The 54855-nt window shown below is 72.1% G+C and carries 51 protein-coding genes and 1 tRNA gene (1 of these 52 running past the window's edge); 21 read left to right on the forward strand and 31 right to left on the reverse strand.

What is annotated here, in order from left to right:
* Positions 1 to 128: 128 nt before the first annotated feature.
* The 6 genes from ACGFYQ_RS08085 to ACGFYQ_RS08110 form a co-directional block, all read right to left on the reverse strand.
* The gene (locus ACGFYQ_RS08085) at positions 129 to 2027 is read right to left on the reverse strand and encodes a beta-galactosidase (protein WP_393741194.1); all 1899 of its coding nucleotides are present in this window, start codon (positions 2025 to 2027) and stop codon (positions 129 to 131) included.
* On the reverse strand, positions 2024 to 3061 hold the full coding sequence (locus tag ACGFYQ_RS08090; RefSeq protein ID WP_393741196.1) for a zinc-binding dehydrogenase: 1038 nt from the start codon (positions 3059 to 3061) through the stop codon (positions 2024 to 2026). Before ACGFYQ_RS08090 ends, ACGFYQ_RS08085 begins: the two co-directional genes overlap by 4 nt.
* Positions 3058 to 4020 carry an inositol monophosphatase family protein gene (locus ACGFYQ_RS08095; RefSeq protein WP_393741198.1) on the reverse strand — a complete coding sequence of 321 codons (963 nt, stop codon included), beginning with the start codon at positions 4018 to 4020 and terminating at the stop codon, positions 3058 to 3060. The genes ACGFYQ_RS08090 and ACGFYQ_RS08095 overlap by 4 nt, the downstream gene beginning before the upstream one ends.
* The gene (locus tag ACGFYQ_RS08100; protein ID WP_393741200.1) at positions 4017 to 5285 is read right to left on the reverse strand and encodes an aspartate aminotransferase family protein; all 1269 of its coding nucleotides are present in this window, start codon (positions 5283 to 5285) and stop codon (positions 4017 to 4019) included. The genes ACGFYQ_RS08095 and ACGFYQ_RS08100 overlap by 4 nt, the downstream gene beginning before the upstream one ends.
* Before the next feature lie 240 nt (positions 5286 to 5525).
* A complete protein-coding gene (locus tag ACGFYQ_RS08105; RefSeq protein WP_393741202.1) occupies positions 5526 to 6128 on the reverse strand; it encodes an HAD family hydrolase in 603 nt (200 codons plus the stop codon).
* On the reverse strand, positions 6125 to 7399 hold the full coding sequence (locus ACGFYQ_RS08110) for an MFS transporter (RefSeq protein WP_393741204.1): 1275 nt from the start codon (positions 7397 to 7399) through the stop codon (positions 6125 to 6127). Before ACGFYQ_RS08110 ends, ACGFYQ_RS08105 begins: the two co-directional genes overlap by 4 nt.
* Positions 7400 to 7562: 163 nt before the next feature.
* Between ACGFYQ_RS08110 and ACGFYQ_RS08115 the strand changes: the two genes are divergently transcribed.
* Positions 7563 to 8330 carry a DeoR/GlpR family DNA-binding transcription regulator gene (locus ACGFYQ_RS08115; RefSeq protein WP_393741206.1) on the forward strand — a complete coding sequence of 256 codons (768 nt, stop codon included), beginning with the start codon at positions 7563 to 7565 and terminating at the stop codon, positions 8328 to 8330.
* Positions 8331 to 8358: 28 nt separating this feature from the next.
* Here the strand turns inward: ACGFYQ_RS08115 and ACGFYQ_RS08120 are convergent, their stop codons facing one another.
* The 3 genes from ACGFYQ_RS08120 to ACGFYQ_RS08130 form a co-directional block, all read right to left on the reverse strand.
* The gene (locus ACGFYQ_RS08120) at positions 8359 to 10173 is read right to left on the reverse strand and encodes an ABC transporter ATP-binding protein (protein ID WP_393741208.1); all 1815 of its coding nucleotides are present in this window, start codon (positions 10171 to 10173) and stop codon (positions 8359 to 8361) included.
* A 104-nt stretch (positions 10174 to 10277) separates the two neighbouring features.
* Positions 10278 to 11597: a cytochrome P450 gene (locus ACGFYQ_RS08125; RefSeq protein WP_393741210.1), complete on the reverse strand. Its 1320-nt coding sequence runs from the start codon at positions 11595 to 11597 to the stop codon at positions 10278 to 10280.
* Between the two features lie 188 nt (positions 11598 to 11785).
* Positions 11786 to 11859, reverse strand: a tRNA-Pro gene (locus ACGFYQ_RS08130).
* A 118-nt stretch (positions 11860 to 11977) separates the two neighbouring features.
* Here ACGFYQ_RS08130 and ACGFYQ_RS08135 point away from each other — a divergent pair.
* Positions 11978 to 12457 carry a DUF309 domain-containing protein gene (locus tag ACGFYQ_RS08135; protein ID WP_393741213.1) on the forward strand — a complete coding sequence of 160 codons (480 nt, stop codon included), beginning with the start codon at positions 11978 to 11980 and terminating at the stop codon, positions 12455 to 12457.
* 146 nt (positions 12458 to 12603) lie between these two features.
* Here the strand turns inward: ACGFYQ_RS08135 and ACGFYQ_RS08140 are convergent, their stop codons facing one another.
* From ACGFYQ_RS08140 to ACGFYQ_RS08155, 4 genes are read right to left on the reverse strand one after another with little or no spacing between them, the layout of a single operon-like run.
* Positions 12604 to 12996 (reverse strand): VOC family protein, encoded by a 393-nt coding sequence (locus ACGFYQ_RS08140; protein WP_393741215.1) that lies wholly within the window; start codon positions 12994 to 12996, stop codon positions 12604 to 12606.
* 4 nt (positions 12997 to 13000) lie between these two features.
* Positions 13001 to 13633, reverse strand: a complete 633-nt coding sequence (locus ACGFYQ_RS08145; protein WP_393741217.1) for a lactate utilization protein C — start codon at positions 13631 to 13633, stop codon at positions 13001 to 13003.
* On the reverse strand, positions 13630 to 15114 hold the full coding sequence (locus ACGFYQ_RS08150; protein WP_393741218.1) for a lactate utilization protein B: 1485 nt from the start codon (positions 15112 to 15114) through the stop codon (positions 13630 to 13632). Before ACGFYQ_RS08150 ends, ACGFYQ_RS08145 begins: the two co-directional genes overlap by 4 nt.
* On the reverse strand, positions 15111 to 15866 hold the full coding sequence (locus ACGFYQ_RS08155) for a (Fe-S)-binding protein (protein WP_393741220.1): 756 nt from the start codon (positions 15864 to 15866) through the stop codon (positions 15111 to 15113). Before ACGFYQ_RS08155 ends, ACGFYQ_RS08150 begins: the two co-directional genes overlap by 4 nt.
* Positions 15867 to 15884: 18 nt before the next feature.
* Here ACGFYQ_RS08155 and cobF point away from each other — a divergent pair, with 18 nt between their 5' ends.
* Complete coding sequence (gene cobF / locus ACGFYQ_RS08160; RefSeq protein WP_393741223.1) at positions 15885 to 16637, forward strand: precorrin-6A synthase (deacetylating); 753 nt, start codon at positions 15885 to 15887, stop codon at positions 16635 to 16637.
* Positions 16638 to 16646: 9 nt separating this feature from the next.
* Here cobF and ACGFYQ_RS08165 read toward each other — a convergent pair whose 3' ends face one another.
* The 3 genes from ACGFYQ_RS08165 to ACGFYQ_RS08175 all read right to left on the reverse strand — a co-directional run bounded on the left by ACGFYQ_RS08165 (position 16647) and on the right by ACGFYQ_RS08175 (position 21187).
* Positions 16647 to 17789 (reverse strand): aminotransferase class V-fold PLP-dependent enzyme, encoded by a 1143-nt coding sequence (locus ACGFYQ_RS08165; protein WP_393741225.1) that lies wholly within the window; start codon positions 17787 to 17789, stop codon positions 16647 to 16649.
* Between the two features lie 113 nt (positions 17790 to 17902).
* On the reverse strand, positions 17903 to 19627 hold the full coding sequence (locus ACGFYQ_RS08170; RefSeq protein WP_393741227.1) for an endo-1,3-alpha-glucanase family glycosylhydrolase: 1725 nt from the start codon (positions 19625 to 19627) through the stop codon (positions 17903 to 17905).
* A gap of 141 nt (positions 19628 to 19768) precedes the next feature.
* A complete protein-coding gene (locus ACGFYQ_RS08175) occupies positions 19769 to 21187 on the reverse strand; it encodes a family 2B encapsulin nanocompartment shell protein (RefSeq protein WP_393741229.1) in 1419 nt (472 codons plus the stop codon).
* 274 nt (positions 21188 to 21461) lie between these two features.
* Between ACGFYQ_RS08175 and ACGFYQ_RS08180 the strand changes: the two genes are divergently transcribed.
* Complete coding sequence (locus tag ACGFYQ_RS08180) at positions 21462 to 22619, forward strand: family 2 encapsulin nanocompartment cargo protein terpene cyclase (protein ID WP_393741231.1); 1158 nt, start codon at positions 21462 to 21464, stop codon at positions 22617 to 22619.
* 34 nt (positions 22620 to 22653) lie between these two features.
* On the opposite strand, the gene ACGFYQ_RS08185 is transcribed toward ACGFYQ_RS08180, so the two are convergent.
* A complete protein-coding gene (locus ACGFYQ_RS08185; RefSeq protein ID WP_393741233.1) occupies positions 22654 to 23991 on the reverse strand; it encodes a hypothetical protein in 1338 nt (445 codons plus the stop codon).
* A 256-nt stretch (positions 23992 to 24247) separates the two neighbouring features.
* On the opposite strand from ACGFYQ_RS08185, the gene ACGFYQ_RS08190 reads away from it, so the two are divergent.
* From ACGFYQ_RS08190 to ACGFYQ_RS08205, 4 genes are all read left to right on the forward strand, one after another.
* Positions 24248 to 25273 (forward strand): polyprenyl synthetase family protein, encoded by a 1026-nt coding sequence (locus ACGFYQ_RS08190; protein WP_393741235.1) that lies wholly within the window; start codon positions 24248 to 24250, stop codon positions 25271 to 25273.
* A gap of 76 nt (positions 25274 to 25349) precedes the next feature.
* Positions 25350 to 26762 (forward strand): family 2B encapsulin nanocompartment shell protein, encoded by a 1413-nt coding sequence (locus ACGFYQ_RS08195; RefSeq protein WP_393741237.1) that lies wholly within the window; start codon positions 25350 to 25352, stop codon positions 26760 to 26762.
* Positions 26763 to 26776: 14 nt separating this feature from the next.
* Positions 26777 to 29080: a germacradienol/geosmin synthase gene (locus tag ACGFYQ_RS08200; protein WP_393741239.1), complete on the forward strand. Its 2304-nt coding sequence runs from the start codon at positions 26777 to 26779 to the stop codon at positions 29078 to 29080.
* Positions 29081 to 29496: 416 nt separating this feature from the next.
* A complete protein-coding gene (locus ACGFYQ_RS08205) occupies positions 29497 to 29703 on the forward strand; it encodes a hypothetical protein (RefSeq protein WP_393741241.1) in 207 nt (68 codons plus the stop codon).
* Positions 29704 to 29720: 17 nt separating this feature from the next.
* On the opposite strand, the gene ACGFYQ_RS08210 is transcribed toward ACGFYQ_RS08205, so the two are convergent.
* The 7 genes from ACGFYQ_RS08210 to ACGFYQ_RS08240 form a co-directional block, all read right to left on the reverse strand.
* A complete protein-coding gene (locus ACGFYQ_RS08210) occupies positions 29721 to 30497 on the reverse strand; it encodes a hypothetical protein (RefSeq protein WP_393741243.1) in 777 nt (258 codons plus the stop codon).
* A 188-nt stretch (positions 30498 to 30685) separates the two neighbouring features.
* Positions 30686 to 32905, reverse strand: a complete 2220-nt coding sequence (locus tag ACGFYQ_RS08215) for an NADP-dependent isocitrate dehydrogenase (RefSeq protein WP_393741245.1) — start codon at positions 32903 to 32905, stop codon at positions 30686 to 30688.
* A gap of 195 nt (positions 32906 to 33100) precedes the next feature.
* Positions 33101 to 33454, reverse strand: a complete 354-nt coding sequence (locus ACGFYQ_RS08220; protein ID WP_393742115.1) for a DUF805 domain-containing protein — start codon at positions 33452 to 33454, stop codon at positions 33101 to 33103.
* 160 nt (positions 33455 to 33614) lie between these two features.
* Positions 33615 to 34457 (reverse strand): chitosanase, encoded by an 843-nt coding sequence (locus tag ACGFYQ_RS08225; protein ID WP_393741247.1) that lies wholly within the window; start codon positions 34455 to 34457, stop codon positions 33615 to 33617.
* 102 nt (positions 34458 to 34559) lie between these two features.
* A complete protein-coding gene (gene corA / locus ACGFYQ_RS08230; protein ID WP_393741249.1) occupies positions 34560 to 35642 on the reverse strand; it encodes a magnesium/cobalt transporter CorA in 1083 nt (360 codons plus the stop codon).
* Between the two features lie 139 nt (positions 35643 to 35781).
* The gene (locus ACGFYQ_RS08235; RefSeq protein WP_393741251.1) at positions 35782 to 36174 is read right to left on the reverse strand and encodes a molybdopterin-binding protein; all 393 of its coding nucleotides are present in this window, start codon (positions 36172 to 36174) and stop codon (positions 35782 to 35784) included.
* A gap of 21 nt (positions 36175 to 36195) precedes the next feature.
* On the reverse strand, positions 36196 to 37113 hold the full coding sequence (locus ACGFYQ_RS08240; RefSeq protein WP_393741253.1) for a LysR family transcriptional regulator ArgP: 918 nt from the start codon (positions 37111 to 37113) through the stop codon (positions 36196 to 36198).
* 69 nt (positions 37114 to 37182) lie between these two features.
* Between ACGFYQ_RS08240 and ACGFYQ_RS08245 the strand changes: the two genes are divergently transcribed.
* Positions 37183 to 37806, forward strand: a complete 624-nt coding sequence (locus ACGFYQ_RS08245) for a LysE/ArgO family amino acid transporter (RefSeq protein ID WP_393741255.1) — start codon at positions 37183 to 37185, stop codon at positions 37804 to 37806.
* Between the two features lie 76 nt (positions 37807 to 37882).
* Entirely contained in the window at positions 37883 to 38929 is a 1047-nt protein-coding gene (locus tag ACGFYQ_RS08250; RefSeq protein WP_393741257.1) for an NUDIX domain-containing protein, read from the forward strand.
* A 13-nt stretch (positions 38930 to 38942) separates the two neighbouring features.
* Here ACGFYQ_RS08250 and ACGFYQ_RS08255 read toward each other — a convergent pair whose 3' ends face one another.
* Positions 38943 to 39245 (reverse strand): hypothetical protein, encoded by a 303-nt coding sequence (locus tag ACGFYQ_RS08255; protein WP_393741259.1) that lies wholly within the window; start codon positions 39243 to 39245, stop codon positions 38943 to 38945.
* Positions 39246 to 39252: 7 nt separating this feature from the next.
* Complete coding sequence (locus ACGFYQ_RS08260) at positions 39253 to 39582, reverse strand: hypothetical protein (protein ID WP_393741261.1); 330 nt, start codon at positions 39580 to 39582, stop codon at positions 39253 to 39255.
* A gap of 675 nt (positions 39583 to 40257) precedes the next feature.
* Between ACGFYQ_RS08260 and ACGFYQ_RS08265 the strand changes: the two genes are divergently transcribed.
* From ACGFYQ_RS08265 to ACGFYQ_RS08275, 3 genes are all read left to right on the forward strand, one after another.
* Positions 40258 to 40476, forward strand: coding sequence for a hypothetical protein (locus ACGFYQ_RS08265; protein WP_393741263.1), 219 nt, complete (start codon positions 40258 to 40260; stop codon positions 40474 to 40476).
* 456 nt (positions 40477 to 40932) lie between these two features.
* Positions 40933 to 43029, forward strand: a complete 2097-nt coding sequence (locus ACGFYQ_RS08270; protein WP_393741265.1) for a SpoIIE family protein phosphatase — start codon at positions 40933 to 40935, stop codon at positions 43027 to 43029.
* Between the two features lie 126 nt (positions 43030 to 43155).
* Entirely contained in the window at positions 43156 to 43590 is a 435-nt protein-coding gene (locus tag ACGFYQ_RS08275; RefSeq protein WP_393741267.1) for a hypothetical protein, read from the forward strand.
* Between the two features lie 170 nt (positions 43591 to 43760).
* On the opposite strand, the gene ACGFYQ_RS08280 is transcribed toward ACGFYQ_RS08275, so the two are convergent.
* On the reverse strand, positions 43761 to 44270 hold the full coding sequence (locus ACGFYQ_RS08280) for a DoxX family protein (protein WP_393741269.1): 510 nt from the start codon (positions 44268 to 44270) through the stop codon (positions 43761 to 43763).
* A 347-nt stretch (positions 44271 to 44617) separates the two neighbouring features.
* Between ACGFYQ_RS08280 and ACGFYQ_RS08285 the strand changes: the two genes are divergently transcribed.
* The 4 genes from ACGFYQ_RS08285 (at position 44618) to ACGFYQ_RS08300 (ending at position 49031) form a co-directional block, all read left to right on the forward strand.
* Positions 44618 to 45811 carry an NAD(P)/FAD-dependent oxidoreductase gene (locus ACGFYQ_RS08285; RefSeq protein ID WP_393741271.1) on the forward strand — a complete coding sequence of 398 codons (1194 nt, stop codon included), beginning with the start codon at positions 44618 to 44620 and terminating at the stop codon, positions 45809 to 45811.
* A 21-nt stretch (positions 45812 to 45832) separates the two neighbouring features.
* The gene (locus tag ACGFYQ_RS08290; protein WP_393741273.1) at positions 45833 to 46786 is read left to right on the forward strand and encodes a sigma-70 family RNA polymerase sigma factor; all 954 of its coding nucleotides are present in this window, start codon (positions 45833 to 45835) and stop codon (positions 46784 to 46786) included.
* 485 nt (positions 46787 to 47271) lie between these two features.
* Positions 47272 to 48537: a molybdopterin-dependent oxidoreductase gene (locus tag ACGFYQ_RS08295; RefSeq protein ID WP_393741275.1), complete on the forward strand. Its 1266-nt coding sequence runs from the start codon at positions 47272 to 47274 to the stop codon at positions 48535 to 48537.
* A complete protein-coding gene (locus ACGFYQ_RS08300) occupies positions 48534 to 49031 on the forward strand; it encodes a hypothetical protein (RefSeq protein ID WP_393741277.1) in 498 nt (165 codons plus the stop codon). The genes ACGFYQ_RS08295 and ACGFYQ_RS08300 overlap by 4 nt, the downstream gene beginning before the upstream one ends.
* Here ACGFYQ_RS08300 and ACGFYQ_RS08305 read toward each other — a convergent pair.
* Entirely contained in the window at positions 49001 to 49657 is a 657-nt protein-coding gene (locus ACGFYQ_RS08305) for a class I SAM-dependent methyltransferase (RefSeq protein ID WP_393741279.1), read from the reverse strand. The two genes, ACGFYQ_RS08300 and ACGFYQ_RS08305, sit on opposite strands and share 31 nt — an antisense overlap.
* Positions 49658 to 49837: 180 nt before the next feature.
* Between ACGFYQ_RS08305 and ACGFYQ_RS08310 the strand changes: the two genes are divergently transcribed.
* A complete protein-coding gene (locus tag ACGFYQ_RS08310; protein WP_393741281.1) occupies positions 49838 to 49978 on the forward strand; it encodes a hypothetical protein in 141 nt (46 codons plus the stop codon).
* 55 nt (positions 49979 to 50033) lie between these two features.
* Positions 50034 to 50363, forward strand: coding sequence for a TfoX/Sxy family protein (locus tag ACGFYQ_RS08315; RefSeq protein WP_362044515.1), 330 nt, complete (start codon positions 50034 to 50036; stop codon positions 50361 to 50363).
* A gap of 10 nt (positions 50364 to 50373) precedes the next feature.
* Here ACGFYQ_RS08315 and ACGFYQ_RS08320 read toward each other — a convergent pair whose 3' ends face one another.
* Entirely contained in the window at positions 50374 to 50820 is a 447-nt protein-coding gene (locus ACGFYQ_RS08320) for an SRPBCC family protein (protein WP_362044513.1), read from the reverse strand.
* A gap of 637 nt (positions 50821 to 51457) precedes the next feature.
* On the opposite strand from ACGFYQ_RS08320, the gene ACGFYQ_RS08325 reads away from it, so the two are divergent.
* Positions 51458 to 51661 (forward strand): hypothetical protein, encoded by a 204-nt coding sequence (locus ACGFYQ_RS08325; protein ID WP_393741284.1) that lies wholly within the window; start codon positions 51458 to 51460, stop codon positions 51659 to 51661.
* 97 nt (positions 51662 to 51758) lie between these two features.
* On the forward strand, positions 51759 to 52823 hold the full coding sequence (locus tag ACGFYQ_RS08330; protein WP_393741286.1) for an NAD-dependent epimerase/dehydratase family protein: 1065 nt from the start codon (positions 51759 to 51761) through the stop codon (positions 52821 to 52823).
* A gap of 119 nt (positions 52824 to 52942) precedes the next feature.
* Here the strand turns inward: ACGFYQ_RS08330 and ACGFYQ_RS08335 are convergent, their stop codons facing one another.
* Complete coding sequence (locus tag ACGFYQ_RS08335) at positions 52943 to 54052, reverse strand: sensor histidine kinase (protein WP_393741288.1); 1110 nt, start codon at positions 54050 to 54052, stop codon at positions 52943 to 52945.
* Positions 54045 to 54855: the 3' portion of a response regulator transcription factor gene (locus tag ACGFYQ_RS08340; protein WP_393741290.1), read on the reverse strand. The gene runs 17 nt beyond the window's last position; 811 of the gene's 828 nt are visible here — the last part of the coding sequence; the start codon falls outside the window, past its right edge — the gene reads right to left on this strand; the stop codon is at positions 54045 to 54047. The genes ACGFYQ_RS08335 and ACGFYQ_RS08340 overlap by 8 nt, the downstream gene beginning before the upstream one ends.

A 54855-nucleotide genomic window follows, 5' to 3' on the forward strand; every position in this document is an offset into this window, starting at 1 on the left:
GGAGAGGGTCTCCAAAACTTCTCCATACGTCCGCCAAATTCCCTTCACACGGCCGGAACGGCCGTGTGAAGGGAGGGGCGGGCGGCGGGAGGCGCGCTGTCAGGTGCGCTGTCCCGCCGCCCGCGTTCTCAGGAGGCCGCGACGCGCAGCGCGTCGGCCTGCTCGCCGGCCCAGGTGAGGGCGACGGATGCGGTGGACGGCGGGGCCGGGGTGGCCAGCCAGCCCAGCAGGGCGTCACCGCGGGTGACGACGACGGCGGCGGAGCCCGCCGGGAGGTCCAGCTCCCAGCCGCCGCCGGGGCCGGTGATCCGGTCGCCGCCGTCCGTGGGGTTGAAGGCTCCGGTGATCCGTACGGCGCCGGGGCCGGTCCGGCTGAGTACGACCGCCCGCCGGTGCTCGGAGGTACGGCGCGGTGCGCCGGCCGAGGGCAGGGCAGCGACGAGGGCGGCGACCGATCCGTCGGCCGGGGCGCCCGCCGCGAGCCTCAGCTCACCGGGTGCTGCGGGCCCGTCCGGCGCCCCGGGGCCGTCCGGATCACGGGCACGCAGGATCCCGACGGGGATCCCGTGGCCGGCCCCGGCCTGCAGGGGGTGCTCGTCGAGCCATCCCAGGCCGATCAGCCGCCCGTGGTCGCGCAGCTGCTCCTGTACGGCGTCGGCGAGTTCCCCGAGCGGGGTACGGCCGTCGCGCTGCCAGGCGCCGGCCTCGGGCAGGGCCCGGTCGAGGAGGACCAGCGCGTCGCGTTCCAGTTCGCTGTCGAGGAGCTGGGCGCCGAAGCGGTCGAGGAAGGCGGCCAGCAGCCGTAGCCCTTCGGCGTTCGGGGTGTGCGCGCCGGCCTCGGTGAGCGGGGCTCCCGGGCAGTACGGCGGCGCGTGCAGGGCCGGGTCGACGCCTTCGGCGCGCAGTCCCGCGGGGTCCATGTCCACGAGGCCGCCCCAGCTGCCCGCGGCGCAGGCGGTGTAGACGCTGACCGTGGTGGAGCCGAGGAGCAGCGCCAGCAGCGCGTTGAACACCGGGGTGCGCGGCTGGGCGTAGCTCTCGTCGGTCCAGGTGAAGCCCCAGTTGGCCTCGACCACGTCGGTGCCGCCGAGCAGGATCCCGGTCAGGTGGGAGGAGAAGGCCTCGGTGTCGCGGGCCGGGTTTCCGACCCACTCGGTGTGGCCGGCCAGGTGCCGGGAGCCCTGCACGGCACGCTGCCGGGCGGCCCACGCGTCGAGGGCCCCCGGAGCCGTGGTGCTCGCCAGCGGTACGTTGGCCAGTCGGGCGGGACCGGCCGGGAAGAGGGCGGAGATCCTGTCCCACAGGCCGACGATGGCGTGGCCGCACCACTGGGACCACAGGCCGCGCAGGGCGCCGCTCCACCGGTCGAGGTCCCGGGCGGCCAGTGCGGCCTCGGCGGTCAGGCCGCGCCCGGTGAGCCAGTGCGCGAAGGCCTCGCGGGCGGCCGGTGAGGCGTCCTGGGCGTCGACGCGGAGGTTGGCCTCGCCGGCCATGCCCTCGTTGCCGAGCTGGAGCGCGACCACCGGTCCGTGGGGCGCCGCGGCCTTGGCCACGACCTCGTCGGCGACGGCGCGCAGCCAGGTCTCGGCCTCGGCTTGGACCGCCGGGTCCAGCAGGCTGGGCAGCGGTTTGTCCTGGGAGGTGAGGACCGTGCCGTCCAGGCCGCGGTACGGGGTGTACGCGGGTCCGCAGAGCCGGTCGGGCAGTCCGCCGAGCTGGACCTCGGCGTGGATGAAGGGGCCGGGTTTGAGGAGTACGGCCAGGTCCGCCCCGGCGGCCAGCTCCAGGAGCCCGGTCACGTCGCGCTGGGGGTCGGTCCGGCCGGTGAAGTCGAAGGTCCGCTCCGCGCCCTCGCCGGTCTCGTGGAACCGCCACGGCAGGTAGCAGGAGACGACGTCGACGCCGAGTCGGCGCAACTCGCGCAGGTTGGCGGCCCAGTTGGCGGGGTCGGCCCGGTAGTACGGGTACTCGCCGATGATGACGGGACGGCCCGCGGCCGGGACCAGGGCATCGTGGATCCGGGTCATGCCGCCGCCCCGGGGTGCGGGGGTACGAGGACGACCTTCAGCGCGGTGTACTCGGCGCCGGGGACGGCGGCGAGCGCCCTGAACGCCTCTTCGTGGTCCGCGAGGGGGAAACGGTGGGTGACCACGCGCTCCAGCGGCAGGGTCCGGGCGAGTTCGACGGCCTTGGGGAAGATCTGGCTGTTGTAGTCGCCCGCGCCGATGATCTGCAGGCCGCGCTGGAGCAGGCTCAGCGGGCGCACCGTGGCGGAGGCGTTGCTGTTGAAGCCCATGATGACGACCCGGCCGCGCAGTGCGGCATAGCCGATGCTCTGCTCCAGGAGACTGCCGACGGAGTCGACGACCAGGTCGCCCCGCTCGGCGAGTTCGCCGTCGTCGGGGGTGTGGACGGTGACGCGGCCGCCGAACTCGGGGGCGTCGAAGACCTCGCGGTCGAGCTGCCGGCGCACCGGGTCGGGTTCCACGAGGAGCACCCGGGCCCCGTACAGCTGGGCGGCCATGGCGGTGACCACGCCCATGGGTCCGCCGCCGACGACGATCGCCGTCTCGCCCGCGGCGAGCCGCCCGGCTTCGAGGTTGTTGAGGGCGCAGGCGAGCGGCTCGACGACGACGGCGCGGTCGAAGCTCATGCCGTCGGGTATGGCGTGGCAGAAGAGTTCGGGGAGCCGGATGAACTCCGCGAAGGAGCCGTCGTAGTCCAGGCCGACCTCGGTGCCCGTCTTGTGGCCGCAGAAGTTCAGGTGGCCTTCGAGGCAGGTGGGGCAGGTGCCGCAGTAGAGGGTGGGGTTGACGATGACCCGGTCGCCCACGGCGAAGCGGGTGACGCCGGGGCCGGTGGAGTCGACGATTCCGACGGCCTCGTGGCCCATCACCACACCGGTCTCGGCGGGGAACTTGCCGACGAGCACGCTGCGGTCGGTGCCGCAGATCCCGCTCTGTGTGACGCGGATGACGACGTCGTCGGCGCGGCCGGCCTCCGGCTTCGGGTGGTCGACCAGGGCGAGGGTGCGGTCGGGGTTGAGGGTCAGCGCCTTCATGATGTCTCCCTGGTGGCCGGGGTGGTGGTGCCGCCGAGGTCCCAGTGGACGGCGTCGAGCAGCTGCTTGTGGAGTTCGGGGGTGGAGGCGGCGATGCACGACTTCTGGTTCATGGGGCCGAGGTCCACCAGGGAGGTGGAGCCCAGGTCGTCGCCGTAGGCGTCGGTGATCACCACACCGGCGAGGCGGGCGAGGTAGACGGCGGCCGCGATGTCGTAGGGGAAGAGGTGCAGGATCGAGCCGCGGCCCACGCGCAGGAACTCGTCCTCCGTCCGCGGGTGGTCGCGCAGGACCCGGTTGCCGATGTCGACGAAGGCGTCGAGCTGACCGGTGATGATGCGAGAGATGGAGAAGGTGCTGCTGTTGAAGACGAAGATGCCGCCGGTGTTCGCCGACCGGTCGACCAGGTGGGCGTAGGCGTCGGTCATCAGCCGCATCGGGTGGCCGTTGAACTCGATCGACCAGAACATCGTGGCCAGGTCGGTGTTCCGGCTCAGGCGCGGCACCGGGGTGCGGAACCCGCCGCTGGAGAGGCCCTCCTCGTCGTCCCCGTAGATCCAGGCGCCGCTCTTGATCTCCACCAGGCAGGCGGCGGTGACGTCGGCGAGGGTGGGCGCCCCGTCGCGGTAGGGGGCGGCGGCGATGGACACCATGCCCATCTCCAGCCCGGCCGAGGTGGGGCGGGTGCCGTCGATCGGGTCGACGACGAGGAGGACCTGCGGGTCGGGCGCGAGCTCCACGTACGATCCGTCCTCGGTGTAGAGGGCGAGCGGGATCCCGGCGTGTGCGCGCAGGTGGTCGATCACGGCCCGTTCGGCCACCTCGTCCACGTCGAACTGGGCGTCGCCGCCGGGCGAGTCGCCGTGGACCTGGCGGGCGAGGCCGCGGTCCGCGTAGGCGAGGAGCTCGGAGCGGACGTGTGCGCCGAGTTCCGTCAGCAGCTTCCGCAGCTCCTTCATCGGGTCAGCTCCGCGAGGAAGAGGTTCTCCAGCTTGTCGCAGATCTCGTCGGCCTGGGCCATCGTGAGGATCAGCGGCGGGCGGATCTTGAGGACGTTTCCGTAGCCGTAGCGTGAGGTGCGCAGGATCAGCCCGTGCTCCATGGCCTTGTCGGCGAGGTGGTTGGTCAGTTTGACGGCGGGCTTGCCGTCGAGTTCGGCGATCTCGAAGCCGATCATGAGGCCGACGCCGCGGACGTCCACGATGGCCGGGTAGCGGCGCTGCATGTCGCGGAGGCGTTCCATGATGTGGTCGCCGGTCCTGGTCACGTTCGCGAGGAATTCCGGCCGGCGCACGATGTCCAGCGTGACGTTCGCGGCGGCGGCCGCGAGCAGGTTGGAACCGTAGGTGAAGGAGTGGTGGTTCGCGGGAAGTCCGGCGAGCCGCTCGTTGGTGATGATGGCGGCCACCTGCGCGCCCGATCCGCCGAGGCCCTTGGCGGTGGTGATCGCGTCCGGCTCGACACCGAAGTGCTGGGCGGCGAACATGTGGCCGGTACGGCCGATACCGGTCTGGATCTCGTCGAATATCAGGGCGATTCCCTGCTCGTCGCAGAATGCCCGGAGTTTTTGCATGTAGCCGTCCGGCGGGACGATGTTGCCGCCGTTTCCGGATATCGGCTCGATCAGCACGGCGGCGACCCGGCCGCTGCTGGCGTAGTCGACGAAATCCTCCAGGCGGTCGACGCACATCATTCCGCACGTGTCCTTCTGCTGCCCGTAGAAGCAGCGGAAGCAGTACGGGTCGGGCACTTGCAGGCTGCCCGGGAAGAGGTTGGGGAACGGCTCGCGGCGGAAGGAGTTGCCGGACATCGAGGTCATCATCATCGTCTGGCCGACATGGCTGCGGAACAGGGTGATGACATCGGACTTGCCCGTGGCGAGCTGGGCCATCTTGATGGCGCCCTCGTTGGCGGCCGACCCGCCGGACACCTTGGGGTGCACCTTCGTCAACCCGGCCGGCGAGGTCTCCACCAGGCGCCGGACGAGCCCGTTGATCGGGTCGCTCTGGTAGGAGGAGGTCAGGTGGACCACCTTGTCGAGCTGGTCCTTCATGGCCGCGATGACGGCCGGGTGGGAGTAGCCGAGGCTCAGGTTGAACGTGGCCGACGCGCAGTCGAGGTAGCGCCTGCCGTCCTCGTCGTACAGGTAGACACCCTCACCCCGCTCCATCTTGCGCTCGCTGACGGGGTAATAGAGGTGATCGGTGACAACGGTGCTGGCCATTTTTCCTTCTCACGCAGGTAAGGGAAAGACGTCAAGGCTTTGAAAGCTAGGCATGATTCATCCAAAGAGGCAGGGAACTGGCGGCCGCCGTACCGGCGGTTGATTCACCGGTGGCGGCGGCCCGGAATGTTTACCCGTATTGATCGGGTATCGGCGCCTGCTCATTCATACGATCACATCTCAAGTGACACTGGCAAGTGCCAATTCGGGACATGCGCGTCACTTCGCGTACCGGGAATTTCAGCCAGGGAATAGCGCGGCGAGCGCCCCGGTGGAGGTGAAGACGTGCCCCTGCAAGCCCAGTTCACGGGCCGCCGCGACGTTGTCGGCACGGTCGTCCACGAAGAGGATCTCCCCGGCGGGCAGCCCCAGTTCGCGTACGCACCACAGGTAGGAGGCGGGCTCCGGTTTGGCGCTGCCGATGCGGCAGGAGAACCCGACGACCGCGAACAGGTTCAGCCACGGCTCATATGTCTCGTACCGGACGGCCAGTTCCTCGGGGATGTTGGACAGCAGGCCGAGCGTGAGGCCGCGGTCGGCGAGGGAGCCGAGCAGGTCCACGCAGTCCTGGTCGACCTCGCTCCAGCTCGCCACGTCGGCCGCGATCAGTTCGGCGGTCAGGCGCTCGTCGAGCGGGACGTCCAGGACGTCGCAGACGCCCTTCCAATAGGCGGGGCCGGACACGTCCCCGCGGTCGTACGGGGCGCGCCGCGCCCAGTACGCGGCCCAGAACGCCTCGCGGTCCGCGCCGGCCGTGCGCTCCAGCACGGCCTGGGACGCGGGCGACTGGAGGCGCGCGATGACGCCGAACATGTCGAAGAGGACGGCTCTCACGGCGCTCATGCTTGGGCTCCTCGGGTCGGGACCGCGTCCGGGCGGGCCTCGGTGTCGGGGGCGGCGTCCGGGGCCGCGTCGGGGTCGGGGGCGGCGTCCGGGACCGCGTCGGGGTCGGGGGCGTTCCTGCGTAGCCAGACGCTGAGGACGGCGCAGACCGCGGCGAGTACGAACAGCACCAGCGGCGCCGCCCGCACGTCCATCGTGTCGATCACCCCGCCCAGCAGCGGCGGGAAGGCCACCCCGCCGATCATCGAGGCGGCGATTACGTACGCCCCGGCCGCGGCGACGCTCGGTACGGCCCGGTTCAGCCAGGGCAGGCAGGTGGGGAAGATGGGCGCGATCATCAGGCCGACGCCGAAGTACGCGTACGGGGCGAGGGCCGGGACGGTCGCGAGCAGCAGGAAGCCGGCCATGCCCGCGCAGCAGACGGTCAGGATGGACGGCGCGGACCAGCGCAGGCTCAGGGGGACGATGACGAACCGGCCGATGGTCATCGCCGCCCAGTAGGCGGAGGTCGCGGTAGCCGCGGTGGCGGCGCCGTAGCCGACCGCCTCCAGGTGGGTGGGCTCCCAGCCGCCGACGCCCGTCTCGATGGCCACGTGCAGGACGTAGACGCCGATGAACGCGGCGATGACGGGCAGGACGCGTGCTCCGCCCGCGCCACCGGCCTCCGCGCCGGCCGGCTCCGGCTCCCGGGCGGCCACTCCGCCCAGGGTGAGCAGGATGAGCAGGCAGACGACGCCGATGCCCACGAAGATCTCCGGATAGCTCTCCGCTCCGAGCCAGCCGACGAGGGCCGGGCCGGCGATCGCGCCCACTCCGAAGTGGCCGTTGAGCAGGTTCAGCATCGCGGTGCTGCGGCGTCCGAACCCGACGGCGAAGAGCTGGTTGAGGCCGTAGTCGATGCCGCCGAAGCCCAGTCCGATGACGAGGGTGCCGGTCAGGGCCAGGATCCAGCTCGGCGAGAACGCGAAGACCACCGCGCCCGCCGCCATGAGCAGGTACGAGCCGCCGAGCAGCGTGCGGTTGCTCAGCCGTCCCCGCAACACGTGGTAGATCAGCACTCCCAGCAGCGCGCCGACGAAGTGGGCGCTGAGACTGAGCCCGGCCACGGCGGGGCTGATGCCGAACTCGTCGCGCAGTGCCGGGATCGCGGGGCCGTACAGCGCCTGCAGTGCGCCGATCACCACGAATGCGGCGCACGAGGCGATGATCGCGACGGTGCTGAGCAGCGGTTTCGCCGTCTCGGACGGGTCGGCCTCATGGGTGGCGGACATCGCTCTCCTCATCGTTGCTTGATCGAAAGAACATCTATCATGTTCATTAGAGCCTTCAGATCACACACAACGGCGCACTTTACCCATACTTGATGTTCGTTGCCACAGGTGCCGTGTGCACTCCGGTCTCCGGCGGCTCCCTGCCTGTGCTAAAAGCAGACACATGAACGTGATGGAGAGACACAGGTTCGTGGTCGCGCTGCTCATGAAGGAGAACCGCGCGACCGTCGCGGAGCTGGCCGCCGCCACCGGTGCGTCGGAGATGACCATCCGCCGGGACCTGGAGGTACTGGAGTCCCGCGGGGCTCTGCGCCGGGTGCGGGGCGGCGCGGTGAGCAACCTGCCGGGCGGGGTCGAGCCGCCCTACGCGATCCGCGCCATGTCCGGCGCCCAGGCCAAGGAGCGCCTCGCGGCCACGGTGGTGAAGCTGCTCACCGACGGCGAGACCGTCGCCCTGGACACCGGCACCACCGCCGTGGCCGTCGCCAAGGCGATGGCCGACCGGAAGCTCACCGTCACCCCGCTGTCCCTGCACGCCGCCTTCACGCTCTCCGGACATCCGGGCATCCAGCTCGTGCTGCCCGGCGGCCAGGTACGCCCCGAAGAGCTCTCCTTCTACGGCCGCACACCCGTCCAGACGTTCCAGGACCTGTGCTTCGACACCTTCATCCTGGGCTGCTGCGGCGTGGACCCGGTCCAGGGCGCCACCGCGTACAACCTGGACGACGTACAGGTGAAGCGGGCCGCCGTTGCGGCCGCGCAGCGGGTGATCCTGGTCGCGACCGCCGACAAGCTCGGCCGCGCGGCGCTCGGACGCATCTGCACGATGGAACAGATCGCCCTCATCGTCACGGACGCGCCGGAGGACTCGCCGGTGGTCGAGGAACTGCGGGCACGGGGCGTGGAGGTGGTCCACCCGGCGGCCGCCTGAGCCCGGCGGGAGGACCGCCGGCCTCAGGTCAGCGCAGGTCTGCCCGCGCGGGCGTGTCGTCGAGGAAGCCGCCCGACTGGTGCTGCCACAGCTTCGCGTAGGCACCCTCCGCGGCGAGCAGCTGCTGGTGCGTGCCCTGTTCGACGATCCTTCCGCGGTCGAGGACGACGAGCTGGTCCATGCCGGCCACCGTGCTCAGCCGGTGCGCCACCACGAGCGCCGTCCGCCCCTCCATCAGCCGCCACAGCGCCTCCTGAACGAGGATCTCGCTCTCGGAGTCCAGGGCGCTGGTCGCCTCGTCGAGCAGCAGGATCGGCGCGTCGCGCAGGATCGCCCGGGCGAGCGCGACCCGCTGGCGCTGTCCGCCGGACAGCTTCACCCCGCGCTCGCCCACCATGGTGTCGAAGCCGTCCGGAAGCGCGTCGACGAACTCCGTGACGTGCGCCGCCTCGGCCGCGCGGCGGATCTCGGCGTCGGTGGCGTCCGGCCGGGCGAACGCGATGTTGTCCCGGAGCGTGCGGTGGAACATCGCCGGGTCCTGCGGCACGTAGGCGATCAGGCTGCGCAGGTCGGCCTGGCGGAGCCTGCTGATGTCCTGACCCCCGATCAGGATCCGGCCGGCGTCGATGTCCGTCATCCGCAGCAGCAGCCGGCTGAGCGTGGTCTTGCCGCCGCCGGACCGGCCGACGAGGCCGATCTTCGTCCCGCTGGGCACGGCCAGGTCCAGTCCCTCGAAGAGTGGCTCCGCCCCCGCGTGGGCGAAGTTCACCTTCTCGAAGCGCACGTCGGCGGCCCGGGACAGCAGCGGCTCCGGCGCCACCGGGTCGAGCACGGTCGGCGGTGTCAGCAGCAGTTCGGTGAACTGCGCGGCCTCCGTCATCGAGCTCTCCAGGCGACGGTAGATCTGGTTGAACTCGAACATGATCCGCGTCGCGTTGGCGTAGTAGGTGAAGGCGACGATGACCGCCTCCACGCCGTGGTCTCCCCCACCGAGCGCGACGGCGAGCAGCAGGCCCAGCACGTTGGTCAGTACGGACATCGGCGCGACCAGCGTGTCGATGCGCAGGTTGCCGTAGTCCCACGAACGCAGCGTGAGCCGCCGCGACTCCGCGACACGGGACCGGTGCTCGGCGGCCTCGCGTGCCTCGGCGGCGAACGACCGGACCGTGTCCATGTTCATCAGGCTGTCCGCGACGTGGCCCGAAACCCGGGCGATCGCCTCCTCCCGCTGGGCGACGAGCGCCTGACGGCGACGGATCAGAGGTGTCACGCACAGCCCCGTGACAGTGATCATCGTCAAGAGCCCGACCACGAGCAGCGGGTCGTACTGCCACAGCACCACCGATGCGAACACCAGGGGTACGAAGCTGCCCATGACCGAGAACGTCAGCGTGTCGACGAACTCCTCGAAGCGGGAGGCGAAGCTCAGGACCCGCTTGGTCAGCGACCCCGCGAAGTTGTCGTGGAAGAACGCCGCGTCCTTCGCGAACAGCTCGTCCATGCCGATCACGTACAGCTGCTCGATGCCGCGGGCGTCGAGGCGGTTCAGGCAGTGCAGTCCGATGCGCCACAGCGTCTCCGCGAGCAGCAGGACCCCGGCGAAGCCGAGGACATAGGGCATCGTCCAGGCGATGCCGGTACCGGCGTCCCCGGCGATCCGGCCGACGAGCTTCGCGACGACCAGCGGCGCGATGTAGTTGATGCCGATGTTGCCCAGCGCCGGGAGCAGCATCGCGGGCACCGTCAGCCATCGGAGCCGGGCCAACTCCCGTCCGTAGTAGCGAAGCGCGAGGAGCACCGGACCCCTGCCCGGCGAACCTTTGCGTGATTCGGGCGATCCCATCCCAACCCCGTCTTGTCGGACTGTCAGGTCAAAAACGGAGTGTCCCGCAAGAACGCCCACGCGGTCCAAGCGTTTTCTTCCACCGGAACCGACCGGCTCGGGTCTCAGCCCAGCGTCGCGGGGGCAGGGCCGTCGGGGCGGACGGTGATGCTGTAGACGGCCTTGGCCGGGGTGGAGCGGAAGCGCGGGGTGTGGGCGGGCAGCAGGTGCTCGAGCAGGACGGTCGACTCCCGGAGGGCGAACTGCAGGCCCAGGCAGGCCCGGGGCCCGATGCCGAACGGGAGGTAGCTCCCCGGGTGGGTGGGACGTCGTCCGGGGGTGGTGAAGCGCCCCGGATCGAACCGCGCCGGGTCCTCCCAGAGCCCGGGGTCCCGGTGTGTGAGGTAGGGGCAGACGAGCACGTCGGTGCCGGCCTCGACCTGGTATCCGGCGAGGATGTCGTCCTCCGCCGCGCAGCGCGGCAGTATCCAGGCGGACGGATAGAAGCGCAGCGTTTCGTGGACGAGCGCCTGGACGGCCTGCCGCCGCTCGGGGGACCCCTCGGCGCCCGCGGCGAGGGCCTGCTCCCGCGCCTGCGGGTTCCGGTCCAGCAGGAGGTAGAGCCAGGTCAGGGTGGTGGCGGTGGTCTCGTGACCGGCGACCAGCAGGGTGACCAGCTCGTCGCGGATCAGCCGGTCGGTGTACTCGGGACGCGTTCCGGCCGCCTCCAGCAGGACGTGCAGAAGGCCGGGACCGTCGGGTCCGGCCTCTCCGTCGCGGGCGGCGGCGATGGCGTGGCTCGCCACGGCGTCGATCCTGGCCAGCTCGGCGGCGACGGCCCCTCGGGCGGCGGCGCCGTCGGCGGGCAGGCTGGGCAGCGCGGCCACCACGGCGGGCACGGCCGCCAGTTCGCGCTCCGTTCCGGGGTCGAGGGGATGGCCGGTCAGGGAGCGCCAGATGGTGTCCAGGGCGAAGCGGCGCATCTCGTAGCCGACGTCGAGGACCTGTCCGGTACGGGCGTACCCGGCCCAGCGCTCGGCGGTGGTCCGGGCGGCCTCGGTGATCCGCTGCTCGTAGCGGCGCATCCCCCGGCCGGTGAACTGGGACTGCAGCAGCCGCCGTTGCCGCTGCCACGCCTCGCCCGTCGCGGCCAGGACTCCGTCGCCGATCAGCAGTCGGGCGCGGTGCGAGCGCTTCACGTACCGCCCGGGATGGAGTGCGAGGACGTGCTGCACGGCGTGGGGGTCGGTGATCAGGACGGTCGGGCGCGGACCGAGCCGGAACGCGGCGACGCCGCCGAGCCGTTCGCGCGCCTGGGCGAACAGGTCGACGAGTTCCCCTCCCCCGGCCTGCCACTGCCCGACGAGGGCGGGATCCAGCTCGGGGACCCGGCGACCGGCCGGGGAGGGGCTCGGAAGGGAGCCGGGGCGTGCGTGGGTGGCCACGGGTCTGCTCCTGTTCGGCAGCTGTGCCTCGTCACGGGCGGATGCGGGCATCACGCACTGTAGGGGAGCGGGCGCGGTGGGCGACAGCCCGCCCTCGTCCCTCCCGCGCTCCGGCCACTCCCCCGGAAACGATCAAGGGGCCGTTTCGGATTGCTCCGAAACGGCCCCTGATCTACGACTCTCTCGAGTCGGGACGACAGGATTTGAACCTGCGACCCCTTGACCCCCAGTCAAGTGCGCTACCAAGCTGCGCCACGTCCCGATGTGCTTCCGGCTGTACTTTCGACCGGGTTTCCCCTGTCTCGGCGGCACATGCAGAACATTACCCCACGCAGAAGGGTGTGCATGCACCGGTAATCGGCGAGGGAGAGGATGGGGTGGTGAACACACGCGATCGGGATGCCGAAGGGCGGGCACGCAGTGCGCGGCCCAGGGACGGACTGGGGCGGCCGCTGCCCTACGGGGCGCCCGGGGTGGAGTGGCAGCCCGAGGGGGTCGTGCGCTCCCCCGCGGAGACCGTCCGGGAGGCGCAGCGGCTGTTGGACGCCGGGATGCCGTTCCACGCGCACGAGGTGCTCGAGGACGCCTGGAAGTCCGGGCCCGAGGCCGCGGCCCCGCTCTGGCGGGGCCTCGCGCAGCTCGCGGTCGGACTGACGCACAGCGCGCGCGGGAACGCGGTCGGCGGGGCGCGGCTGCTGCGCCGCGGGGCCGCCGCGATCGAGGGGCTGGACGGGCGGCCGTACGGGATCGACGTGCCGGGCCTGGTGCGCTGGGCCCGGGAGCTGGCCGGCCGGGTCGCGGACGGCGGCCCGGCCGTCGATGCCGCGCGGGAGGCGCCTCGGCTAAGGACTGTCCCGTAATCCCCGGCGGGCGCACGACGTCAGCTACGGCACCTCGCTGCGTTGCCGGAACGCCCGAATACGCCCAGTATGTGGGCGCCCCTCCGCCTTGCGATGCACCGCATCTGACGCCGTGCGCTGATCCACCGGGGATTACGGGACAGCCCTTAGCGCGCGGGCTGGAGTAGGTCCCAGCGGTTCCCGTAGAGGTCCTCGAAGACGGCCACGGAGCCGTACGCCTCGTGGCGCGGCTCCTCCAGGAAGCGGACGCCCTCGGCGGTCATGCGGGCGTGGTCGCGCGCGAAGTCGTCGGTGTGGAGGAAGAAGCCGACGCGGCCGCCCGTCTGGTCGCCGACCCGGGAGCGCTGGGCCTCGTCCTTGGCGCGGGCCAGCAGCAGCGCGGTCTCCTCGGCGCCGGGCGGGCGGACCACCACCCAGCGGGAGCCGTCGGGGCGCTCGGTGTCCTCGGCAAGGTCGAAGCCGAGGGCGCGGGTGTAGAAGTCGATGGCCTCGTCGTAGTCGTGGACCACGAGGGCGGTGAGGGCGATGTGGGAGGGCATGACCCTATTGTGCGCCGAGGAGGATCACCTCCAGGGTGCGGGGGCCGTGGACTCCTTCCACCCGGTCGAGTTCGATGTCGCTGGTCGCGGAGGGGCCGGAGATCCAGGTCAGCGGGCGGGTGGGGTCGAGGCGTTCGAGGGCCTGCGGTACGGAGTCCACCAGCTGTCCGGGGATCCGGACCACGCACACGTGGTGGTCGGGGACGAGCGTGATGCGGCGCCGGCCCTGGTCCAGGCCGCCGTCGAGGACGATCGTGCCGGTCTCGGCGATGGCCAGGGCGCAGCCCGTCACGACGCTGTCGACGGCGTCCAGTTCGTACGGGGTGGACCCGGCGCGGTCGTGGACGCGGGCCGGGCCGGTGGCGGCCGGGAGCCAGTGCGGGGGCAGGGCGGGCGGGACGAGGACCGTCCGCGCGCCGCGGGCGGCCAGCAGGCGGGCGAGGAGCGCCGGGAGGCCGTCCTCGGCCGTGCGGTGGACCTTCGCACGGTACTCGGCCAGATGGGCGGCGAGGAGGTCGGCGCTCTCGGCCGGGGTACGGGTGCCGTGCACTCGGAGGTAGTCCCGGGGGACGTCCACCTCGGGGCCGCCCGGAACGGCCCGGCGGATGCGGGCCAGGACGCGGTCTCTGCTCGTCATCGGGAGGCCTCCCGTTCCCTGGTCCACCAGTCGCGGAAGGACTCCGCCGGAAGGGCGGGCAGTTCGCGGGTGTCGGTCCAGGCCCGCCCCGGTCCCGGCAGCCGGCGCGGACGCAGCCGGCGGGCCCTGGCCAGCAGGCGCTCGCCCGCCCGCAGCGCGGCGGGGCGGTCCAGGAGCAGCCGGGCGGCGCGCATGGCGGCCCGTTCGGCGGTGTGGCCGTGCGCGGGGCGGACCGTGACGCGGATGCCGTCCCGGGTCACCGGGCCGCCCTGGGCCACGCGTTCGCGCAGGTGGACGAGGACCTCGGGGATGTCGATGGCGACGGGGCAGACCTCGTAGCAGGCCCCGCACAGGGTGGACGCGTAGGGCAGCGAGGCGTCGATCTCGCTGCCGGTACCCCGCAGTTGGGGGCTGAGGATGGCGCCGATGGGGCCCGGGTAGACGGAGCCGTAGGCATGGCCGCCGGCGCGCTCGTAGACGGGGCAGACGTTGAGGCAGGCGGAGCAGCGGATGCAGCGCAGGGCCTGGCGGCCCACCTCGTCGGCGAGGGTGTCGGTCCGGCCGTTGTCGAGGAGGACGAGGTGGAAGGCGGAGGGCCCGTCGCCGTCCGTCGTACCGGTCCACATCGTCGTGTACGGGTTCATCCGCTCGGCCGTCGAGGAGCGCGGCAGCGTCTGGAGGAAGATCTCCAGGTCCCGGAAGGTCGGGACCACCTTCTCGACGCCCACGACCGAGATCAGGGTCTCGGGCAGGGTCAGGCACATCCGGCCGTTGCCCTCGGACTCGAACACGACCATCGTGCCGGTCTCGGCGACCATGAAGTTGGCTCCGGAGACGGCGACTTTGGCCCGCAGGAACTTCTCGCGCAGGTGCAGGCGCGCCGCCTCGGCGAGCTCCCGCGGGTCGTCGCCGAGCGGCTCGGGCGCCGCCCGGCCCCAACGGCCCATCTCCGTCCGGAAGATGTCGCGGATCTCGGCGCGGTTGCGGTGGATGGCCGGGACCAGGATGTGGGAGGGGCGGTCGTGGCCGAGCTGGACGATGAGTTCGGCGAGGTCGGTCTCGTACGCGGCGATCCCGGCGGCCTCCAGCGCCTCGTTGAGGCCGATCTCCTGGGTGGCCATGGACTTGACCTTGACCACTTCCCGCTCGCCGGTCGCCAGGACCAGGCCGGTGACGATCCGGTTCGCCTCCTCGGCGTCGACCGCCCAGTGGACGGTACCGCCGGCCGCCGTCACCGCCTCCTCCAGCTGGACGAGGTAGCGGTCGAGATGGCGCAGGGTGTGGTCCTTGACGGCCTTGCCGGCCGCGCGCAGCCGGTCCCAGTCCGCCAGCTCGGCGACCGCCCGGGCCCGTTTGTCGCGGATGGTGTGCGTGGCGTGCCGGAGATTGGCTCGCAGTACGTCGTCCCGTACTGCCTCGCGGGCCGCGTCGGGAAACGCGGGCATGCCGAGGTACGTCCCCGTGCCGGTCGCCCCTGTCATCGCAGCGGTTCCTCCTCGGTGGCGGCCAGGATCTCGGCGAGGTGCAGGGCGCGCAGCGGGGCTCCGGCCCGGCGCAGCAGGCCGTCGAGGTGGGCCAGGCAGGAGTTGTCCGCGCCGCACAGCACCTCCGCACCCGTGGCCCGGGCGTTGCCGATCTTGTCGCCGCCCATCGCGGCCGACACGTCCGGGTTCTTGACCGCGAAGGTCCCGCCGAAACCGCAGCACTCCTCGGCGCCGGGCAGCTCGATCAGCTCCAGGCCCTTGACCGCGGCGAGCAGCCGTCGCGGCCGGTCCCCGAGCCCGAGTGCTCGTAGACCGTGACAAGACGGGTGATAGGTGACGGTGTGCGGGAAGTACGCGCCCACGTCGGTCACGCCGAGCACGTCGACGAGGAATTCGGTCAGCTCGTACACGCGGGGCGCCAGCGACCGCGCCGCCTCGGCGAGCGCGGTGCCGCGGCCCTCCGCCGCCGCCTTCCCGCCGATGCGGGGGTAGTGCTCGCGGATCATCGCGGCGCAGGACCCGGAGGGGGTGACCACGTACGCGTACTCCGCGAAGGCCTCGGCCGTGCGCCGCATCAGCGGTTCGGTCTCGTGCCGGTAGCCGGTGTTGTACTGCGGCTGCCCGCAGCAGCTCTGGGCCGCCGGGAAGTCCACGGTGACGCCGAGCCGCTCCAGGAGCCGTACGACGGCGACGCCGGTCCGCGGGTACAGCGCGTCGTTGACGCAGGTGACGAACAGGGCGACGCGCATGACGGGCAGAATAGCGCCGTGAAGAAGTTCTCAGTGATCGGCATAGGCGCGGGCGACCCGGACCACCTGACCCTCCAGGCGGTCAAGGCGATCGGCGCGGCGGACGCATTCCTCATCCTGGAGAAGGGCGAGGAGAAGGCGGATCTGACCGGGCTGCGGCGCGCGATGCTCGACGAGCACGCGCGCCCCGGCCACCGGCTGGTGGAGGGCCGCGACCCGGACCGGGACCGGACCCCCGCCGACTACACCCCGACGGTGGACGGCTGGCGCAGCGCGCGGGCCGAGCTCTTCGAGCGGTTCATCGCGGAGGATCTGGCGGAGGGCGAGACCGGGGCGTTCCTGGTGTGGGGCGATCCCTCGCTGTACGACTCCACCCTCGCCATCCTCGACGAGGTGCTGGAGCGGGGCCGGGTGGCCTTCGAGCACGAGGTGGTGCCCGGCATCAGCAGCGTCTCGGCGCTGCTGGCGCGGCACCGGACCAATCTGAACCGGGTGGGCCGCCCGGTGCAGATCACCACCGGGCGGCGGCTGGCCGAGGGCTGGCCGCAGGACGTGGACGACGTGGTGGTGATGCTGGACGCGCGGCACGCCTTCACCGCCCACCTGGACCAGGACCTCTTCATCTACTGGGGGGCCTACGTCGGCACCCCGGACGAGATCCTGGTCCAGGGCAAGCTCTCGGACGTCGCGGGGCGGATCGAGGAGCTGCGCACCGAGGCCCGCGCCCGCAAGGGCTGGATCATGGACACGTACCTGCTCCGGCGGGGCTGAGCCCCCTCCTCATCCCAAGAAGGCGGGCAGGGCCGCGGCGAGGCGCTCGTACTCCTCGGGGTGGTTGTAGACCTGCCCGCAGACGCGCAGGCCCCCGCCGCCCGGGCGGGGCCAGACCAGGACCCGGATACGGAGCTTCGCCGCGAGTTCCTCGCGCATGGCCCGGGCCTCGGTCTGGGTCTCGGCGACGCCGGGCGGCAGCAGCACGGAGCGCATCGGGAGGCCCGGGGTGTGCGGGAGCGCGGTGAACCCGGGGAGCCGGGCGAGCAGCTCCGCGCCGTACGCGGCGAGCGCGCTGTTGTGGGCCCGTACCTTGGCGGCGTCGAGGCGGTCGAGCAGGTCGAGGCCCTCGGGCGCGGCCAGCCAGCCGGTGTAGTCGGCGGTGGCCCGGTATTCCACCGAGCGGGGGAAGCCGCGGTGGTCCTCCCAGGAGGGCACCAGGGCCCTGACGCGGGCCCGGTGGGCGGGGGCCACGGCGAGGAGCGCGCTGCCGGACGGGGCGTAGCCCCACTTGTGCAGGTTGCCGAACCAGAAGTCGGCGCCGGCGGCGATCGGCTCGGCCAGCGTGCCGGGGGTGTGCGCGCCGTCGACGACGGTGGTGATCCCGCGCGCGGCGAGGTCCGCGAGCAGCCGGGGGCCGGCGACGAGGCGGGCGGTCGGCGAGCTGACGTGGTCGAGCAGGGCCACCTTCGTGCGCGGCGTGAGCGCCGCCAGCACGGCCTCGCGTACGGCGTCCTCGTCGGGCAGGCGCGGGTCCAGGGCCACCGTGGTGACGGGCGCGCGGCGGGCCGCCGCCGCGGTCACGGTGCCGTAGCCGTGGTCGGTGACCAGGATCTCGTCGCCGTCGGCGAGCGGGACGGCGTCGAGCGCGAGGTTGGCGCCCTCGGTGGCGTTGGAGATGAAGGCGATGCCTTCGGGGTCCGCCCCGAGGTGGGCCGCGATCCGGCCCCGGGCCCGGGCCAGCCGGTCGGAGACGCCGTTGAAGAAGGCGTCGGGGTCGGCGTGGGCCTCGGCGCGCACCGCCTCCTGGGCCTCCTGGACCGGGAGGGGCACCGCCCCGTAGGAGCCGTGGTTGAGGTGGGCGACGCCCGGGTCCAGCCGGAAGAGGGCACCACCGCCGGGGAAGGCGGCAGGGATGGCGGGCTCGGTCACGGGTACCTCCGGGTGACGGGTGCGGCGGGGCTGCTTCTGGATCATGCAAGCGCGGCGCACGGCCCGACAAGGCCAATCGCGACAGGGTGGCCTGCCTCGGAGCCGTGGCTCCCCTACTGTTCCCGTCCGCTGGTCGCCGCGTAGTACTGGAGGTCCTGGACCTCCACCGTTCGGTCCACCTCGTACGGCAGCTCCACCCCCGCGCCGGTCCTCCCGCCCCGCACCACCTGCGCCGAGGTCGTACCGGCCTTCAGCGGGAGCAGCTCGGAGTGGATCCCTGCGGGGGCCTCATGGGTCGCCTTCGCGGATCCGACGGTCGTACGGACGGCTCCCGGCTCGGCGAGGAAGCTGAGCACCTCCACCGTGTCCCGGGGCGCGGCGCTGCCCTTGCGCGGCGCCATCAGCAGCGACTGGTCGCCGGTCGGGTCGGCGTTGGCGAACTGGGTGCGGGCGGTGAGGTACAGCGTGTCCCGGACGATCTTCGGCCAGCTGCCCGTCTTGAACTTGGTGAGGTAGTACGAGGTGAGGTCGAGGTAGGCGTGGCCGTTGTGCAGGGAGGGCGCGAACTGGCTACCTTCCGAGTAGTCGTTCCAGGTGGTGAGCTGGACCCAGTCGGCGCCGTCCTCGATGGCGTGCGTCCAGGTGGAGCGCAGGGTCGCGGTGTTGCCGGCCTCGTCGTAGATGCCCTGGTTGGGGCGGGCGTCCTGGACGGAGACGGGCTGCATCCAGATCTTGCCCATGTCGTGCGCCCGCCGGACGTCGCGGGTGCTGCTCTCCTGGCCGACGTAACTGCGGCTGCCCCACTCGGAGAAGCCGTAACTGATGGGGGCGAACGCGCCGTTGTGGGCGCCGAAGTCGAGGAACAGCGGGACGAAGGCGGTGCGGATACCGTGCTCGGTCTTCAGGATCTCCATGACCCGGGTCCACCAGGCGGCGCTCTTCGCCTCCGCCTTGAAGGGGGAAACGACGAGCCGGCCGTCGGGGAGCCGGTGGGCGGCCGGGGCGTCGCCGAGCGTGGCGATCGCGTCGGCGAGCACGCCCGGGTCGTCGGTCTTCAGCGAGGTCATGTCCGGCATCAGCATGATCTTGAACGCCGGGTCCACCGAACGGGCCGCCGCCATCAGGAGGTTGGAGCGGTCCCAGTTCTTGCCGGAGAGGGAGAGCATGTCGAGGGTGAACCCGTCGATGCCCGCGGCGCGGGCGGTGCGGACCTCCTGCTGGAGGTTGGCGTACTCCCAGTCGCCGGACTTGGGCGGGGTGGGCAGCGGCCGGTCGCGCAGCAGGCCGCCGTACTTCTCGTGCTTGCCGCTCTCGCCGTCCGGGTTCAGGTAGTGGCGGGTGTAGTAGTCGCCGTCCGCGCTCGCGTTGTCGAGGGAGAGCGGGTACGGGGTGAAGTAGTGGGCGAACACCAGCTTCCCGCCCGCCGCGCCGGAGCGCAGGGCGGCCGGCTGGGGCATGTCGAAGGGCAGGACGCCGGAGGGGCGCGCGGCCCCGGTGTCCACCGCGCCCTGGGGGTTGCCCTTGGCGGCCGCGCCCTTGGTGGGCGGCGGGCTGTCGGACGGCTGCGGGGTGGCAGGCGCGGAGCCGCCGGGCACGGCGCTGCCGGGCCCGGCGGACTGCGGGACGCCGCTGCCGGGGGCCGAACCGGCCTGGGAGGAGGCCCCGTTGAAGGGGTCCCAGGCGATCCCGGTGGCCGCGCACACCCCGACCAGGAGGAAGGCGGAGATGAGCAGGGCGAGCAGCGGCCTGCGGCCCCGGAAGCCGGATCGGCGCCGGTGCCGGTGCCGGTGCGGGCCGGGCCGCGCCGCCCGCCCCTCTGATCGCCGGTCCGCGCTCATCCTGGTCCCTCCCGCGAATATGCCCCCGGCGGGGGGCTGCACAGCAGTAGAGCCCATTACCGGCCGTCGGACAACCGTTCACGGGGGCGCGCGCCCTGACGCGTACGTCACGGGGCCCACGGGGACTACGCCGGACGCGGGTCAGGAGCGGGTGGCGGCGATGTCGGCGTTCTCCAGGATCCCGATCGCGTCGGGGACGAGGATGGCCGTCGAGTAGTAGGAGCTGACCAGATAGGACATGACCGACTTCTGGTCGATGCCCATGCAGCGGACGTTGAGGCCCGGTTCGATCTGCTCCGGGATCGCGGCGGGGCGCAGGCCGATGACGCCTCCGTTGTCCTCACCGGTGCGCAGGGCCAGGATCGAGCTGGTGTGGCCGCCGACGACCGGGATCTTGCCGCAGGGCAGCACCGGGATGCCGCGCCAGGACGGGACCTGTTTGCCGTGCACCTCGACGGTGTCCAGGGCGAGGCCGCGCTTGTTGCACTCGCGGAAGAAGGCGGCGATGGCCTTGGGGTGCGCGAGGAAGAACCGGGTGCCGCGGCGCATGCTGAGCAGGTCGTCCATGTCGTCCGGGGTGGGCGGGCCGGACCAGGTGCTGATGCGCTGTCCGTAGTCGGCGTTGTGCAGGAGGCCGAAGTCCCGGTTGTTGAGGAGCTCGGACTCCTCGCGCTCGCGCATCGCCTCGACCGTCAGGCGCAGTTGCTGCTCGAACTGGTTCATCGGGTCGTTGTAGAGGTCGGCGACCCGGGTGTGGATCTGCAGCACGGTCTGGGCGAGGCTCAGTTCGTACTCGCGCGGCTGCAGCTCGTAGTCGACGAAGGTGGCGGGCAGCAGGGCCTCGCCCGCGTGGCCGGAGGCGAGCTCGATGTCGGCCTCGCCGCGCCGGTTGACGGGCCGGCGGCCGTTCTCGACGTACTGCTCCAGGTGGGCGCGCAGGCTCGCCGCGCGGCCCAGTACCTCCTGGAAGGCGCTCCACCGCAGCACCATCACCGTGCCGGCGGTAGCGGCCCGTACGGAGTAGGCCCAGCTCGGGTCGGTCTGGCCCAGGGCGTCGTCGCCGAGCTGGTCGCCGTCGGCGATCACGCCGAGGAGTTCGGCGCCGCCGTACTTGCCTTCGGCGCGTTTCTCGAAGCGGCCGTGGGCGATGATGAACACCTCGGAGACGGGGGCTCCGGCCTCCACGAGGGTGTCGCCGGCGCGCAGGTCGCGCTTGACGAAGCGCAGGGCCAGCTCTTCGAGCACGGCGCTGTCGGGATAGCCCTTGAGGGTGGGCAGCTCGGTGAGGGTGGGGGCGAGGATGCGTACGTCGTCCGCGCCGGCCTGGACGAAGGAGACCCGGCCGCGCCCGACGGCGTGGGTCAGGCGGCGGTTGACGCGGTAGGTGCCGGCGCCGAGGTCCACCCAGGGCAGCATGCGCAGCAGCCAGCGCGAGCTGATGCCCTGCATCTGGGGAACGGACTTGGTGGTCGTCGCGAGATTGCGGGCCGCGGCGGTACTCAGGCTCAGCTGCCGGTCGTCGGTGGGGGCAAGGGGTGGTGGCTGCGCCTCTGCGGTCATGCGGGTTCCTCCCTGAGTCGGTCCACGCGGAGCGTGCTGCACGCTCACGGTGGGGCGCCGGGCCTCACGCGCGGTAGCCGCTCCGGCCCGGTGGCCTGTTGAAAATCCCGGGCGGTTGAAGGCCTGCACTTCTGTACGAACCCCCGGGCGGCCGGACACCCGTGCGGGCTTTCAACGCCGCCGGATCTTCAACAGGCGGACCGGGCCCGGGGCCTTCCGCCGCCGGGTGCGGCCCCCGCTCCATGGGTGGGTGCGCCGACCCGCAGGAGGACACATGGACCGCGCCCCCGTTCCCGCCCCGGGTCGCCCCCGCGTGCCGGCCCCCGATCCGGCGGAGGTGCTGCGCCGGCTGCTCGGCGGCCGCAGCGGGCTGGGCACCTCACCGTTGCGCGCCGGCCCGGCCGCGGGCGGGCCCGCCCGTACGGGCACGGGGTCGGGATCGGGATCGGGGTCGGGATCGGGATCGGGATCGGGGTCGGGGATCGTGATTCCCCCGCTGTACTGCCCGGACGCCGTCCGGGACGACCCGGCGCTGGCCGACGCGGTCAACGAGGAACTCGTCCGGTGGGCCGCCGAGGTGGGGATCTACGCGGGCCGCCTGGACATGCTCCGGTCCTGCCACTTCGGCCGGCTGATGATGCTCGCGCACCCGGACTGCGACGACCCCGACCGGCTGCTGGCGGCCGCCAAGTGCGGGCTGTCCGAGTGGTCCGTGGACGACCACTGGGTCGACGAGGGCGAGGACGCGGACCCCGGGCTGATCGGCCTGCGCACGGCGCTCGCGCACGCCGTCGTGGACCCGGTGCGGCTGCCGGCCCGCTACGAGCGGCAGTTCGAGGAGCGGGTGGCGGCCGAGCCCGTGCTGCGCGCCTTCCGCTCCAGCCTGGAGCACCTCGCCGCGTTCGCCTCCCCCACTCAAGTGACCCGCCTGCGCTACCAGTTGTCGGTGATGTTCGTCGGGTACAACCACGAGGCCGAGTGGCGGACGTCGGGCCGCCGGCCGCCCGTCTGGGAGTACCTGGTGCACCGGTACGAGAACGGCTTCTTCCCCTGCATGGCCCTCACCGACCCGGTCGGCGGGTACGAGGTGCCCGCCCGGGAGTTCGCGGACGCCCGGGTTCGGCGTACGTACATGTACGCGGGGGCGGCCGGCTGCCTGCTCAACGACCTGTACTCGATGGCGCGGGAGGACCCCGCCGACACCAACCTGCCGAACCTGATCGCGGCCGAGGACCACTGCTCGCTCCAGGAAGCGGTGAACCGTACGGCCGCGATCCACGACGAGGTGATGCGTACCGTCGAGGCGGAGTCGGCCGCGCTCGCCGCCCTCGGCTCGCCGGAACTGGGCCGCTTCCTGGAGGGGGTCTGGAACTGGATGGGCGGAGCGAAGGAGTGGCACGCCACGAGCCCCCGCTACCACGACGGGCTCTGACGGCCAGGCCCCAGGCCAGGCCCGGTCCGGGCGACTAGGCGAGCGTGCGGACGCGGGCCAGGAGCGCACGCGCGGTGCGGTTGCCGCGTACCGGGTGGAGGCGGGCGCGCAGGCGGCGCAGGGCGTCGTCCACGCGCGCGGAGTCCAGCTGCGCCGTCGCGTCGACCATCTCGTGCCAGGTGGCGCAGGCCCGTTCCACGTGGCCTTGGCCCAGGTGGAGTTCGGCGAGCCGCGCCAGGGTCACGGCTCGTGCCCGGCGTTCGCCGGGCGGCCGGTGCCGCAGCGAGGTGCCGAGAGCGGCGATCGCGCCGGCCCCGTCCCCGAGGGCCGCCAGCGCCTCCGCCTGCTGATGCGCGAGCGCGGCCTGGTGGTAGTCGCCGATGGCCGCCCGCTGCCCGGTCGAGCGCTCCAACAGCCGCTCGGCCTGGCCCAGATGGGCCACCGCGGCCCGCCGGTCGCCGCAGCCCGCCTCCGCGACCGCCAGCTGTCCGGTGACGAACGCGGCCTGCAGGGAGGGCAGCCGCCCCGCTTCCCGGGCGGCCGCCTCCGCCAGCTCCCATGCCTGTTTGCGGTGGCCCAGGTGGTGGGCCTGCACGCTCATGGCCCGCAGTACGGGCGCCCAGCACTGCGGATCCCCCGCCTCCCGGCCGAGCCGCAGCGCCGCCCGGTAGTACGCCTGGGCCACGCCCTGCTGGTTGCCGTCGAAGCACAGGAACCCGGCGGTGTAGGCGAGGCGCGCGGCGCAGCCCAGCAGCCGGTGCCGGACCGCGGGCGCGGCGCCGGCGCGCAGCCAGGGCGCCACGGCGGTGGCGAGGTAGCGGGTCAGGGCGGGCCTGACCTGGCCGCTGCCGAAGGTCATGTCGGCGTTGCGGAAGACCGGCAGGACCGCCTCGGCGGCCTCCACCTGCTGGGCGCCGATCCGCCCGGACGGCCGCTCGGGAGCTCCTGCCCCGCCCGGCGGCGGCCAGCCCGGGGGCCGCCAGGCGGAGGAGTAGACGGGGATCTCGCCCAGCAGGGCCTCGGCCTCGTGCGCGGCGCCCGGGTCCGGGAGGTCCGCCGCGAGGGCGTCCGCGGCGTTCGGTTCGGCGCCGGGGCGGTCCCGCGCCCTGCCGCCGGAGGGCCGGGCCAGCCCGGTGTCGGCCGGGCTGACCCGTCGCCCGGTACGCCGGCTCAGCGCCTCGGCGGCGAGGGCGACGACGTGCGCGGGAGGCCGGGTGCCGGCCAGCCAGTGCGAGACGGAGGTCCGGTCGTAACGCAGGGTGAGGCCGGTCTCCGCGGCCACGCCGTTGACGGCGCGCGCGAAGTCCTGCCCGCTCCAGCGCGCGTCGGTGAGGAGAGTGCGCAGTCGTCCGTTGGGTTCACGCTTGGCCATCAGAACCGCCCAGCTCGTACACGTGTCCATCCATTCAACGCGGTCGGACATTCAACACGGCGGGGCGGGGACGGATGTACCGGGTGAGGCCGTCCTGCCCCTAACTAAGACGTGTGCGCCCGGCGGCACTCGGTCACACCGCGTGGCCCTGGCGTACGGGAGCACAGCAGATCACTCGGGAGCGGGACCGTCCCTGCCGGTCACTCCCGCACGCCACCCCCACCCGGCCCGCTGTTCAGGAGGTGCGTACACCCCCATGACTCCGTACGTGAAGGACCGGGACGACCACGGCACCACCGCCGTGCTCGGCCGCACCCGGGCGGCCGTGGAGCCCTTGATGCGCACGGCGGTGCGCTCGCTGCCCGGCGGTGTGCGGGCGGTGGCCGAGTACCACCTCGGCTGGCGCGACCGTACCGGGGCCCCGGCCGCCGCCGGGGCGGGGAAGTCGATACGGCCGGCCCTGGTACTGGCCGCGGCGCGGGCGGTCGGCGGCCGCGAGGAGGACGCCCTCGGCGCTGCGGCGGCCGTCGAACTCGTGCACAACTTCACGCTGTTGCACGACGACGTGATCGACCGGGATCCGACGCGCCGTCACCGGGCCACGGCCTGGCGGGTGTTCGGCAGCTCGGAGGCGATCGTGGCGGGCGACGCGATGGCCGCGCTCGCGGTGCGCCTGGTCGCCGACCGGACCGAGGCGGTGACCCGGCTGTCGGACTGCGTGATCGAGCTGTGCGAGGGTCAGTACGAGGACTGCTCCTTCGAGACCCGTACGACGGTCGCCCTGGCCGAGGCGCTGGCCATGGCGGAGGCCAAGACCGGGGCCCTGCTGGGCGCCGCCTGCGCCCTGGGCGGGCTGTACGGGGGCGCCCCGCCGGCGGTCACGGCCGCCCTCGACGCCTTCGGGCGCGGTATCGGGGTCGGCTTCCAGCTGATCGACGACCTGCTCGGGATCTGGGGCGACCCGGAGGTCACCGGGAAGCCCGTCGGCGCCGACCTGGCGGCCCGCAAGAAGTCCATGCCGGTGGTCGCGGCCCTGCTGTCGGGCACGGAGGCCGCCGCCGAACTCGCCGCCCTCTACGCCGGCGCCCGCCCGCTCGGCGCCGCCGGGATCGCCCGCGCGACGGCCCTGGTCGAGTGCGCGGGCGGCCGGGACTGGGCGCAGTACGAGGCCTCCGTACGGGCGGCGCAGGCGCTGGAGCGCCTGGCCGAGGCCGTCCCCGACCCGGCCGCGACCGCCGAGCTGGTGTCGCTGTGCGAGCTGATCACCCGCCGGGAAGCCTGACCGCCACGACAGTCCGTACCGCCGCGCACGGCATCCCGCGGCCCCCCAGGAAGACCGACCGAGAGGAAGGCCCGCCATGTCCGTCGACCCCAGTGCCGAATCAAACACCGCCGAGCACCTGACCGCCGCCGCCCGGCAGAGCCTGAGCACCGAGGCCGCCCGGAATCTGGCCACCACGACCAAGTCCGCGCCGCAGATGCAGGGGATCAGCTCGCGCTGGCTGCTGCGGATCCTGCCGTGGGTGCAGACCGGCGGCGGCACGTACCGGGTCAACCGCACGGTCAGCTACACGCTCGGCGACGGGCGCATCACCTTCGTGAAGACCGGCACCGAGCTGCGGGTCATCCCGGCGATGCTGCGCGAACTCGGCATGCTCCGGAACTTCCCCGACGACCAGGTGGTCAAAGCCATCGCCGACCGGTTCGTCAAGGAGGAGTTCCGCAAGGGCGACACCATCGTCCGGCGCGGCGAACCCGTCGACAAGATCTACCTGATCGCCCACGGCCGGATCGAACGGCTGAGCGCCAGCGCCTACGGGGACGAGGCGAGCCTGGACGTCCTGAGCGACGGCGACCACTTCGGCCACCACCCGCTGCCCGACGCCCGCTGGGAGTTCACGGCCCGGGCGCAGACGGACGTGGTGACGATGACCTTCAACCGCGGCGACTGGGACGCGGCGCTGAACAGCTCCGCCGCGCTCCGCCTGCACGCCGAGGCCTATCTGGAGGCCGAGCGCGTCGGCCGCAGGGGCAGCGACGCCGTCGACCTGTCGGCGGGGCACACCGGCGAGGTGATGCTGCCCGGCACGTACGTCGACTACGACCTGAGCCCGCGCGAGTACGAGCTCAGCGTCGCGCAGACCGTGCTGCGCGTCCACTCCCGGGTCGCCGACCTCTACAACCAGCCGATGAACCAGTCCGAGCAGCAACTGCGCCTGACCATCGAGGCGTTGAAGGAACGCCAGGAGAGCGAGCTGATCAACAACGCGGAGTTCGGGCTGCTGCACAACGCCGACTACGAGCAGCGCGTCTACGCCCGCACCGGCCCGCCCACCCCCGACGACATGGACGAGCTCCTCAGCCGCCGCCGCGGGTCCCAGTACTTCCTCGCCCACCCGCGCACCATCGCCGCCTTCGGCCGCGAGTGCAGCCGGCGCGGCCTGTACCCGGACAGCGTGGACTTCCAGGGCCACCGGGTCCCGTCCTGGCGCGGCGTCCCCCTGCTGCCCTGCAACAAGATCCCGGTGACGCGGGAGCGGACCAGCTCGATCCTCGTCCTGCGCACCGGCGAGGACAACGACGGGGTCATCGGACTGCACCCGGTGGCGCTGCCCGACGAGTACCAGCCGGGCCTCTCCGTCCGCTTCATGAACATCAACGAGCAGGCGATCATCTCCTACCTGGTCACCGCCTACTACTCCGCCGCGATCCTGGTGCCCGACGCCGTCGGCGTGCTGGAGAACGTAGAGATCTCCCGCTTCGACGACTGACAGGGGGTGACGTCATGACCGCTCGGCAGGAGACCACCGCGCCGCGGCAGCCCTTCGAGCTGCCCGAGTTCTACCTCCCGCATCCCGCGCGCCTCAATCCCCATCTGGAGCGGGCCCGGGCGCACACCCGCGCCTGGGCCGGGGAGCTGGGGATGCTGGAGGGTTCGGGCGTCTGGGGCGCGGCCGATCTGGAGGCGCACGACTACGCGCTGCTGTGCGCCTACACCCACCCCGAGTGCGACGCCCCCATGCTCTCGCTCGTCACCGACTGGTACGTGTGGGTGTTCTTCTTCGACGACTGGTTCCTGGAGCGCTTCAAGCGCTCCGGTGACCGCAAGGCCGGCCGGGAGGCGCTGGAGCGGCTGGCGCCCTTCATGCCCGCCGATCCGCGCGCACCGATGCCCGAACCGACGAACCCGGTGGAAGCCGGCCTGGCCGACCTGTGGCGGCGTACGGTGCCCGGCCACTCGGCGGACTGGACCGGCCGCTTCACCCTCAGCACCCACAACCTGCTGTACGAATCGCTGTGGGAGCTCGACAACATCAGCATCGGCCGGGTCTCGAACCCGGTGGAGTACGTGGAACAGCGCCGCAAGGTGGGCGGCGCGCCCTGGTCGGCGGCGATCGTCGAGCACGCGGTGGGCGTGGAGGTGCCGCCGTCCGTCTCCGGGGAGCGGGCGCTGCGGGTCCTGCGCGACTGCTTCGCCGACTCGGTGCACTTCCGCAACGACCTGTTCTCGTACGAGCGGGAGACCGGGACGGAGGGGGAGCTCAGCAACGGGGTGCTGGTCCTGGAACGGTTCTTCGGCTGCGCCACCCAGGAGGCCGCCGACCAGCTGAACAACATGCTCACCTCCCGCCTCCAGCAGTTCGAGAGCACCTTCTTCACCGAACTGCCGCTGCTGTTCGCGGAGAAGGGCCTCGGCCCGGACGGGGTCCTCGCGGTCCTCACCTACGCGCGCGGGCTCCAGGACTGGCAGTCCGGCGGCCACGAGTGGCACATGCGCTCCAGCCGGTACATGAAGAGCCCCCCGGGCCGGACCGGCGCGGACCTGCCCGGTGCCGGCCTGCCCGGGTGGCTGCGCGGCCCCACGGGGCTGGGCACCACCGGCGCCAACATCAAGGCGCTGCTGGGTCTGACCGGAGGTGCGCGCCGGGTCCGCCGGTACACCAACGTCCCGCGTCCAGTGGGCCCTTCGGTGATCCCGGCGTTCTACATGCCGCTGCGGAACGTGCTCAATCCGCACCTGGAGGGCGCCCGGGAGCGGCTCATCGCCTGGAACCGGGAGATGGGGTTCTTCGACGAGGGCATGTGGTGGGAGGAGAAGGCCCGGGACTTCGACTTCGCGCTGTGCTCGGCGGGCATCGACCCGGAGGCCTCGCCTGAGGCGCTGGACATCAGCGCGGGCTGGCTGAGCTGGGGCACGTACGCCGACGACGCCTATCCGCTGCTCTTCGGCTCCACCCGGAGCCTGGCCGCCGGCCGGGCGCAGACCGAGCGGCTGCGCGCCTGCATGCCGTTGGACCTGTCCGCGCCGCCGCCCCAGGCCAACGCCATGGAGCGGGGGCTGGCCGACCTGTGGCGGCGCACGGCCGCGCCGATGGGTCCGCGCGGGCGGGAGCTGTTCCGGGAGGCGATGGACCGGGTGCTGGACAGCTGGCACTGGGAGCTGGAGAACCAGGCGGCCAACCGGGTGCCGGACCCGGTGGACTACCTGGAGATGCGCCGGGTGACCTTCGGGTCGCCGATGACGATCGCGCTCGGGCGGATGGCGCACATGGACGTCGTCCCGCAGGAGGTCTACGCCAGTTCGGCCATGCAGTCGCTGGAGGCGGCGGCCTTCGACTACTCGGCCCTGATGAACGACGTGTGCTCGTACCAGAAGGAGGCCGAGTACGAGGGCGAGCTGCACAACTGCCTGATAGTCGTGGAGAACTTCTTCGACTGCGACTATCCGACCGCGCTGCGGATCGTGAACGACCTGATGACCTCGCGGATGAAGCAGTTCGAGCACGTGGTGGCGAACGAACTGCCCGTCATGTACGAGGACTTCGGACTGGACGCGGCGGCCCGCGCGGCCCTGGACCGCAACGCCGAGGAGCTCAAGCGGTGGATGGCCGCCATCTACGTCTGGCACGTCGGGACGCGGCGCTACCGGGAGGAGGACCTCAAACGCCATCACGCGCACCGCCCGGCCGCGGCGGCGGCCGCCGTCGTCCCGGACCCGCCGGGCTCGTCGGGCCCGCCGAGCCCGCCGAGCCCGCCGTTCAGGGGCCGCCTCTTGCCCGCGGCGCCGCACCGTGCCGGATGGGCCTGACCCCCCGCCCGGCCGGCCGCTCGCCATGGCGGGCCGTTCTCTGCGGAATGCGACATTCCCCTGGTCTCGTGGCGCAGGCGGCGGATAATCGTCGTCATGCGGCTGGAATGAACCCTCTTGCCGCACTTGGTCACGCATGCAATGGGGGGCATCGTGCCGATGAGGGAATCCGGGTCGCCCGGAACAACACTGCCCGCGACGTCCACCGAGATGTCCCGGCTGCTCACCGCCGTCCGGCGGGGGCGCGTGCTGACGGTCACGGGCGGGTTCCGCGAGCCGCGGAGCCTGCTGGTGCGGGAGATCGCCCGGCGACTCGCGTCCAACTTCTACGACGGGGTGGCCGTCATCGCCCTGGACCCGCTCCACGGCGGCTACGGAGTCCGCGAACTGACGGCCGAGCGGGCTGCGTACCGGGCATGCGCTTCCTGCCGTGCGGGACGGCGAACGCCGCCTCGTGGCTGGCCGAACGGGACATGCTGCTCGTCCTGGACGGCGCCGAACAGCTCGGCCCCGAGGCACTGGCCTGGCTGCGCCGCCTGCTCGCGGTGGCCCCCGGACTGCGGATCCTCGCGTCCGGGCGGTCCCCGCTGGCCTTCGAGCAGGAGTGGGTCCACCGGCTCTGACGCGGTGGCCGCCGGCCTCAGCCCGGCTGCCGGCTGAGCCGGCGCCACACCGGGGCCGGACAGCGGCCCTGGGGCCGGGTCTTGAGGAACAGCCGGTAGTCGACCTGGCGCGGCGGCCGGCCGAACTCCACCCAGTGGGCGCGGCCGGAGACCTTGTCCCAGCCGTCGTTCGGCATCCGGATGTGGTCGGACCGCCCGTCCTTGTCCTGGCTGGTGATCTGGGCGACCTCCGCGTGGTCGGCGTGGGAGGCCAGCACCACGCAGTAGTGGCGCAGCTGCCGTCCGGGATCCTCGCGGAGCGGCACCATCGCCAGCCAGACCTCCCCCGGCGCCGGCCGCCGGGCACTCCTGGCGGCGAGCGGACGGCCGCGGGAGGCGTCCCACCATCGGACCGCGGCGACGAAGGCGAGCGCGACCAGTCCGGCGGCCGTGCTCTCGGCCGTCGCCCGGACGTTCCACAGGGGCTGGTCGCCGACCCTGCTCTCCGTCCACCACAGGGCCGGGGCGACCAGGGCCAGCAGGGCCGCGGCTCGCGCGAGGACCAGCCACCACACGAACGGGCGGCGCCGGCCGGCGAAGAACGCCAAGCCCAGGGCCACCACGACCGGGATCGCGTAGGTGATCAGGTACGGGACGAAGCCGTGCAGCTGCTGCGGCGGCGTCTGCGCCGCCATCAGGTCGGGCAGCGTCAGCGGAAGCGACAGCAGGTACCCGACGGTGGGCAGGACGAACGCCACGAGCAGGAGAACCGCGCACCCGATACCGGCGCAGGACGTGTTGGAGCCGCGTGCCACAGAACCCCCCATAGGTCACCGATCCGTGAACGCTAGCGCAGGGTCCACTCCTCGGCCAGCAGTCCCAGGACGACCCCGTCCGCGAATCCGCCGTACACCGCGGGCGGGTACGGGGGTACGGACACGGGTCCGCCCCGGCCGGGCACGAGGCCGGCCGGGGCGGAGACGTCACGCGTGCGACTCAGGTGTCAGCCGAGGAGGGCCAGCGCCTGGTTGAGGGTCGCGGACGGGCGCATGATCGCCGCGGCCTTGGTGGCGTCGGGCTGGTAGTAGCCGCCGATGTCGGCCGGGGAGCCCTGCACCGCGATGAGCTCGGCGACGATGGTCTGCTCCTGCTCGGCCAGGGTCTTGGCGAGCGGCGCGAAGGCCGCGGCCAGCTCGGCGTCGTCGGTCTGCTTAGCCAGCTCCTGCGCCCAGAACAGGGCGAGGTAGAAGTGGCTGCCGCGGTTGTCGATGCCGCCCAGCTTGCGGCTCGGCGACTTGTCCTCGTTGAGGAAGGTGCCGGTCGCGCGGTCCAGGGTGTCGGCCAGCACCTGGGCGCGGGCGTTGCCGGTGGTGCTGGCGAGGTGCTCGAAGCTGGCCGCGAGCGCGAAGAACTCGCCGAGCGAGTCCCAGCGCAGGTAGTTCTCCTTGACCAGCTGCTGGACGTGCTTCGGGGCGGAGCCGCCGGCGCCCGTCTCGAAGAGGCCGCCGCCGTTCATCAGCGGGACGACCGACAGCATCTTGGCGCTGGTGCCCAGCTCCAGGATCGGGAAGAGGTCGGTCAGGTAGTCGCGCAGCACGTTGCCGGTCACCGAGATGGTGTCCTCGCCGCGGCGGATGCGCTCCAGGGAGAAGGCGGTGGCCTCGACCGGGGACAGGATCTTGATGTCCAGGCCCTCGGTGTCGTGGTCGGCCAGGTACGTCTTGACCTTGGCGATCACCTGCGCGTCGTGCGCGCGGCCCTCGTCCAGCCAGAAGACGGCCGGGTTGCCGGTGGCGCGGGCGCGGGTGACGGCGAGCTTGACCCAGTCCTGGATCGGCAGGTCCTTGGTCTGGCAGGAGCGGAAGATGTCACCGGCGGCGACCTCCTGCTCCAGGACCGTGTTGCCCGCGGCGTCGACGACGCGGACGGTGCCCGCGGCGGCGATCTCGAAGGTCTTGTCGTGGCTGCCGTACTCCTCGGCCTTCTGGGCCATGAGGCCGACGTTCGGCACCGAGCCCATGGTCGAGGGGTCGAAGGCGCCGTTGGCGCGGCAGTCGTCGACGACGACCTGGTAGACACCGGCGTAGCTGCTGTCCGGGAGGACGGCGAGGGTGTCGGCCTCGTTGCCGTCGGGGCCCCACATGTGGCCGGAGGTGCGGATCATGGCCGGCATGGAGGCGTCGACGATGACGTCGGACGGCACGTGCAGGTTGGTGATGCCCTTGTCGGAGTCGACCATCGCGAGGGCGGGGCCCTCGGCGATCTCGGCGTCGATGGAGGCCTTGATCGCGTCGCCGTCGGGCAGCGCGCCCAGGCCGTTCAGGACGGCGCCGAGGCCGTCGTTGGGCGACAGGCCGGCGGCGGCGAGGGTCTCGCCGTAGCGGGCGAAGGTCTTCGGGAGGAAGGCGCGGACCACGTGGCCGAAGATGATCGGGTCGGAGACCTTCATCATCGTGGCCTTGAGGTGCACGGAGAACAGGACGCCCTCGGCCTTGGCGCGCTCGATCTGGTCGTTCAGGAAGGTGCGCAGCGCGTCGACGTGCAGGACGGACGCGTCCACGACCTCACCGGCGAGGACCGGTACGGACTCGCGCAGCACGGTGGTGGCGCCGTCGGCGGCCACGTGCTCGATGCGCAGGGTGCCGGCCTCGGCGATCACGGCGGACTTCTCCGTCGAGCGGAAGTCGTTCTCGCCCATGGTGGCGACGTTCGTCTTCGACTCGGGGACCCAAGCGCCCATGCGGTGCGGGTGCGTCTTGGCGTAGTTCTTGACCGAGGCGGGGGCGCGGCGGTCGGAGTTGCCCTCGCGCAGGACCGGGTTGACGGCACTGCCCTTGACCTTGTCGTAGCGGGCGCGGATCTCGCGCTCCTCGTCGGTCTTCGGGTCGTCCGGGTAGTCCGGGAGGGCGTAGCCCTGGCCCTGGAGCTCGGCGACCGCGGCCTTCAGCTGCGGGATCGAGGCCGAGACGTTGGGCAGCTTGATGATGTTGGCTTCCGGCGTCTTCGCCAGCTGGCCGAGCTCGGCCAGGGCGTCGGCGATCCGCTGGCTCTCCTGGAGGTACTCCGGGAAGCTGGCGATGATCCGACCGGCCAGGGAGATGTCACGGGTCTCGACATTCACACCGGCCGTCGACGCGTACGCCTGGACCACAGGCAGGAACGAATACGTCGCGAGGGCCGGGGCCTCGTCAGTGTGCGTGTAGATGATGGTCGAGTCAGTCACCGGATGCTCCGCTCCACAGTCTGCGTCTCTCGTCTGCAACATTGCTCGACATCAAGATATCTCGTGATCGGGCCGGTCTGGACAGCCCCCTCCCACGAGCCTCGGGAGACGCGTGTCACGCCCGTCACGCGAGGGCGCCGCCGCCGACGTCGTTCCGTCGGCGGCGGCGCCCGGGTGCGCGGGTGCGCGGGCCGGTCAGGCGTGGATCAGCTTGGGGCTCGGGCCGTACGCGTTCGGCGCGGGCCGGCCCTCGGCGGCCATGAGGACGATGAGCCAGATCCAGCCGAGGAACGGGATCAGGACGAGCAGGTACCACCAGGCGGACCTGTCCGTGTCGTGCAGCCGGCGCACGGTGAGGCCGATGCACGGCAGGAGGATCGCCAGGGTGTAGACCCCGGCGAGGATGCCCTTCGTGCCGAGCGTGAAATCAAGGGTCACGACGACGGCCTCGACCACGAGGTTGCACAGGACGAACATCCAGAACTCCTGGCGGCGGGCACGCCCGGAGAAGAGGACGTACTTCTTCAGCACATCGGTGTAGTAGTGCACGAGTCCCCCCGGAGGACGGATGGTGGGCCCGTCCTGCTGGATCAAGCCGGGGCAGAATTTATGCCCCTGTTACTGGCCGGTCAAGGCTTTCCGGCGCCGCCCGATCGGCCGCGCGGGAACCGCGGCCGGAGCCCGGGCCCGGGCTCCGGCCGCACCTGCGTCAGCCGATGTGGAAGGAGTCGCCGTAGACCTTCCAGTCGAGGGGGGTGTTGAGGTTCAGGTTGCCCTTCTTCAGGAAGACCCGCTGCGCGGTGTCCACGCGGCTGGTGTCGCTGTGCGCCTCCTCCTGCTTCATCGCCCAGACACGGGCGTCGAGGAAGGCGTTCAGCCAGGCCGTCTCGCTGCCGCCCTGGGCCGGGGGCTTGGCCTTGGACAGCGCCCGCTTGCGGATGTTGCGGAAGCTGGTGGAGTCGCCGCCGTCGCCGTGCATGACGATGGCGTCGTAGTAGATGAACTGGCCGAGGGTGCCGACCCCGTCGGACTTGCCCTGCTTGACCGCCGGGTTGAAGTAGACCCGGTCGCGCTCGTGGTCCTGGGCCTTCCTGAACTCGGCGTCCTGGGCCGCCTTCGCCCAGTCCTTGGTGAAGTTGGGGTCGAGGCCGGCGTGCGAGTCGGTGCCGTCGACCTCGCGCAGGGCGGGGAGGTACTTGGCGAGCACGTTGCCCGGCTTGACCTGGGTGTAGTACTCGACGAGGTCGAGCATGTCGCCGGTGCCGGAACAGAAGCCGATGATCCCGGCCGTGTAGCCGCGCTCGTCGCCTATGTCCTCGATGTACTTGTACTGCGCCTTCCAGTCCAGCGAGGAGTTCTCCGCACTGGACACGATCTTCATGGCGATCTCCTTCTTCGCCGGATCGTCGAGGCCGACGGCGGCCGCCGCGGTCACCTTCGTGGGGGCGGCGCCGGCGTCGGCCGCGGTCGCGTGGGCCGCGACCGGTACGGCGAGGAGTGTGCTGCCGAGCAGGGCGCCGATGACCAGTGTCTTGCGGTGGGGGGCGAACACAAGGCCTCCGTGGGGTAGTTGAGGCATTCCCGGTTTCGTTAGGAAACTTTACTACCAGAATTCGGAGGCGCTCAAGACCCAGGAGTCAGCCATCGCACGAGTTCAGAGCCAGCCGTTGCGCCGGAAGCCGCGGTGGATGACGAAGCAGGCGACCGTCATGAGGCCGAGGACGAGCGGGTACCCGTACGTCCAGTGCAGCTCCGGCATGTGGTCGAAGTTCATGCCGTAGACCCCGCAGACCATGGTCGGCACGGCGACGATGGCCGCCCACGCCGTGATCTTGCGCATGTCCTCGTTCTGCGCGACGGTCACCTGCGCCAGGTGTGCCTGCAGGATCGAGTCGAGCAGGTTGTCGTAGGCGCTGATCTGCTCGGTGGCCCGGGTCAGGTGGTCGGCCACGTTCCGGAAGTACGCGCGCGCCTCCGGCGGGATGACCGGTATCGGCTGTGTGGCCAGCTGCTCCAGCGGGCGGCTCAGAGGCGCCACCGCCCGCCGCAGCTCCAGGAGTTCGCGCTTGAGCTGGTAGATCCGGCCGGCGTCGCCGCGCCCGCCGTCCTCGCTGAACACCGCCGTCTCGACGGCGTCGATGTCGTTCTGCACCGCGTCCGTGACGGCCACGTAGTCGTCGACCACATGGTCGGCCATGGCGTGCAGAACGGCCGCCGGCCCCTTGGCCAGCTGCCCCGGATCGGCTTCCAGCGCCTCGCGCACCGGACCGAGGGTGCCGCTGCCACCGTGCCGGATGGTGATGACGAAGTCCTCGCCGGTGAAGGCCATCAGCTCACCGGTCTCCACCACCTCGCTGGTCGCGGTCAGCTCCTCGTGATCGACGTAGCGCACGGTCTTGAAGACGGAGAACAACGTGTTGTCGTACCGCTCCACCTTGGGGCGCTGGTGCGCGTGCACGGCGTCCTCGACGGCGAGCGGGTGCAGGCCGAACAGCTCGGCGAGCCCGGCGAGTTCCGACTGCGGCGGTTCGTGCAGGCCGATCCAGACGAAGCCGTCGCCCGTCTTGCGGACCCTGCGCAGCGCCTCCTCGACCTCCGCGCAGCCGTCCTGGCGCACGCCGTCCTGGTAGACGACGCAGTTGACCACGGCACTGCCGAGCGGGGAGCGGGCCGGGTGGCTGAGGTCGACGGCCCGCCGGTAGCCGCGGCGGACGACCCGGCGGAGGTTGCTGAACATGGACAACGGCGTGCTCCTCTTCGGCTGATCAGCGGCCAGTCTGCCATCACCCGAGACGCCCCCTGGGCTGCGGTCATGCCGAGAATCGAGCGGCGCGCGTCACTCCCGGGCGGCGCGCGTCACGTCCGGGCGGCGCGCGTCACGTCCGGTCGACGAACACGCTGGTCGACTTCACCCGCGCCGTGGCCCGCGCGCCCACCTCCAGCCCGAGCTCCTCCACCGCCTCCCGCGTCAGCAGCGACACGATGCGGTGCGGCCCGGCCTGGATCTCCACCTGCGCGTCCACCGTGCCCAGCTTCACCGCGGTGACGATCCCCGGGAAGGCGTTGCGCACCGAGGTGTACGGGGTCTCCTCGCCGTCGCCGCTCTCCTGCGCGGCCTCCACGCAGAACGCGGCCAGGTCGGGCCCGTCGACGATGCGCCGCGCACCCTCCCGGCGGGTGGGGAACCGGTCGGCGTCCGCCCAGCGCCGCGCCGTGTCGACGCTCACCCCGAGCAGCCGCGCCGCCTGGCCGATCGTGTAGGACTCCATGCCCCGCAGCTTAGGGGGTCCTCAGGAGGTCGCCCGCGCGGGCCCGCGGAGCGCCTCCGCGGCCGTCTCCGCGACCACCCGCGCCACGATGGACAGCGCCGGCGAATCCAGCTTCCACTGCTGCCAGTACAGGGGCACGTCCAACGGCCGCCGCGGAGCCAGCAGCACCAGCTCCCCCGTCCGTACCAGCGGCCTCGCCTGCTGCTCCGGCACCATCCCCCACCCCAGCCCCGCGACCACCGCGTCACGGAACCCCTCCGACGTCGGTACGGAGTGCCGCACCGGCCCCGCCCCGCTCGCCGCGTCCCCGGTCAGCGACTGCACGAAGCGGTCCTGGAGTTCGTCCTTCCGGTCGAAGACGATCACCGGCGCCCGCCTCAGGTCCTGAGCCAGTGAGCCCGCCAGACGGCTCGCCGCGAAGCCTGGGCTCGCCGCCGGCAGGTACCGCGCCAGCCCCAGCATCCGTACGCTGCACCCGGCGACCGGGTCCGGCGAGGAGGTCACCGCCGCCATCACCTGGCCCTCCCGCAGCAGCGCCGTCGTGTACGACTCGTCCTCGCGGTGCAGCTCGACGCAGACGGGCGGATCCTGCGGTACCCGGGCCAGCGCGGTGAGGAACCAGGTGGCGAGGGAGTCCGCGTTCACCGCGATCGGCAGCCGCACCGGCCCCAGCCCCTCGGCCATCCCCAGCTCGGCCCGCGCGTCCCGCTCCAGCCGGGCCAGCTGCCGGGCGAAGCGGACCACCACCTCCCCGGATTCCGTCGCCCGCACGGGCTTCGTCCGCATCAGCAGCACCCGCCCGGTGCGCTGCTCCAGGGCCTTGACCCGCTGGCTGACGGCGGACGGCGTCACGTGCAGGGCGGCCGCCGCCGCGTCGAAGGTGCCCTCGTCCACCACCGCCAGCAGGGTCCGTACCTGGTCGAGAGGAAGCTCATCCATCACGAGTGCTAATGGTACGTAAAAATCTTTAGCTGTACTGAACCGGAAGCGCTGCCTACGGTCGACGGCATGACACACGGCATCATCACGGCGGCCCTCGCCGGCTTCGGCACCGGACTCTCCCTCATCGTCGCCATCGGCGCGCAGAACGCCTTCGTCCTCCGCCAGGGCGCGCGGCGCCACGCGGTCCTCGCCGTGGTCGCCATCTGCGCCGTGTCCGACGCGCTGCTGATCGCCCTCGGCGTCGCCGGCGTCGGCGCGTTCGTCACCGCCTGGCCCGCCGCCCTGACCGTGGTCGGGCTCGCCGGCGGCGGGTTCCTGATCTGCTACGGAGTCCTCGCGGCCCGCCGGGTGCTGCGGCCCGCCCCGGGCTCCGCCCTCAGCGCGGAGGGGGCCACGGCCGGGTCCGGCCGCCGGGCCGTACTGACCTGCCTGGCCATGACCTGGCTCAACCCGCACGTCTACCTGGACACCGTCCTGCTCCTCGGCTCCCTCGCCGCCGACCGGGGCGACCTGCGCTGGGCCTTCGGCATCGGGGCCGGCCTGGCCAGCCTGACCTGGTTCGGCACCCTGGGGTACGGGGCCCGGCTGCTCAGCGGCCTGCTGGCCCGCCCGGCCGCGTGGCGGGTGCTGGACGGTCTGGTCGCGGCGACCATGGTCACGATGGGCGGTCTGCTCCTGGCCCGCGCCTGACGTCCGCATGCCGGGCCGTACGCGATAGTTCCAGGGCACGCACACCGCCGCGTACCGACGACCCCAGGAGCCCGCCGTGCCCGACCGCCCCTCCCCCGACGAGGTGCGGGCGTACTACGCCACCCAGCCCGCCCCGCTCGTGGCCGCCACCGGGATCGTCGTGGACACCCGCGGGCGGGTCCTCGTACTGACCACCTCGTACAAGGCGGATCTGGAACTGCCCGGCGGCACCGTGGAGGACACCGAGACCCCGGAGGCGGGGCTGGCCCGCGAGCTGGAGGAGGAGCTGGGCCTCACCGTGCCCGTCGGGCGGCTGCTCGCGGTGGACTCCCGGCCGCCCGGCCCGCTCGGGCGCTCCCTCGTGGTGCACGTCCACCTCGTCGGTCCGCTGCCGCCGGCCGAGGCCGCCGCGCTCTCCTTCCCGGACGGCGAGATCACCGAGGCGCGCTGGCTCCGGCCGGACGAGGCCTGCGCGGCCCTCCCCGACCGCATCGCACCCCGGCTGCGCGCCGGCCTGGCCGCCCTGCACACCGGCTCCGTCGCCCACCTGGTCGAGGGGGTGCCCCAGCCCGGCTCCCCGGCCGGCCTCGAACCGGCCGACCGCGCCGCCCTGGAACACGCGGGCACCCTCGACGCCGCCGGCCACCGCGCCAGCCGCCCGAAGGCGCTGACCGCGGCGAGCGTGCTGTTCACCGACGCCGAAGGCCGGATCCTGCTGGTGCGGCCCGCGTACGGCGACACCAGCCGCTGGCAGCTGCCGGGCGGCGGCATCGACAGCGACCTCGGCGAGACGCCGCGCGGCGCCGCACGGCGGGAGGTCCACGAGGAGATCGGCCTCGACCTCGCCCCGGGACGCCTGCTGGCCGTCGACTGGTCCCACAAGCCGGGCCGGCTGGCCCGCGTCCGCTTCGTCTACGACGGCGGCGTCCTCGACGCCCCGGCCCTCGCCCGGATCCGGCTGAACCCCGGCGAGCACCTCGAGTGGCGCACGGCTACCCCGGCCGCACTCCGCGACCTCGTCAAACCCTCACTGCGGCGCCGCGTCACAGCCTGCCTCACCGCCCGTACCACCGGCGCGGGCCCCCTGGAACTCCACGCGGGCCGCCCGGTCCGGGCCGACTGACCGCCGCCGCTCGTCACACCGGGGACAGGACGTAGCAGCCCTTGGCCTCCGTCTGCTGCGCTCCGCTTCCCGGGACGTCGTCGCGGAAGTCGTGGAACGTGTGCTGGCCGGCACCGCGGATGGTCGCTGCGGCGTCCTTGGAGACCATCAGGCAGAAGTTCTTGGTCAAAGCATCTTGTCCGCTGACCCGTCGCAGGACCAGGGTGCCGTCGTACCGGCCCTCGGCAAGGCCCCAGCCGACGGCGTTGAAGAGGAACAGGAGCTGTTGAGGGGTGCTTTGGCTGACCAGGAGGGGGGACTCGGGTCCGCCTCGCAAGCCGCCTTCATCCCTCTTTGATCGGCACGCTGAACCCTCTGTTGACGATCAGAACGCGCTCGACCTCATCGCCGATGTCGAACGTGCCTTCCACATCCGTGGGCGTGATGACTTGCGCGACGGTCCCACCGGGCTCGTCTTCAGTCAGGTTCAGGTGCAGCTCGTCAGGAACGATCGGCGGGGACTCAAGTTCCAACTTGAGTTTGAAGCCCGGGGTTTGACACGAACACGTGCCCTTCACCTCAACCCGGCGGCTGCCCTTGCCGTCCCGGTACGCCGTGGCAGTAAAGTCCTGGGCACCCGCTTCGCAGGCGAAGCCGTTCGCAGACTCAGACATGACTACTCCGCTCGTCTACTCGTTGCTTGACAGGTCACACGCGCCTTCAGTGTCAGTACGCTCGACGACTGCCGCAATCGGAGGCGCGGTCTTCACCCATGTGGCTGCGCTTGCGTTGCGGGACCCCTGGGGCGGCGAGAAGTGCGAAAAAGGGACGTTCTGTGACGAAAGACGACACGACACCCCCGGAGGACGACCAAAAGCCCTGCCTCACCGAAGTGAGACAGGGCTCTGATCTGCGACTACGAGGCGAACCTCAAGTCGGGACGACAGGATTTGAACCTGCGACCCCTTGACCCCCAGATGTGCGGGCTACCCCGATTATCCAGACATACCGCACTTAGTTGGGGTGCAGACGGTGCATGATGAGGCGTGTCGTGCACCACCGCCCACATCGCATGGTCCCCAACTGGTCCCCAGATCCCCTGTGCTGACACCCGGGCACCTGCTCGGACTCGTCCGGTCCGGCCCCTTGCAGGGTAGAGAAGACAGCTTGCCCGGCCGGCTGTCAGTGCCGCCCGAGCCTGCCGACATGCCATCGACTCATGGTGAGTTCCGTCACGTCCCGCTCGGTTCGACGTGCAGGCCGGAGGTCCCACTCGGACCGACCCGGGACATCGTCATCACCTGCCACGCCTCGGTCTCGGGCAAGGGCAAGCTCTACAGGAGTCCCGAGTGCGGGATGTTGCGGTCGGCCGCCACGGCCTCGGCATGGCCCTCACGCTGACCGCCGCCGGCCTGCTGCTCTCCGGCGGCGGAAGCAGGCTCGCCGCTCTGAGTGAACGCCGCCTGCCCTCCTTGCGCCGTTACACCCCCTACGCGACGGTCCTCACTGCCCTCGCCGTCCTCACCGTAGGCATCAGCCTCACGGTGCGAAGCCTTCTCACGCTCTGAACCCACCTCGGCCGGCGCGCTGTCTGCTGTTCGAGCCGGGTCAGGTCCGGTGCCCGGGCACCCGCCGCGCCTTTGCCGCGCCGCCCATAGGCCGCGGTCGAGCCGGCGACAGCTGGGCCTCCTTGAGCCCAGCCCAGGTCCCATGGCCAGCAGCCCGAAGGCGGCCCCGCGCAGGTCCTTCGGCACGAGGGCGCGACAGCGGAATGCCGTGCGGTCTCCACCGCGCCGACCCCGGCCCCCGCCGGCAGGCCGGGACGGCCAGCCGCAGGACGGCCGTGCTGCCGGTTGCCATGCCAGCGCCCCGCGGACGGGCGACACCGATATGTGGGGGTGCTGGGTCGTCCCCGGGTCGCCTCGGATCGTGCAGCAGCGGGGTTCCGGGCGCAGCATGTTTAGGAGAGCCTGCAGCTGGCGCGCGCCCTGTGGCGGGCTCCGCTGAGGAGGGAGCCGTCCAGGATGGGTGCACACGAGCCGCTCCCGGGACAGGGGCGGGACCGTCAGGCAGGGACATCGCCACCGGGTGGGCTGCTCGATCTGCTCAGTGTGGCCGCGGTCGTGCTCGATACGCGCGGGCGGATCGTGTTCTGGAGCCCGCAAGCCGACGAGGTGTTCGGCTACACCGCCGAGGAGGCTCTGGGCCAGTACGCGGCGCACCTGCTGGTCCACGAGGAGCACCAGGACCTGGTGGTCAAGTTGTTCGCCGAGGTGATGAGCACCGGGGCGAGCTGGGCCGGCGCGTTCCCGATCCGCTACAAGGACGGCAGCACGCGGCTGGTGGAGTTTCGCAACATGCGGCTGCTGGACGACCTCGGTGACGTCTATGCCCTGGGGATCGCCGCCGACCAGAGCACGCTGGCGCGGGTGGAGACGGGCCTGGCCCTGTCCGAGCGCCTGGTCTCGCAGGCTCCCATCGGCATCGCCCTGCTGGACACCGACCTGCGTTACCTGCTGGTGAATCCGGCCCTGGAGCGCATCAACGGCATCCCGGCCGCCGACCACATCGGCCGCCGCCCCGCCGACATCCTGCCGTTCCTGGACGTCGACACCATCGAGTCCGCGCTGCGGCAGGTGCTGCTGACCGGCACACCGCTGATTGACCAGTACACCGTCGGCCGCACGCCGGCCGACCGGGACCGTGATCACGCCTGGTCGGTGTCGTACTACCGCATCGAGACCCGGAGCGGGCGGGTGATCGGGGTGGCGAACTCGGTGGTCGACGTCAGCGAACGGCACCGGGCCGCCAGCGAGGCGGACCGGGCCCGGCGCCGCCTGGCCGTGATCGCCGACGCCTCCGCCCGCGTCGGCACCACCCTGGAAGTCGAGCGGACCGCCCAGGAGCTGGCCGATGTCGCTGTACCCGACCTCGCGGACATCGCGGCTGTCGACGTCCTTGACTCCGTCCTGGCCTTCCGCCGCACCACCCCCTCCCACGAGCCGGGCCCGGAGGTGTTCCGCGCGCTCGCCGTGGCCGCCGCCTACCCCACCCAGGCCACCACCGCCATCAAGGCCGGCGACCTCGCCGCGTACAGCGCCGACCGGCTGATCACCCGGTGCGTCCACACAGGGCAGCCCATCGTCGTCGCCCACGCCGGGAGCAAGGATCTGCAGCACATCGCCCGCGACGCCGACGGCGCGGCCGCCTTCGCCGAAGCCGGCGTGCACTCCTACCTCGCGGTGCCGCTGATCGCCCGCAACGAGGTCCTCGGCGCCTTCGACCTGCTGCGCGCCCGCAACCCGCTCCCCTTCGACGAAGATGACGTGCTCCTGGCCGTGGAGCTGGCCGCCCGCGCCGCCGTCGCCATCGACAACGCCCGCTGGCACCAGAGCGTCCGCAACACCGCCGAAACCCTCCAACGCAGCCTCCTGCCCGGCCACCCACCTCCACTCAAGGGCCTGGAAATCGCCTCCCTCTACCAGCCCGCCCAGGCAACCAGCGAGGTCGGAGGCGACTGGTACGACGTCATCCCCCTGACCGGCGACAAGACCGCCCTGGTAGTCGGCGACGTCATGGGCAACGGCATCGACGCCGCCGCCACCATGGGTCGCCTTCGCACCGCCACCTGCGCCTTCGCCGACCTCAACCTGGAACCCGACCAGGTCCTCCGGCACCTCGACAAGATCACCTGCGGGCTCGAGCACTACATCGCCACCTGCTTGTACGCCGTCTACGACCCGGAGGATCACCGGTGCCGCATCGCCAACGCCGGACACCTCCCGCCCGTCCTCGCCGCAGCCGGCCGGCACCCCCAATTGCTCGACCTGCCCACCGGCGCACCCCTCGGTGTCGGTGGCGTCCCCTTCCACACCACCGCCTTCGACCTGAGCCCGGGCGACCGGCTCGTCTTCTACACCGACGGCCTCGTCGAAACCCGCCACCACCCCATCGACGAGCGCCTGAACACCCTCCTGCACACCCTTGACGGACCACGCCGCCCCTTGGACGACACCTGCCAGTGGCTCCTGCACTCCCTGCGCCACCCCGACGACCACGACGACGTCGCGATCCTCATCGCACAAGCCACCCTCGCACTGTCCGAGCCGCACGACACCTGACTACTGCATCGGTACAGCGGACCTCCTCGGTGAGACCCAGCGCGCTACAACGGCAGAACCCGTTGATGGCCGCGCAGACGGACAGCACCCCTGATAGCCGACGCCGACTCTTCGCTGCTGGCACCCGTGATCGTCATCGCCGCCCTGGTCATCCGCACCGCACTCACCCAGCTCCGGCACCCGGGCAGCGCCCGCCGCCAGTGGGCGTTCGCGACCAGCCCCCGGGCCCTGGCAGCCGGCACAGCAGTCGCCGCGGCCACGGCCTTCACCGGCATTCCCCGGCTCGGCTGGGCGGCAGCGGCCTGGGCTGTGCTCACTGGGGCACTCACGGCTTTCCTCACCGGCCGCGACACCACAGCCGCCACACGTTCCACAGCCCCGAGCAAGGGCCAGCCCATGTCGGAAAGACGGAACGGAAGAGTGATGGCCGCCATCGGCGCACCGCTCACCTTGGCCGGGACAGCCATGTACGTCCTGCCCGGACCCGGCTTCCCCGTCCTCGTCCTCGGCCTGGCCCTGCTGATCACCGGCCTCGTCATGGCCGCGGCCGGCCGCCGGTGACACCCGCCCGAACACCCGACGCCCTCCGACCTGCTCCAGCACCCGACAGGAACCTGATGACGATGATCTGGCCGGGCCCGGGTCGAGCGGCTGTCCGCTGAACTGCGGCCTGCACCGGGGCCGGCAGGGAAGGGAACGTGCCCTCGACGAGACGGGCACCGCGTCGCAGGTCAGTGCCGGACCGGCTGCCGCTCCGCCGCCGGGATACCGGTGGACGGTCCGTGCATACGGGCATCGAGCGAGTAGGCGCCCGCGCCCACGATCAGCAGGAAGAGGCTGCCGCACAGTTGGGCGAGGTCGGTGCGGGACTCGTGGATGAAGGCCCACCAGCCTGACTTGCCGGTGAACAGCGGCGCGTTGCCCCACAGGATGGGCAGCTTGGTGATGAGCAGGGCGCCAAGCATGTCGACGACCATGGGGACGGTGGCGAGCCGGGTGAACAGTCCGGCCAGGATCAGCATGCCGCAGCCGATCTCGAAGACCCCGTCCAGGGGGCCGAAGAACCCTGGGGCGGGGATGCTGGCCTTGTCGAAGCGGCCGGTGCCCAATTGGTCGGGGTAGAGGAACTTCTGGATGCCCTCGAAGAGGAATACCGCCCCGACGTACAGGCGGACGAGGATGGTCGCCGCAGGCGCGTCGGTCGAGGTCAGCCGGGTCTGCCAGTCGTTGAGCTGCGACATACGAGATGCCCCTCTGCTTTCGAGGCTTGGCGGTTGGCGCCATAGTCCCGCGAGGCAGACGGGCGTCGGCGGCTCTGCGTGTGTCCGGTGTGGCGCGCCGCCGGGCTACGGTTCCCGGCGCGCGGTGATCGTACGGCGGATGCCGTGGGCGAAGGAGCCGACGGCCAGCACAGCGGCACCGGAGAGAACCGAGGAGACGGGCGGGCGAAGGCCAGGATCAGACAGCCGGCCAGCCCGGCCCATACCCCTGCCATTCTGTGACCCACGCCACATCCAGTTCCTGTCAGGAATCGGGGCACTGTTCCGCTCAAGTCACCGAGAGCCAAGCGAACCGACAGGAGCAGCACATGAAGCACCGCATCGTCGTCCTCGGCGCCGGCTATGCCGGGACCTACGTGGCCGGGACCCTGGCCCGCCGGCTGTCCCCGGAGGACACCGAGATCACCGTGGTCAACGCCGAGCCGGACTTCGTCCAGCGGCTGCGGCTGCACCAACTCGCGGCCGGCCAGGAGATCGAGGCTCCAGAGCTCGCCGACGTCTTCGTGGGCACGGGAATACGGCTGCGCCTGGCCCGTGTCACTGCCGTCGACCCCGAGCGCCAGGTCGTCGCCGTGGCCGACGCCGACGGCGAGCTCGGATACGACACGCTTCTCTACGCGCTCGGCAGCCACGCCGCCGACCACGGCGTCCCCGGTGTGGCCGAGCACGTCTTCGACGTCGCCGGCCGGCCCTCGGCGCTGCGTCTGCGCGAGCGCCTGGACAGCCTGGACAGGCGGGGCGAAGGCGGAAGTGTGCTGGTCGTCGGCGACGGGTTGACCGGCATCGAGACGGCCACCGAGATCGCCGAATCCCGGCCCGGCCTGTCGGTAACGCTGGTCGCCCGAGGAGAGCTGGGCGACCGGCTCTCCGCCGGAGCCCGCAGCCACCTGCGCCAGGCCTGCGACCGGCTGGGCATCACCGTCCTGGAGCACACCGAGGTCGAAGCCGTCGAAGCGGCGCGGGTGCTGTGCGCCGACGGCGCCGCCCTGGCGTCCGACGCGACCGTGTGGACGGCCGGGTTCGCGGCCGGCCCCATCGCCGCCGCCGGCGGGCTGGAGGTCACCGAGAACGGTCGGATCGTCGTCGATCGCACCATGCGCTCGCTCTCGCACCCGAACGTCTACGCCGTCGGCGACAGCGCCTACGCCATCGGCGACAACGGCCGGCCGCTGCCGATGTCCTGCGCTTCGGCCGGCTTCACCGGCATGCAGGCCACGAACGCGATCGTGGGACGCCTGACCGGCCGCAAGATCGCAAACACCAAGCTGGAGTACCCGGGCAACCACATCAGCCTCGGACGGCGGGACGGGATCCTGCAGATGGTCGACAACACAGGGCAGGCAAAGCCGAAGTACGTAGGCGGCCGGAAGGCCGCGCGGATCAAGGCGGGCATCCTCAAGATGTCGCTGTGGACCAACTCCCACCCGACCTTCGGCCTGCCCAAGCGCAAGCACCGCCTGGCCCCCGCTTGTGACGCGTCCCCCGAGAAGGCGGTCGCGTAGCCGCCCCATAGGGTGATCCGCGTGGACAGCGCCGCCATCGATCTCTTCGACACAAGTCGGTTCGAGGCCAGCCGGAACAGGCTGGCCTCGCTGGCGTACCGGCTGCTGGGCTCCGCCGCCGACGCCCAAGACGCCGTACAGGACGCGTTCCTGCGCTGGCAGGCCGCCGACCGGCAGCAGATCAAAGCGCCGGAAGCATGGCTGACCAAGGTCGTCACCAACCTGTGCCTCGACCGACTCCGCTCGGCACAGGCCCGCCGCGAAAGAACCGTCGGCGCCTGGCTGCCCGAACCGCTCCTCGACGGCGACCCGATGCTCGGCCCGGCCGACACCTTCGAGCAGCGCGAATCGGTCTCCCTGGCCGTGCTGACCGTCATGGAGCGCCTCTCACCCATCGAGCGGGCCGTCTACCTCCTGCGCGAAGCGTTCTCCTACGGCCACGCCGAGATCGCCGAGATCCTCGACATCACCGAGTCCGCAAGCCAGCAGCACCTCCACCGCGCCCGGACCCGCATCACCGCCGCACGCCGCCGCGGCGGCGAGGTCGACCCGGCTTCCGCCCGCAGGATCGTCGAGGAGTTCCTCGCCGCTGCCACCTCGGGCCGCACCGAACGTCTGGTGGCAATGCTCACCGACGACGTGATCGCAATCTCCGACGGCGCCGGCCTGGCCGAGAAGCTGCTGCGGTACGACACTCCGCAGCGCGTCGCCGCCATCGCACGGGGCGGCTTCAAACCCACGCCCGCGAAACGACGGCTTGCCGGCGGAGCGCCCGCCATCCACTACGCGCTCGTCAACGGCGCCCCCGCCATCCTCTTCGTGCTCGGCGACCAGGTCATCGGCGCCGTCACGTTCGACATCGTCAACGACAAGATCGCAACCGTGCGCGGCATCGCCGCCCCCACCCGCCTCGTCCGCCTCACCGAAGCCTGGCGGCAGCACGGACCGGACACCCCACTCATCGCCCAGTGGTGATGAGCCCGCGTTTCACACGTGTTCACCTGCGCGACCAGGAGATCACCGACGTCGATCCGGATGGGTGCGAAGTCCAGGCGGCCCCGAACCGTCCGACGTCCCTCCGAGTGGCCTCGGGTACCCGGAGCAACTCGGTTGTCCTGACACTCGGTCAAGCCGGCAGTACATCGTCGGGCCCGTCAGGAGCGACCGCGAAGAGGGCCGGGAGGCCTGCCCCCTCATGGGCAGGGGTCGCCCGAATGCACATGGTGGTCCGCGTCTGGCGTGTCGCCGGACCGGTCGCATCCACGGTGCGGCATGTTCTCTCCGACGGCCGGTATCCCGCTACGTGGAGGTGTCCGATGGGTGTGAGCGGCGTCGGGCCGGATCGGCCGGACGGCGTGCCGGCACCGGCGGCCGGGGCCCCGCCCCGTCGAGGTCCGGGAACCGGGCAGCCCACCGGTCGGAAATCCGGGCCCGGGCCGCTGGCTCGCTTGCGGAAGGCCATGGCTTCGGCCGTGGGGGCGGGGCCTCCACCGGGGCCGGCGCGTCCGGAGTTCTGGCGCAGTCCCCTGCGCGGTCCGAGGCTGACCGCGGTGTTCGGGCTGGTCCTGCTGTTCGGGATCACGGTGCTGTTCGTGACCGGCCTGCTGTCGTACGCGGCGTACAACCCGGATCTGGCGGCGGTCAACGACCAGACCCCGGACAAGGGATGGCTCGGCTTCTACCTCTTCTCCTGGCCGACGTCCCCGTACTGGCTCTACCGGGTCACTCAGGGGGTGCACGTCACGCTCGGGATCGTGCTCGTGCCGGTGCTCCTGGCGAAGCTGTGGTCGGTCATTCCGAAGCTGTTCGAGTGGCCTCCGATCCGCTCGCTGAGCCATGCCCTCGACCGGCTCTCCCTGTTCCTCCTGGTCGGCGGCGCCGGATTCGAGTTCGTCACCGGGATCCTCAACGTCCAGTTGCACTACATCTTCCCCGGCTCCTTCTACACACTGCACTTCTACGGGGCCTGGGTGTTCATCGGCGCCTTCGTGGTGCACGTGTCCTTCCGGCTACCCCGAGCCCTGCGCGCCGTCCGGCACCGGCTCGGGGGGCCCGCCGCGGGTACCGAGGAGGCGGCCGGGCTGATCTCCCCGCGGCCCGCGACCCCGACCATCTCGCGCCGGGGCGCCCTCGCCATGGTCGGCCTCGGGTCGGCGGTGCTGCTGGTAGTCACGGCGGGGCAGAGCATCGGCGGGTGGTGGCGGCGGACCGCACTGCTCGCGCCGCACGGCCGGGATCCGGGCGCGGGCCCGAACGGCTTCCAGATCAACAAGACCGCCGTCTCGGTCGGCATCCGGCCCAGTGACACGGGCCCCGCCTGGCGGCTGACCGTACGCGGCGCCGGCCGACAAGTCGACCTGACGTACCAGCAGCTGCTGGCCATGCCGCAACGCGAGGCTGCCCTGCCGATCGCCTGTGTGGAAGGCTGGTCCACCACCGACCAGCAGTGGACCGGAGTCCGGCTCACCGATCTGGCCGCCCTCGTGGGGCTCGGTGTACGCACGCCCGAGGTCCTGGTGGAGTCGGTGCAGCGCGGGGGCTCCTTCCGTTCGGCGGTGCTGCGCGACAACCAGGTCCGCGACAGCCGGTCGCTCCTGGCCGTCCGGGTCAACGGAGCGGTCCTCTCCCCCGACCACGGCTATCCGGCGCGGATCATCGTCCCCGGGGCACCGGGCGTGCACAACACCAAGTGGGTCACCCGCCTGGCGTTCGGAGAGCCGGCATGAGCGCCGCGACGGCCTTCCGGCGCCGCTACGGCGCCTCCCCGCTGCACCTGCTGCTCGTCCTGGCCTCCTTCGCCCTCGCGTTGTACGCCGGGCTGCGCCTGTTCGAGGGGGACACCGTCGGCGTGGCCGTGTGGTTCGTCGGTGCGGCCCTCCTGCACGACCTCGTACTGCTCCCCCTGTATTCGGTGACCGACCGCGCGATGCAGGTCCTGTTCGCCCGGGGCCGGGGCGACGAGCGGCCCGCGCCGCGGGTGAGCGTGAACTACGTCCGCGTGCCCGCCTTCGTCTCCGGTGTCCTGCTGCTGGTCTGGTGGCCGCTGGTCCTGGGCCGGGTGGGGTACTACACCGCCGCGACCGCCCTTCCCGCGGACGGCTTCCTGTCGCGGTGGCTGCTGATCACGGCCGCGCTGTTCGCGGCCTCCGCAGCGGTACTCATCGTTCGAACATGGAACCGGAGCCGGGCTCAGCGGCAGGCGCGCAGCGCGACGAAGTGACGGCCTCCGGCGGTGGTCCACCGCTCGGCCTCGGTCCATCCCGACGAGGCCGCGTGGCGGCTCAGGGCGGCGGTGCCGACCAGGGCCCACGGGAAGACGGCGCTCACGGGCCGTTGCCCGGCGTGGATCCGGACGCGGCGGCGCTCGTCCACGTCAGTGGAGGCGGTCTCCACCAGGAGGAGGCCTTCCCGGTGTACGAGGTCTCGGACCCGGCGCAGCAGCCGCCGGGGGTCACCGCCGATGCCGATGTTCCCGTCGATCAGCAGCGCCGTTCCCCACTGGCCCTCGTCGGGGATCGGATCGAAGACGGACCGGCTCAGGGCGGAGCCGCCCCGGCACACGGTCGTGATCACGGCGGAGGGACAGACATCGATGCCGAGGACCTGGCTGCCCCGCCCCGTCAACGCCTCGACCAGCCGGCCGGCGCCACATCCGATGTCCAGCACCCGGCCGGTGCACCGGCGCAGCACCGTCCGGTCGGCCCCGTCCGCCCGGGCGCACCACCGTTCCAGGTCCAGGGGGAACCACCAGCCCTCCGCGTCGCACAGGGACAGGGTGCGCTGCGGGGTGTGGATCGCCCGCGCGTAGAAGCCGCTGCTCCAGGCCCGGTGTTCGTGAGCGGTCACTTCTCATGTCTCGCCACGCACCCCGGCCGTGGCCCCCTCCAGGCCGCTGATTCCCCCGAACGGCCTCGCGCCGTACACCGGCCGGGTGGCCGGGGGCCGGGCCGACCTGCTCATCAGGGGCATCCTCGGGCGGTGTCCTCGAGATCAGCGTAGCCTCAACACCCGGGCCCGGATGGGCGGATGGTCGTGTGCGGTGACGACGGGCTGGCCCGTCGGCCGGCCTCCGACGTCTGGAACCTCGGTGGCGCCCTGACCGGCAAGGAGGCGGCCTTCGCCACCAGCTTCGTCGAGTCCGCCATCAGCCGCGCCACGTCCGGCTGAACTGGCCGGTCAAGGCCGGCGTGCGGGCGGCCGCTCTGCGCAGGACAGTGGAAGCGTGACGTACGACGAAGGGCTGGCCCAGCGGGTCCGGGAGCGGCTCGGTGAGCGGCCCGACCTCACGGAGAAACGGATGTTCGGGGGCCTCACCTTCCTGCTGCACGGCAACATGACGGTGGGCGTGGCCGGCGACGAGCTCATCGCCCGCGTGGGTCCGGAGGGGACCGAGCGGGCCCTCGCCCGCCCGGAGGCCCGGCCCATGGACTTCACCGGACGTCCGATGCGCGGCTGGGTGACCGTCGGCGGGCCCTCTCTGGCGGAGGACGCCGTCCTGGACCACTGGATCACGACGGCCACGGCTTTCGCCGCCACACTTCCGCCCAAGTAGCCGTCCGTACTCAACGTGCCTCCAGCAGCGCCCTGAGCGCCGCCAGGTCCTTGCGCTGGGCGCGGCGCATGGCGGCCGCGATCACGGTGGCTCCGAGCGAGGCGAATCCGCTGGGCTCACCCCGGTTGCGCAGGGTCATGCGGGTGCGGTCCGCGTATAGCCCGTACGGCTCCCATGTGTAGGTGGTCTCCATGGGGAACGGACCCTGCTCCGTCCGCATCACCATCCGGCGGCCGGGCTCGTACGCCGTGATCTCGTACGTGTAGGCGAGCCGCCTGCCGAGAAAGCGGGCGACGAACGCGACCTTCGAGCCGATCTGCACCGGTGGTGGGGTCCGGTATTCGACGGAAGTGATGTTGGCATACCACACGGGCGCGTTCGTGGGGTCGGCCGCGTACGAAGCGACCTGATCACACGGGGCGGCGATCACGGCCTCGGTCAGGACGTCGACCTTCATCGGAGCCTCCCGGACGGCGGGAACGGAGCTTGGCTACAGGATCTCAAGCTTCACAGAGGGCGTCCGCCTCAGAGCTCGGGGTCGGCCTTGACGTTCCGGTGGCGCTTGTAGTGGCGGGCGACGCGGGCACGGTTGCCGAAGCCGGCCGAGCACCATTCGCGGCGGGGGTGCTGCTTGACGAAGGGTCGACAGCCTGTTCGGCCAGCATGGTGACCGCCGCGTGTCCCGTGAGGTCGCTGGTGCGCACGATACGCGTCGGGACGGCCCGCCTTCCTGACCCAGAAACGAGGGCGGGGCGGGTCCGCCAGCACGCCGCGAAACGCGGCGAGCAGCGCGTTCTTCGTCGGCAGGTGGGACCTTGAGGTCAGTCACGCCACACCTCCGCGATCACACCGCATCCGACCGCCGTCAACCGTCAGGAAGGACCTGTCATGAACGAGCCGACACCGCGATCCGACGGGCGCACCCGCCTCGCCCACATCCTCGGGGTGCCGCTCGCCCCCGATGTGGAGCGGCAATGGCCACAGATGGGCGAGGTCGTCCGCGGCAGCAAGCTCATCGGCGAAATCGAGGGGAACTTTCCCGAGCTCACGCTCGAAGTGGGACGACGCTGCACCTCGACAACCACGTCATCGTCGTGGAATGGACCTGCGACTACGGTGACGGCCGCCTCTACCGCAACGTCACCATCGCCGAGCTCCTCGACGGCCGTGCCGTGCGGGTCACCGACTACCGGGGCGAACCCACCGCCACTCCCCCGTGGCGCCGGTCCCTCACCGCCCACCTCGACATGCCCGACGACGGCATCTGGAAGGACAACGCACACCTCGGCCACCACTGACGGCCGGGTCGGCACGCTCCCCGCACCGCATGACGGAAGTCTTACGTGCACGCGTGGGAGACTCCGCCGACGCGGCCTGCTGCGTAACGTCGCCGTCATGCGTGTACTCGTCACCGGAGGAGCCGGGTTCATCGGCTCCCACATCGTCAACGCCCTCAAGGACCGCGGCCACGACCCCGTCGTGCTCGACGCCCTGTTGCCCGCCGCCCACCCCGGCACACCACCCCTGCCCGACGCCGAGTTCGTTCGGGCCGACGTGCGGGACGCGGACGCGGTCCGGTCGGCGCTGCGCGGGATGGACGCGGTGTGCCACCAGGCGGCCATGGTCGGCCTCGGGAAGAACTTCGCTGACGCCCCGGACTATGTGGGCTGCAACGACCTCGGGACGGCGGTGCTGCTGGCGGAGATGGCGGCCGCCGGAGTACGGGAACTCGTCCTCGCCGGGTCGATGGTGGTCTACGGGGAGGGCCGGTACACGTGCGAACGACACGGAACGGTGCGCCCCGGGCCGCGGCGGACCGAGGACCTGATGGCGGGCCGGTTCGAGCCCCGTTGCCCCGACTGCGGGGAAGAGCTCGCGCCTGGTCTGGTCGGCGAGGACGCGCCGACGGATCCCCGGAACGTGTACGCGACGACGAAGCTGGCCCAGGAGCACCTGGCGGCCTCGTGGGCCCGGTGCACGGAGGGCCGCGCCGTGTCCCTGCGCTACCACAACGTGTACGGGCCGGGGATGCCGCGCGACACGCCCTACGCCGGAGTGGCTTCCTTCTTCCGCTCCTCGCTGGCCCGCGGCGAGGCCCCTCAGGTCTTCGAGGACGGCGCCCAGCGGCGGGACTTCGTCCACGTCGGGGACGTGGCCTCGGCGAACGCGGTGGCCCTGGAGGCCGTGGGCGGGCTGTCCGCCGGGACGCTGACGGCGTTCAACACGGGCAGCGGCGATCCGCACACGGTCGGCGAGATGGCGTCCGCGCTGGCGGCGGCGTACGGGGGTCCGCACCCGGTGGTCACGGGCGAGTTCCGCCTCGGCGACGTACGCCACATCACCGCCGACTCCACCCGGTTGCGCGAAGAACTGGGCTGGCGCCCGAAGGTCGGCTTCGCGCAGGGCATGACCGAGTTCGCCCGCGCCGGCCAGCGCGCGTCGGCGGGGGTCGTCGGCTGATCCATCCCGCCCCGCCTCGGCACCGGCCTCGCGAGGGACCGTGGGCAGGACACGCCGATGGGCCCTCGTCGTGTCCGCGCGACCATCGGGCAGGCCCGGGCGGAAGGCCGGGGCGGGCCCTACGCGGGTGCCGGGAGGGTGAGTTCGAAGCGGCAGCCGCCCGGTACGTTGTGGACGTCGGCGTGCCCGGAGTGGGCTTCGACGATGCCCCGTACGATCGCCAGGCCCAGGCCCGCGCCCGAGGGAGGGGTACGGGCCTGGCTGCCGCGCCAGCCGGTGTCGAAGACGCGGGGCAGGTCCTCGTCGGGGATGCCTCCACAGGCGTCGGTGACGGACAGCACCACCCCGCCGGCGCGACGTTCGGCGGCGATGGCGACGGTGCCGTCGGCCGGGGTGTGGCGGATGGCGTTGACCAGCAGGTTGGAGAGCACCCGGGTCATCTCCTTGCCGTCGACCTCCACGGGAAGCGGGGCGACGCTCCCGCCGGCCAGGTGCACGCCGTGTTCGCGGGCCAGGGCGTCCGCGCCCGCGAGTGCGTCGCCGACCAGGTCGTAGAGGGAGATCCGGGTGGGGCTGAGGGAGAGGGCGCCCGCGTGGATGCGGGACAGCTCGAAGAGGTCGGTGACCATGGAGTTGAGGCGGTCCACCTCGGCGCGCATCTGCTGGTGGTAGCGGGCCGGGTCGGCCGCCATGCCGTCTTCGAGGGCCTCCGACATCGCGCGCAGACCGGCCAGCGGGGTGCGCAGGTCGTGAGAGATCCAGGCCACGAGCTCGCGCCGTGAGGTCTCCAGGGCTCGCTCGCGTTCACGTGACGCGGCGAGGCGTTCGCTGGTGAGGGCCAGTTCGCGGCTGAGCGCGGTGAGTTCGGCGGGGGCGGGCACGGCGGGAGCGGTGAAGGTGCCCTCCTCCCCGAAGTCGCGTGCCGCGCCGACGAGTTCCCGGCAGCGCCGCACGACCTGGCGGCCCAGCAGCAGCGCGGTGCCCAGGGACACGCCGGCGGCCATCGCGACGACCGTGGTCACCACGGCGAGGTCGTGGGAGGAGAGGAACATCGCCCAGGCCACCGCGAGCGTCCCGGCGAGCATCGCGCAGACGGCGACGGCCGCGACGACCGCGAGGGACACGGCGACGCTGCGCCGGCGCAGTATCCGCAGCGCCACGGCGCCGAGCAGCCCGGCTCCGCCCGCGCCGAGGAAGGCGTACAGGGCGATCAGCAGAACGTCACGCATGACCGGCCTCTGTCTGGGCGCCTGCCGCGGCCCCGGCGCGGCGGGTCGGGTCCGGGGCTGCTTCGAACCGGTATCCGGCGCCCCACACAGTCCGGATCAGCTGCGGATCGGCCGGATCCTCCTCGATCTTGGCCCGGAGCCTGCGGACGTGGACGGTGACCGTGGAAAGGTCTCCGAAATCCCAGCCCCAGACCTCGCGCATCAGCCGCTCCCGGCCGCAGACCTGACCAGCGTGTCGCAGGAAGTAGGCGAGGAGGTCGAACTCCCTCAGGGTGAGAGCCAGTTCCGCACCGCCCTTCGTCGCCCAGCGGCCGGCCGGGTCGACCGCCAGGCCGGCCGCCACCAGCAGGGGCTCGTCGGCCGGAACGGCCGAGGAGGCCCGGCGCAGGACCGAGCGCACCCGCAGGACCAACTCGCGCGGGCTGAAGGGTTTGGTCACGTAGTCGTCCGCACCGACTTCCAGGCCCAGGATCCGCTCCTCCTCGTCCCCGTGCGCGGTGAGCATGACCACCGCCACGGCGGGGTTTCCGTTCTCCCGCGCACGCAGCCGGCGGCAGACCTCCAGGCCGTCCATGCCGGGCAGCATCAGGTCGAGGACGACCAGGTGCGGCCGGTGCCGGGCCGCGGCCTCCAGGGCGGACGGGCCGTCGGCGGCGCGGTGCACGGTGAATCCGGCCCGTTCCAGATAGCCGGACACGACCTCCGAGACGGTCGGGTCGTCGTCCACCACCAGGACGCGGGCGGCCGTGACGCCGTCGGCGGCGGGGGCGCGGTCGCTGCCCGCGCCCTCGCCGGTGGTCCGA

The organism is Streptomyces sp. NPDC048258, assembly GCF_043201995.1.
In the GTDB taxonomy this organism is placed as follows: Bacteria; Actinomycetota; Actinomycetes; order Streptomycetales; family Streptomycetaceae; genus Streptomyces.

Excerpts from the sequence above, each read along its gene's own strand:
- ACGFYQ_RS08085 (WP_393741194.1), bottom strand. The coding sequence starts at position 2,027 with ATGACCCGGATCCACGATGCCCTGGTCCCGGCCGCGGGCCGTCCCGTC.
- ACGFYQ_RS08090 (WP_393741196.1), bottom strand. The coding sequence starts at position 3,061 with ATGAAGGCGCTGACCCTCAACCCCGACCGCACCCTCGCCCTGGTCGAC.
- ACGFYQ_RS08095 (WP_393741198.1), bottom strand. The coding sequence starts at position 4,020 with ATGAAGGAGCTGCGGAAGCTGCTGACGGAACTCGGCGCACACGTCCGC.
- ACGFYQ_RS08100 (WP_393741200.1), bottom strand. The coding sequence starts at position 5,285 with ATGGCCAGCACCGTTGTCACCGATCACCTCTATTACCCCGTCAGCGAG.
- ACGFYQ_RS08105 (WP_393741202.1), bottom strand. The coding sequence starts at position 6,128 with ATGAGCGCCGTGAGAGCCGTCCTCTTCGACATGTTCGGCGTCATCGCG.
- ACGFYQ_RS08110 (WP_393741204.1), bottom strand. The coding sequence starts at position 7,399 with ATGTCCGCCACCCATGAGGCCGACCCGTCCGAGACGGCGAAACCGCTG.
- ACGFYQ_RS08115 (WP_393741206.1), top strand. The coding sequence starts at position 7,563 with ATGAACGTGATGGAGAGACACAGGTTCGTGGTCGCGCTGCTCATGAAG.
- ACGFYQ_RS08120 (WP_393741208.1), bottom strand. The coding sequence starts at position 10,173 with ATGGGATCGCCCGAATCACGCAAAGGTTCGCCGGGCAGGGGTCCGGTG.
- ACGFYQ_RS08140 (WP_393741215.1), bottom strand. The coding sequence starts at position 12,996 with ATGCCCTCCCACATCGCCCTCACCGCCCTCGTGGTCCACGACTACGAC.
- ACGFYQ_RS08145 (WP_393741217.1), bottom strand. The coding sequence starts at position 13,633 with ATGACGAGCAGAGACCGCGTCCTGGCCCGCATCCGCCGGGCCGTTCCG.
- ACGFYQ_RS08150 (WP_393741218.1), bottom strand. The coding sequence starts at position 15,114 with ATGACAGGGGCGACCGGCACGGGGACGTACCTCGGCATGCCCGCGTTT.
- ACGFYQ_RS08155 (WP_393741220.1), bottom strand. The coding sequence starts at position 15,866 with ATGCGCGTCGCCCTGTTCGTCACCTGCGTCAACGACGCGCTGTACCCG.
- ACGFYQ_RS08170 (WP_393741227.1), bottom strand. The coding sequence starts at position 19,627 with ATGAGCGCGGACCGGCGATCAGAGGGGCGGGCGGCGCGGCCCGGCCCG.
- ACGFYQ_RS08175 (WP_393741229.1), bottom strand. The coding sequence starts at position 21,187 with ATGACCGCAGAGGCGCAGCCACCACCCCTTGCCCCCACCGACGACCGG.
- ACGFYQ_RS08180 (WP_393741231.1), top strand. The coding sequence starts at position 21,462 with ATGGACCGCGCCCCCGTTCCCGCCCCGGGTCGCCCCCGCGTGCCGGCC.
- ACGFYQ_RS08185 (WP_393741233.1), bottom strand. The coding sequence starts at position 23,991 with ATGGCCAAGCGTGAACCCAACGGACGACTGCGCACTCTCCTCACCGAC.
- ACGFYQ_RS08190 (WP_393741235.1), top strand. The coding sequence starts at position 24,248 with ATGACTCCGTACGTGAAGGACCGGGACGACCACGGCACCACCGCCGTG.
- ACGFYQ_RS08195 (WP_393741237.1), top strand. The coding sequence starts at position 25,350 with ATGTCCGTCGACCCCAGTGCCGAATCAAACACCGCCGAGCACCTGACC.
- ACGFYQ_RS08200 (WP_393741239.1), top strand. The coding sequence starts at position 26,777 with ATGACCGCTCGGCAGGAGACCACCGCGCCGCGGCAGCCCTTCGAGCTG.
- ACGFYQ_RS08205 (WP_393741241.1), top strand. The coding sequence starts at position 29,497 with ATGCGCTTCCTGCCGTGCGGGACGGCGAACGCCGCCTCGTGGCTGGCC.
- corA (WP_393741249.1), bottom strand. The coding sequence starts at position 35,642 with ATGTTCAGCAACCTCCGCCGGGTCGTCCGCCGCGGCTACCGGCGGGCC.
- ACGFYQ_RS08235 (WP_393741251.1), bottom strand. The coding sequence starts at position 36,174 with ATGGAGTCCTACACGATCGGCCAGGCGGCGCGGCTGCTCGGGGTGAGC.
- ACGFYQ_RS08240 (WP_393741253.1), bottom strand. The coding sequence starts at position 37,113 with ATGGATGAGCTTCCTCTCGACCAGGTACGGACCCTGCTGGCGGTGGTG.
- ACGFYQ_RS08245 (WP_393741255.1), top strand. The coding sequence starts at position 37,183 with ATGACACACGGCATCATCACGGCGGCCCTCGCCGGCTTCGGCACCGGA.
- ACGFYQ_RS08260 (WP_393741261.1), bottom strand. The coding sequence starts at position 39,582 with ATGTCTGAGTCTGCGAACGGCTTCGCCTGCGAAGCGGGTGCCCAGGAC.
- ACGFYQ_RS08270 (WP_393741265.1), top strand. The coding sequence starts at position 40,933 with ATGGGTGCACACGAGCCGCTCCCGGGACAGGGGCGGGACCGTCAGGCA.
- ACGFYQ_RS08280 (WP_393741269.1), bottom strand. The coding sequence starts at position 44,270 with ATGTCGCAGCTCAACGACTGGCAGACCCGGCTGACCTCGACCGACGCG.
- ACGFYQ_RS08285 (WP_393741271.1), top strand. The coding sequence starts at position 44,618 with ATGAAGCACCGCATCGTCGTCCTCGGCGCCGGCTATGCCGGGACCTAC.
- ACGFYQ_RS08295 (WP_393741275.1), top strand. The coding sequence starts at position 47,272 with ATGGCTTCGGCCGTGGGGGCGGGGCCTCCACCGGGGCCGGCGCGTCCG.
- ACGFYQ_RS08300 (WP_393741277.1), top strand. The coding sequence starts at position 48,534 with ATGAGCGCCGCGACGGCCTTCCGGCGCCGCTACGGCGCCTCCCCGCTG.
- ACGFYQ_RS08310 (WP_393741281.1), top strand. The coding sequence starts at position 49,838 with ATGGTCGTGTGCGGTGACGACGGGCTGGCCCGTCGGCCGGCCTCCGAC.
- ACGFYQ_RS08320 (WP_362044513.1), bottom strand. The coding sequence starts at position 50,820 with ATGAAGGTCGACGTCCTGACCGAGGCCGTGATCGCCGCCCCGTGTGAT.
- ACGFYQ_RS08330 (WP_393741286.1), top strand. The coding sequence starts at position 51,759 with ATGCGTGTACTCGTCACCGGAGGAGCCGGGTTCATCGGCTCCCACATC.
- ACGFYQ_RS08335 (WP_393741288.1), bottom strand. The coding sequence starts at position 54,052 with ATGCGTGACGTTCTGCTGATCGCCCTGTACGCCTTCCTCGGCGCGGGC.